53 protein-coding genes and 1 pseudogene (2 of these 54 only partly in view) are annotated in these 56,858 nt (G+C 63.4%); 25 read left to right on the plus strand and 29 right to left on the minus strand.

What is annotated here, in order from left to right:
- The 5 genes in view from WMC41_RS13275 to WMC41_RS13295 are tightly spaced (at most 20 nt apart) and all read left to right on the plus strand, a layout consistent with a single transcriptional unit that may run on beyond the window.
- Positions 1-117, plus strand: the 3' portion of a protein-coding gene (locus WMC41_RS13275; protein ID WP_432343835.1) for an ABC transporter permease. The gene continues 843 nt to the left of window position 1, outside the view; 117 of the gene's 960 nt are visible here — the last part of the coding sequence; its start codon lies off the left edge, out of view; its stop codon occupies positions 115-117.
- Between the two features lie 7 nt (positions 118-124).
- Complete coding sequence (locus WMC41_RS13280) at positions 125-994, plus strand: ABC transporter permease (protein WP_432348337.1); 870 nt, start codon at positions 125-127, stop codon at positions 992-994.
- A gap of 20 nt (positions 995-1,014) precedes the next feature.
- Positions 1,015-1,932: a dihydrodipicolinate synthase family protein gene (locus WMC41_RS13285; protein WP_272805949.1), complete on the plus strand. Its 918-nt coding sequence runs from the start codon at positions 1,015-1,017 to the stop codon at positions 1,930-1,932.
- An 8-nt stretch (positions 1,933-1,940) separates the two neighbouring features.
- Positions 1,941-2,957, plus strand: coding sequence for an ABC transporter ATP-binding protein (locus tag WMC41_RS13290; protein ID WP_432343837.1), 1,017 nt, complete (start codon positions 1,941-1,943; stop codon positions 2,955-2,957).
- The gene (locus WMC41_RS13295; RefSeq protein ID WP_432343839.1) at positions 2,954-3,922 is read left to right on the plus strand and encodes an ABC transporter ATP-binding protein; all 969 of its coding nucleotides are present in this window, start codon (positions 2,954-2,956) and stop codon (positions 3,920-3,922) included. Before WMC41_RS13290 ends, WMC41_RS13295 begins: the two co-directional genes overlap by 4 nt.
- Positions 3,923-4,024: 102 nt before the next feature.
- Here WMC41_RS13295 and WMC41_RS13300 read toward each other — a convergent pair whose 3' ends face one another.
- The 13 genes and pseudogenes from WMC41_RS13300 to WMC41_RS13360 form a co-directional block, all read right to left on the minus strand.
- The gene (locus tag WMC41_RS13300; protein WP_288081319.1) at positions 4,025-5,254 is read right to left on the minus strand and encodes a CaiB/BaiF CoA transferase family protein; all 1,230 of its coding nucleotides are present in this window, start codon (positions 5,252-5,254) and stop codon (positions 4,025-4,027) included.
- 4 nt (positions 5,255-5,258) lie between these two features.
- Positions 5,259-6,404 carry an extracellular solute-binding protein gene (locus WMC41_RS13305; protein ID WP_432343841.1) on the minus strand — a complete coding sequence of 382 codons (1,146 nt, stop codon included), beginning with the start codon at positions 6,402-6,404 and terminating at the stop codon, positions 5,259-5,261.
- On the minus strand, positions 6,401-7,261 hold the full coding sequence (locus WMC41_RS13310; protein WP_432343843.1) for an SMP-30/gluconolactonase/LRE family protein: 861 nt from the start codon (positions 7,259-7,261) through the stop codon (positions 6,401-6,403). The genes WMC41_RS13305 and WMC41_RS13310 overlap by 4 nt, the downstream gene beginning before the upstream one ends.
- Entirely contained in the window at positions 7,261-8,313 is a 1,053-nt protein-coding gene (locus tag WMC41_RS13315; protein ID WP_244766910.1) for an ABC transporter ATP-binding protein, read from the minus strand. Before WMC41_RS13315 ends, WMC41_RS13310 begins: the two co-directional genes overlap by 1 nt.
- A gap of 1 nt (position 8,314) precedes the next feature.
- On the minus strand, positions 8,315-9,397 hold the full coding sequence (locus WMC41_RS13320; protein ID WP_432343847.1) for a hypothetical protein: 1,083 nt from the start codon (positions 9,395-9,397) through the stop codon (positions 8,315-8,317).
- On the minus strand, positions 9,397-10,155 hold the full coding sequence (locus tag WMC41_RS13325) for an SDR family NAD(P)-dependent oxidoreductase (protein WP_244766912.1): 759 nt from the start codon (positions 10,153-10,155) through the stop codon (positions 9,397-9,399). Before WMC41_RS13325 ends, WMC41_RS13320 begins: the two co-directional genes overlap by 1 nt.
- Before the next feature lie 2 nt (positions 10,156-10,157).
- Positions 10,158-10,937: an enoyl-CoA hydratase/isomerase family protein gene (locus WMC41_RS13330; RefSeq protein WP_288081326.1), complete on the minus strand. Its 780-nt coding sequence runs from the start codon at positions 10,935-10,937 to the stop codon at positions 10,158-10,160.
- Positions 10,938-10,940: 3 nt separating this feature from the next.
- The gene (locus tag WMC41_RS13335) at positions 10,941-11,768 is read right to left on the minus strand and encodes a carbohydrate ABC transporter permease (RefSeq protein ID WP_288081327.1); all 828 of its coding nucleotides are present in this window, start codon (positions 11,766-11,768) and stop codon (positions 10,941-10,943) included.
- A complete protein-coding gene (locus tag WMC41_RS13340) occupies positions 11,765-12,649 on the minus strand; it encodes a carbohydrate ABC transporter permease (RefSeq protein WP_244766915.1) in 885 nt (294 codons plus the stop codon). Before WMC41_RS13340 ends, WMC41_RS13335 begins: the two co-directional genes overlap by 4 nt.
- A 54-nt stretch (positions 12,650-12,703) precedes the next feature.
- Complete coding sequence (locus tag WMC41_RS13345) at positions 12,704-13,921, minus strand: ABC transporter substrate-binding protein (protein ID WP_432343851.1); 1,218 nt, start codon at positions 13,919-13,921, stop codon at positions 12,704-12,706.
- A gap of 27 nt (positions 13,922-13,948) precedes the next feature.
- On the minus strand, positions 13,949-15,709 hold the full coding sequence (locus WMC41_RS13350) for a substrate-binding domain-containing protein (RefSeq protein WP_288081328.1): 1,761 nt from the start codon (positions 15,707-15,709) through the stop codon (positions 13,949-13,951).
- Positions 15,710-15,958: 249 nt separating this feature from the next.
- Positions 15,959-16,087: pseudogene (locus tag WMC41_RS13355) on the minus strand (sugar ABC transporter permease); the annotation flags it as partial.
- A gap of 23 nt (positions 16,088-16,110) precedes the next feature.
- The gene (locus WMC41_RS13360; RefSeq protein ID WP_432343854.1) at positions 16,111-16,788 is read right to left on the minus strand and encodes a TetR family transcriptional regulator C-terminal domain-containing protein; all 678 of its coding nucleotides are present in this window, start codon (positions 16,786-16,788) and stop codon (positions 16,111-16,113) included.
- A 224-nt stretch (positions 16,789-17,012) separates the two neighbouring features.
- On the opposite strand from WMC41_RS13360, the gene WMC41_RS13365 reads away from it, so the two are divergent.
- The 8 genes from WMC41_RS13365 to WMC41_RS13400 all read left to right on the plus strand — a co-directional run bounded on the left by WMC41_RS13365 (position 17,013) and on the right by WMC41_RS13400 (position 26,051).
- Complete coding sequence (locus WMC41_RS13365; protein ID WP_432343856.1) at positions 17,013-17,864, plus strand: uracil-DNA glycosylase; 852 nt, start codon at positions 17,013-17,015, stop codon at positions 17,862-17,864.
- A gap of 2 nt (positions 17,865-17,866) precedes the next feature.
- Entirely contained in the window at positions 17,867-19,498 is a 1,632-nt protein-coding gene (locus tag WMC41_RS13370; RefSeq protein WP_432343857.1) for a GMC family oxidoreductase, read from the plus strand.
- Entirely contained in the window at positions 19,495-19,815 is a 321-nt protein-coding gene (locus WMC41_RS13375; protein ID WP_288081334.1) for an NIPSNAP family protein, read from the plus strand. The genes WMC41_RS13370 and WMC41_RS13375 overlap by 4 nt, the downstream gene beginning before the upstream one ends.
- Before the next feature lie 154 nt (positions 19,816-19,969).
- The gene (locus WMC41_RS13380; RefSeq protein WP_432348339.1) at positions 19,970-20,995 is read left to right on the plus strand and encodes a BMP family ABC transporter substrate-binding protein; all 1,026 of its coding nucleotides are present in this window, start codon (positions 19,970-19,972) and stop codon (positions 20,993-20,995) included.
- A gap of 22 nt (positions 20,996-21,017) precedes the next feature.
- A complete protein-coding gene (locus WMC41_RS13385) occupies positions 21,018-22,580 on the plus strand; it encodes an ABC transporter ATP-binding protein (RefSeq protein ID WP_432343859.1) in 1,563 nt (520 codons plus the stop codon).
- Positions 22,577-23,623 carry an ABC transporter permease gene (locus WMC41_RS13390; RefSeq protein WP_432343861.1) on the plus strand — a complete coding sequence of 349 codons (1,047 nt, stop codon included), beginning with the start codon at positions 22,577-22,579 and terminating at the stop codon, positions 23,621-23,623. The genes WMC41_RS13385 and WMC41_RS13390 overlap by 4 nt, the downstream gene beginning before the upstream one ends.
- Complete coding sequence (locus WMC41_RS13395; protein ID WP_432343863.1) at positions 23,608-24,501, plus strand: ABC transporter permease; 894 nt, start codon at positions 23,608-23,610, stop codon at positions 24,499-24,501. The genes WMC41_RS13390 and WMC41_RS13395 overlap by 16 nt, the downstream gene beginning before the upstream one ends.
- 41 nt (positions 24,502-24,542) lie before the next feature.
- Entirely contained in the window at positions 24,543-26,051 is a 1,509-nt protein-coding gene (locus tag WMC41_RS13400; RefSeq protein ID WP_432343865.1) for an amidohydrolase family protein, read from the plus strand.
- Between the two features lie 57 nt (positions 26,052-26,108).
- On the opposite strand, the gene WMC41_RS13405 is transcribed toward WMC41_RS13400, so the two are convergent.
- The 6 genes from WMC41_RS13405 to WMC41_RS13430 form a co-directional block, all read right to left on the minus strand.
- Complete coding sequence (locus WMC41_RS13405) at positions 26,109-27,503, minus strand: FAD-binding oxidoreductase (RefSeq protein ID WP_432343867.1); 1,395 nt, start codon at positions 27,501-27,503, stop codon at positions 26,109-26,111.
- Between the two features lie 33 nt (positions 27,504-27,536).
- Positions 27,537-28,343: an ABC transporter permease gene (locus WMC41_RS13410; protein WP_432343869.1), complete on the minus strand. Its 807-nt coding sequence runs from the start codon at positions 28,341-28,343 to the stop codon at positions 27,537-27,539.
- Between the two features lies 1 nt (position 28,344).
- On the minus strand, positions 28,345-29,178 hold the full coding sequence (locus WMC41_RS13415) for an ABC transporter permease (RefSeq protein ID WP_244766929.1): 834 nt from the start codon (positions 29,176-29,178) through the stop codon (positions 28,345-28,347).
- Between the two features lie 8 nt (positions 29,179-29,186).
- On the minus strand, positions 29,187-30,302 hold the full coding sequence (locus tag WMC41_RS13420; protein ID WP_432343871.1) for an ABC transporter substrate-binding protein: 1,116 nt from the start codon (positions 30,300-30,302) through the stop codon (positions 29,187-29,189).
- 65 nt (positions 30,303-30,367) lie between these two features.
- Positions 30,368-31,459, minus strand: a complete 1,092-nt coding sequence (locus tag WMC41_RS13425; RefSeq protein WP_432343874.1) for an ABC transporter ATP-binding protein — start codon at positions 31,457-31,459, stop codon at positions 30,368-30,370.
- A 104-nt stretch (positions 31,460-31,563) separates the two neighbouring features.
- The gene (locus WMC41_RS13430) at positions 31,564-32,472 is read right to left on the minus strand and encodes a LysR substrate-binding domain-containing protein (RefSeq protein ID WP_244766932.1); all 909 of its coding nucleotides are present in this window, start codon (positions 32,470-32,472) and stop codon (positions 31,564-31,566) included.
- Positions 32,473-32,588: 116 nt separating this feature from the next.
- Between WMC41_RS13430 and WMC41_RS13435 the strand changes: the two genes are divergently transcribed.
- From WMC41_RS13435 to WMC41_RS13475, 9 genes are all read left to right on the plus strand, one after another.
- Complete coding sequence (locus WMC41_RS13435) at positions 32,589-34,172, plus strand: amidohydrolase (protein WP_432343877.1); 1,584 nt, start codon at positions 32,589-32,591, stop codon at positions 34,170-34,172.
- A gap of 29 nt (positions 34,173-34,201) precedes the next feature.
- A complete protein-coding gene (locus WMC41_RS13440; protein WP_432343880.1) occupies positions 34,202-35,929 on the plus strand; it encodes an amidohydrolase in 1,728 nt (575 codons plus the stop codon).
- Positions 35,923-36,888 carry a CobW family GTP-binding protein gene (locus WMC41_RS13445; RefSeq protein ID WP_432343882.1) on the plus strand — a complete coding sequence of 322 codons (966 nt, stop codon included), beginning with the start codon at positions 35,923-35,925 and terminating at the stop codon, positions 36,886-36,888. The genes WMC41_RS13440 and WMC41_RS13445 overlap by 7 nt, the downstream gene beginning before the upstream one ends.
- Position 36,889: 1 nt before the next feature.
- On the plus strand, positions 36,890-38,521 hold the full coding sequence (locus tag WMC41_RS13450) for a 5-guanidino-2-oxopentanoate decarboxylase (protein WP_432343884.1): 1,632 nt from the start codon (positions 36,890-36,892) through the stop codon (positions 38,519-38,521).
- A gap of 298 nt (positions 38,522-38,819) precedes the next feature.
- Entirely contained in the window at positions 38,820-39,290 is a 471-nt protein-coding gene (gene tnpA, locus WMC41_RS13455; protein WP_432343330.1) for an IS66-like element accessory protein TnpA, read from the plus strand.
- Positions 39,287-39,643 carry an IS66 family insertion sequence element accessory protein TnpB gene (gene tnpB / locus WMC41_RS13460; RefSeq protein ID WP_160788235.1) on the plus strand — a complete coding sequence of 119 codons (357 nt, stop codon included), beginning with the start codon at positions 39,287-39,289 and terminating at the stop codon, positions 39,641-39,643. Before tnpA (WMC41_RS13455) ends, tnpB (WMC41_RS13460) begins: the two co-directional genes overlap by 4 nt.
- Positions 39,644-39,691: 48 nt before the next feature.
- Positions 39,692-41,266, plus strand: coding sequence for an IS66 family transposase (gene tnpC / locus WMC41_RS13465; protein ID WP_432343327.1), 1,575 nt, complete (start codon positions 39,692-39,694; stop codon positions 41,264-41,266).
- Positions 41,263-41,826 carry a YecA family protein gene (locus WMC41_RS13470; protein ID WP_432343324.1) on the plus strand — a complete coding sequence of 188 codons (564 nt, stop codon included), beginning with the start codon at positions 41,263-41,265 and terminating at the stop codon, positions 41,824-41,826. The genes tnpC (WMC41_RS13465) and WMC41_RS13470 overlap by 4 nt, the downstream gene beginning before the upstream one ends.
- Before the next feature lie 206 nt (positions 41,827-42,032).
- Positions 42,033-44,078, plus strand: a complete 2,046-nt coding sequence (locus WMC41_RS13475; RefSeq protein ID WP_432343886.1) for a hypothetical protein — start codon at positions 42,033-42,035, stop codon at positions 44,076-44,078.
- Positions 44,079-44,369: 291 nt separating this feature from the next.
- Here WMC41_RS13475 and WMC41_RS13480 read toward each other — a convergent pair whose 3' ends face one another.
- The 6 genes from WMC41_RS13480 to tnpA (WMC41_RS13505) all read right to left on the minus strand — a co-directional run bounded on the left by WMC41_RS13480 (position 44,370) and on the right by tnpA (WMC41_RS13505) (position 49,538).
- Positions 44,370-44,975, minus strand: coding sequence for a hypothetical protein (locus WMC41_RS13480; protein WP_432343888.1), 606 nt, complete (start codon positions 44,973-44,975; stop codon positions 44,370-44,372).
- An 8-nt stretch (positions 44,976-44,983) separates the two neighbouring features.
- Positions 44,984-46,333 (minus strand): hypothetical protein, encoded by a 1,350-nt coding sequence (locus WMC41_RS13485; RefSeq protein ID WP_432343890.1) that lies wholly within the window; start codon positions 46,331-46,333, stop codon positions 44,984-44,986.
- A gap of 501 nt (positions 46,334-46,834) precedes the next feature.
- Positions 46,835-47,131: a hypothetical protein gene (locus WMC41_RS13490; protein WP_277920737.1), complete on the minus strand. Its 297-nt coding sequence runs from the start codon at positions 47,129-47,131 to the stop codon at positions 46,835-46,837.
- Positions 47,131-48,756, minus strand: coding sequence for an IS66 family transposase (tnpC, locus tag WMC41_RS13495; protein WP_432343892.1), 1,626 nt, complete (start codon positions 48,754-48,756; stop codon positions 47,131-47,133). Before tnpC (WMC41_RS13495) ends, WMC41_RS13490 begins: the two co-directional genes overlap by 1 nt.
- A 63-nt stretch (positions 48,757-48,819) precedes the next feature.
- Positions 48,820-49,113 (minus strand): IS66 family insertion sequence element accessory protein TnpB, encoded by a 294-nt coding sequence (gene tnpB / locus WMC41_RS13500; RefSeq protein WP_432343894.1) that lies wholly within the window; start codon positions 49,111-49,113, stop codon positions 48,820-48,822.
- Between the two features lie 50 nt (positions 49,114-49,163).
- A complete protein-coding gene (gene tnpA, locus WMC41_RS13505) occupies positions 49,164-49,538 on the minus strand; it encodes an IS66-like element accessory protein TnpA (protein WP_277920734.1) in 375 nt (124 codons plus the stop codon).
- 251 nt (positions 49,539-49,789) lie between these two features.
- On the opposite strand from tnpA (WMC41_RS13505), the gene WMC41_RS13510 reads away from it, so the two are divergent.
- The gene (locus WMC41_RS13510) at positions 49,790-51,199 is read left to right on the plus strand and encodes an antitoxin Xre/MbcA/ParS toxin-binding domain-containing protein (RefSeq protein ID WP_432343898.1); all 1,410 of its coding nucleotides are present in this window, start codon (positions 49,790-49,792) and stop codon (positions 51,197-51,199) included.
- 4 nt (positions 51,200-51,203) lie between these two features.
- On the opposite strand, the gene WMC41_RS13515 is transcribed toward WMC41_RS13510, so the two are convergent.
- The 3 genes from WMC41_RS13515 to WMC41_RS13525 form a co-directional block, all read right to left on the minus strand.
- Positions 51,204-51,590 (minus strand): hypothetical protein, encoded by a 387-nt coding sequence (locus WMC41_RS13515; protein WP_432343901.1) that lies wholly within the window; start codon positions 51,588-51,590, stop codon positions 51,204-51,206.
- A 75-nt stretch (positions 51,591-51,665) separates the two neighbouring features.
- A complete protein-coding gene (locus WMC41_RS13520; RefSeq protein ID WP_432343903.1) occupies positions 51,666-53,120 on the minus strand; it encodes an argonaute/piwi family protein in 1,455 nt (484 codons plus the stop codon).
- Complete coding sequence (locus WMC41_RS13525) at positions 53,117-54,436, minus strand: DUF4365 domain-containing protein (protein WP_432343905.1); 1,320 nt, start codon at positions 54,434-54,436, stop codon at positions 53,117-53,119. Before WMC41_RS13525 ends, WMC41_RS13520 begins: the two co-directional genes overlap by 4 nt.
- Before the next feature lie 35 nt (positions 54,437-54,471).
- Between WMC41_RS13525 and WMC41_RS13530 the strand changes: the two genes are divergently transcribed.
- On the plus strand, positions 54,472-54,642 hold the full coding sequence (locus WMC41_RS13530; RefSeq protein WP_432343906.1) for a hypothetical protein: 171 nt from the start codon (positions 54,472-54,474) through the stop codon (positions 54,640-54,642).
- A 60-nt stretch (positions 54,643-54,702) separates the two neighbouring features.
- On the opposite strand, the gene WMC41_RS13535 is transcribed toward WMC41_RS13530, so the two are convergent.
- Positions 54,703-55,536 (minus strand): hypothetical protein, encoded by an 834-nt coding sequence (locus WMC41_RS13535; protein ID WP_432343909.1) that lies wholly within the window; start codon positions 55,534-55,536, stop codon positions 54,703-54,705.
- Positions 55,537-55,776: 240 nt separating this feature from the next.
- On the opposite strand from WMC41_RS13535, the gene WMC41_RS13540 reads away from it, so the two are divergent.
- Positions 55,777-56,858 carry the 5' portion of an AAA family ATPase gene (locus WMC41_RS13540; protein ID WP_432343911.1) on the plus strand. 931 nt of this gene lie beyond the right edge of the window, so only the first 1,082 of its 2,013 coding nucleotides appear in the window; it begins with the start codon at positions 55,777-55,779; its stop codon lies beyond the right edge, outside the window.

Below are 56,858 nucleotides of genomic sequence, written 5' to 3' on the forward strand. Positions count from 1 at the left end.
CGCGACTATCCGGTCATCATGGGGGCCACCCTCGTCATCGGCGCTTGCGTCATCGTCGTCAACATCCTGACCGACCTCGCCTATGCGGTCATCGATCCGCGCATCAAGGTAGCCTGAGATGACAATGCCCACCTCCCCTTCCTCCTCCGGTCCGCTGGCGCGGGCAACCGGCCGCTTCCTCCTCAACCGGGCGGCCCTCGTCGGCGTGGCGCTGCTGCTTCCGCTGCTCGCCGCGGTGCTGACCTATCCCCTCTGGATGCCCTACAGGCCCAACGACATCGACCTCCTGGCGATGAATGCCGCCCCATCGGCGGCGCACTGGTTCGGCACCGACGGCGTCGGGCGCGACGTGCTTGCAAGAACGCTGGAAGGCGGGCGGATCTCGCTGCTGGTCGCCGTCTCCTCCGTCGTCCTGTCGACGGCCATCGGCTTCCTCGTCGGTGCGGTCTCGGCCTTCGGCGGGCGCTTCGCCGATGCGCTCGCCATGCGCTCCGTCGACCTTGCCATGACGCTGCCGCCGGTGATCTTCCTTCTGGTCCTCGCCTCCATCGTCGGCTCCGGCATCTGGTCGACCGTCGTCGTCATCGCGCTTTTGTCCTGGCCGGTCCTGTCGCGGATGATCCGCGCGCGCCTGCTGGAACTGCGGGAGCGGGAATTCGTCATGGCCTCGCGCGGCATGGGCGCGGGCATCGGGCACCTCCTCTTCCGCCACGGCCTGCCCAATTCGATCGACATCCTCGTCGTCTACGCCACGCTGCAGGTCGCCAACGCCATCCTGCTGGAGGCGGGCCTCTCGTTCCTCGGCCTCGGCGTGCCGCCGCCGGCAGCGAGCTGGGGCAACATGCTGAATGCCGCGCGCTCCACCGCCGTGCTCGAACAGTATCCCTGGCAATGGCTGTTTCCCGGCGGCGCACTGGTGCTTGCCGTGCTGGCCATCAACTTCATCGGCGACGGTCTGAGAGACGCCTTCGACCCCCGCGCAGACCTCAATTGAAACCCCGGAAAGAGAAGCAAATGTCCAAGTTCTTCGGTGTCGTTCCTCCCGTCGTCACCCCCCTCAACGACGATTTCTCCGTCGACTACGCCTCCTATACGCGCGTCCTCGAACACCTGATCGACAATGGCTGCCACGGCCTTTTCCCGCTCGGCTCGACCAGCGAGGTGGTGTTCTACGACGAGGCCGAGCGCCGCAGGATCCTCGAGCACACGGTGAAGGTCGCCAACGGCCGCGTGCCCGTGATCGCCGGCGCCATCGATCCGGCGACCGACCGCGTCATCCGCCATGCCCGCACCGCCAGGGAGGTGGGGGCCGATGCCGTCGTCGTCACCGCGCCCTTCTATACCATCACCAGCCAGGCCGAGACGCTGGATCATTTCCGCATGATCCGCGACGCCGTCGATATCCCGCTGATCGCCTATGACATCCCGGTCTGCGTCCACACCAAGCTCTCCCGCCAGACCGTCGTGACGCTGGCGCAGGAAGGCACGATCATCGGCCTGAAGGATTCCTCCGGCGACGACGGCAATTTCCGCTATGCCCTCAGCGATCTCGCGGGCAACAAGGACGTCTTCCTGATGACCGGGTCCGAGATCGTCGTCGACAGCGTGCTCGCCATGGGCGCGCACGGGGTCGTGCCGGGCCTCGCCAATGTCGATCCGGCAGGCTATGTCCGCCTCTGGGACGCCGCAAAGCGCGGCGACTGGGCCGCCGCCCGCACGGAACAGGAGCGGCTCTGCCGCCTGTTCGAGATCGTCTGGGTCGCCGCCGGCCGCGTCAGCGGGGGTGCGACCGGCGTCGGCGGCTTCAAGACCGCGATGCGCAGCCTCGGCATCATTTCCACCAATGTCATGGCGCGTCCGCGCGCCCCGCTCAACGAGGCCGAAACGCGCAGGATCGACGAGATCCTGCGCTCCGTCGGCCTCCTCGCCTGAGGTCGCCGATGACGTCCGAACCCATTCTTGAGATCAGCAACCTCAGGACCGTCTTCCGCTTGCGCGGCCGGGAGATCGCCGCCGTCAACGGCATCGATCTTGCCATCTGCCCCGGCGAGACGGTGGCGCTGGTCGGGGAATCGGGTTCGGGCAAATCGGTGACGAGCCTCTCCGTCATGCGGCTGCTTGCCCGCAGGATCGGCGTGATCGACGACGGTTCGATCCGCTTCCGCGGCAAGGACGGCAGGACGAAGGACCTCGTCACGCTCGGCGAGGAGGAGATGCGGCAGATCCGCGGCAACGACATCGGCATGGTCTTCCAGGAGCCGATGACGAGCCTCAACCCCGTCTACACCGTCGGCGACCAGATCTCCGAATCGCTGCGCGTCCACCGGCGCCTCGGCCGGCGCGAGGGCATCGAGGCGGCCGTCGGCCTGCTCGACAAGGTCGGCATTCCCGATGCGCGCCGCCGGGTGGACCAGTATCCGCACGAACTGTCCGGCGGCATGCGCCAGCGCGCCACCATCGCCATGGCGCTCGCCTGCGATCCGACGCTGCTGATCGCCGACGAGCCGACCACGGCGCTCGACGTGACCATCCAGGCGCAGATCCTCGATCTCATGCAGTCGCTGCAGCGCGAGCGCGGCATGGGCATGCTGTTCGTCACGCACAATCTCGGCGTGGTCGCCGAGATCGCCCACCGGGTCGCGGTGATGTATGCCGGCCGCATCGTGGAGACCGGCCCCGTCTCCGAGGTGTTCAGGACCCCGCGCCATCCCTATACGATGGGGCTCTTGAAATCGATGCCGCGCCTCGGCACGGCGAGCGAGATGAAACGGAGCGGCGCGAAGCTGCCGGCCATTCCCGGCATGGTGCCGAGCCTTGCCGACCTTCCGGCCGGCTGTGCCTTCGCGCCGCGATGTCCCTTCGCGACCGAGGCCTGCCGCCAGGCCATGCCCGCGCTTTTGCCTGTCAACGACCGTCACGACAGCCGCTGTATCCGCTGGCAGGAGATTTCCGCATGACCGAAGCGCCCCTCCTCTCCGTCCGCGGCCTTGCCAAGCACTACCAGACGCGCGGCGCCACCCTGAAGATCCTTCAGGACATCTCCTTCGACATCGCAAAGGGCGAAGTGGTGGGGCTGGTGGGCGAATCCGGCAGCGGCAAGACCACCATCGGCCGCTCGGTCCTGAGATTGATCGAGCCTTCGGCCGGCGCGGTCGTCTTCGACGGCGACGACCTGACGACGCTTTCGGGCGGCGAGATGCGCCGCCGGCGCCCGCGCATGCAATATATCTTCCAGGATCCCTACGCCTCCCTGTCGCCGCGCATGACCATTGGCGAGATCCTGACGGAAGGCCTGAAGATCCAGGGCATCGGTTCGCGGGCGGAGCGGCTGGAGCGGGCAAGGAAGGCGCTCGAACAGGTGGAGCTGCCGCCGGACGCCATCAACCGCTACGCCCACGAATTCTCCGGCGGCCAGCGCCAGCGCATCGGGATCGCACGGGCGCTGACGCTCGCGCCGGACTTCATCGTCGCCGACGAGCCGGTATCGGCGCTCGACGTGTCGATCCAGGCGCAGGTGGTGAACCTCATGCGCGACCTGCAGCAGCGCCTCGGCCTGACCATGCTGTTCATCTCGCACGACCTTGCCGTCGTCGAATATATCTGCGACCGCGTCATCGTGCTCTATCTCGGCCGCATCATGGAGATCGCCACGAGCGAGGACCTCTATGCCCGCCCGCAGCATCCCTATACGCAGGCGCTGATGTCCGCGATCCCCTCGCCGGATCCGGATCTGGCACGCAAGCGTGAAATCCTGAAAGGCGACATTCCCAGCCCCGCCAATCCACCGAGCGGCTGCGTCTTCCGCACCCGCTGTCCCAAGGCGCTCGACGCCTGCGCCGCGGCGGTGCCGCAATTGCGGGAAGTCGCGCCGGGCCACCTCAAAGCCTGCATCCGCGACGACATCGGGTATCCGGAGCCATAGAGAAAGCGGCACCGGATCCGACCAGACGGGCCGATCCGGTCACGGGAGCTGGGCGCATCGCCAGGACGCTCGGCAGCGCGCGTGGGCCGACGCTTGCCGTCCCTATCCGGAAACAGGGTCGGAATACGCGATCCCGGAGGCGAGCCAGGCATCGACCTGTTCATCCGCATAGCCGAATTCGCGCAGGATCTCGCGCGTGTGCTGGCCGACCAGGGGCGCGGGCCGGCGGATCGTCGCAGGCGTTTCCGAATGGCGCACTGCGGGCGCGACGACTTTGACCGTGCCGGCCCGTGGATGCTCGTAGCTCGTCACCAGTCCCATGTGGCGCACCTGCGGATCCTCCGCGGCCTGGAGATGGGACTTCACCTCGCCGCACCAGATGTCCGCCTTGAGCAAGGCCTCCAGCAGCGCCGCCGTCGTCCATTTCCCGGTCTCCGCCGCCAGCCGGCGCCAGATCTCGTCGCGTTGCGCAAAGAGCTTTTCGGGATCGTCGTAGACGAGAAGGTCGTCGTTGCCGAGCACGCCGACGAGCGTGCGGTAGGGGCTCATGGCGATCGTCACCCAGCCGTCCCGGGTCGGATAGGTGCCGAACGGCGCATCCATGCCCGGATGGCCGATGCCCGAACGCGGCCGCTGGAAATCCTCGTTGAAGTTCAGCGCCGTCACCATTTCCTGGTTCTGGTGCGCGAGCATGCCGGCAAGCAGGTTCACCTTGACCTCCTGCCCCTGCCCGGACTTCTCGCGCCAGTAAAGCGCCGAGAGGATGCCGTAGACCATGTTCATCGCGCCGATCTGGTCGGAAAAGCCGGCGCCGACGGGCGTCGGCGGCGCGTCGGCCTGCCCGGTCGCCGCCATGATGCCGGTCAGCCCCTGCACGAGCATGTCCTGGCCCGGCCGGTCGACATAGGGGCCTTCCTCGCCGTAACCGGAACCGGAGCAATAGATGATCCGCGGATTGACCGCCCGGAAGTCCTCGTAACCGTAGCCCATCGCCTTCATGACGCCGGGCCGGAAGTTCTGGACCACGATATCGGCGCTCTTCGCCATCTCCATGAGGACCCCGTGCACGTCCGGGGATTTGAGGTTCAGGGCGATCGAACGCTTGTTGCGGTTCCAGGCAAGAAAGTTCGGGCTCTCGCTGCCGCCCACCCATTTGTTGCGGAAGGTCAGCGAGCGGAAGAGATCGCCCTTGCCGGGACGCTCGACCTTGATGACGTCCGCCCCCATGTCGGCCAGAAGCTGCGTGGCGAAGGGGCCTTGCAGGAGGTGCGAGAAATCGAGGATGCGGATGCCTGCGAGGGCGGCAGGGGTGGACGTCTGGGTCTCGGTCATGATGTCAGCCTTTTCGATCGTCGAGATGGCCCCTCGCACCATGGCGCGCGCGGTGCCAGAGGGTGCGCAGGACGGCAAGGGTGGTTTCCGGTTCCTCCCACCGCTCCAGCGCCAGGCGAATGCGTTCCGCCGCGGCCGTCTGGAAGGCGATGTACCCGTCGAAGCGGGGGCGCAGCAGCGCCCTTTCCGCTGTTGCGAGCGTGTTGCGATAGAAATCGCCCCAGGCGCCGTTCGTCCCCGCATCCTGCCAGGCGGCCCGCGCCGAGGGCTGGCCGCCGAAGGCAGGAAAGACCTCGACCTGCGTCGGCGCGGCAAGCAGCGAGGCGATATGCGCCAGCAGCGCCGGCGTCGGCTTGCAGCGGCGGGAAAACGCGATGCCCGTGCCGCCGATGACGCCGCCCGCACCGCCCGCCCGGCGCAGCGTGTCGGAAAAACGGATCACGTTGGGCGCATGGCCCGGCGCGGCATAGGTGACGTAGCCGAAGACCAGCGGCACGAGCGCGATGTCCCGGCCGCGCGCCATGGCTTCCAGAAGGCCGATCGGATTGAGCCTTTCGCTTGCCGGGGGCCGGCGGGCATAGAGGTGGTGCATGACCTCCAGCGCGGCCGCGCCTTCCGCATCGGGCAGGAAGTCCCCGCCCCCCACGCGCCCGCCCGCGCCCGCCACCATCGACATCAGGGTCAGCACCGCATGGGGGCCGGCGAGCGACTGCGCCACCGGCAGGCGCGCCGCCAGTGCCGAAACCTCGTCCCAGTCACGGGGCGGTTCGGCAATGAGGTCCACGCGGCGGGCCATGACCTGGGTGGCGACGTCCAGCGGCAGCGCCCAGGTCCTGCCGTCCCAGCCGTAGCTCTCGGCGGAAGGGCCTATGCTGTCCCGCCGCCAGGTCGCAAGCTGTTCGGCGGAATAGAGCTCTTCGAGCGGTATGAAGCAGTCCTCCGCGACCGCCTCCCCGATATGCGGATGGTCCATGACCAGGAGGTCGTTGTATTCGGCAAGCGCGCGGATGGGCGCGCTTTCGAAGCCTTCGAGCGGCTGCCTGTTCCAGTGGATCAGCGGCTGCGCAAGGCCCGCATTCACCCGGCGCGCGGTTTCGGCCAGGGCGTCGTAGCCGCGGGGATGGTCCCATGTGAGGCCGACGAAGGTCATGCCGTGGCCCTCCACAACGGCGGCGCCCCGATATCGCAGTCGATTGCCGCGATATGCCAGCGGCCGAGATTGGCCGCGAAAAGCCGCGTGCCGTCGAAGGCGATGTTGGTGGGATGGCAGAGCACATGGGCTGTCGGATCCTCCGCCAGCGTGGCGACGGCGCCTTGCGCATCGACGCGCAGGATACGGGACGGCTCGTAGAGCGCGACCAGCAGATTGCCGGCCCCGTCGAAGGCGAGCCCGTCCGGATAGCCGGGCAGGTCCGTGGCGAACGGAGTGATCGCGCCCGCGCCGCCATCCGCCGCGATCGCGATGCGCGACACGCGCTGGGCGAAGGTCTCGCAGACATAGAGCGCCTCCTCCCCCGGCCGCATGGCCAGCCCGTTGGCGAAGGTGAAGCCGGCGTCGCACCAGAGGCTTCCGGCCCCGCCCGCAAGATCGAAGGACCAGATGCCCGGCCCCGGCCGGCCGGGATCATGGCTGTCCGAGACGAGAAGGCGGCCCCGCCGCCGATCGACCACCGGATAGTTGGGAATGCGCAGGCCCGGCGCGGCAAGCTGCCGGAGGGAGCCGGCGGCAAGGTCCAGCCGGAAGACGGCGGCGTGCTTGAGGTCGCAGGCATAGAGCGCCCTGTCGCCATCGAAGGCAAGGCCGAGGATGAAGCCGCCCGTCCCCGCGACCCGCTCGATGCGGCTGCCGTCCGGCGCGATGCGGCAGATCTCGCCGTCCTGGTTGCCGCACCAGACCCAGCCGTCCGGGCCGATGGCAACGCCTTCGGGATGGCTGAGCCGCGGCTCGCTCCAGATCCCGTCGAAGAACACCCGCAGGCGATCCTGCGCGAGGAGAGGCGCCGGCATCATACCTCCCCCCGGCGCAGGCCGGTCGCCGCGTCGAAGAGATGCATGCGCCCGGGCTCGAAGTTCAGGGTGACGGGCGCGCCGCGCTCCAGCCCCGCCTCCGGCGCAAGCTTTGCGGCGATCAGGGCATCGCCGGCCTTCACCGTCAGGATCGTGCAGTCGCCGAGCAGCTCTGACGAGAAGACCGTGCCGGAGAAATGGCCGTCGCCCTCCGGCGCGATGCGCACATGCTCGGGCCGCACGCCCAGCAGGACATCGCCGGCCGCATGCGCCAGCGGGAAACGCCCGCCCTCGCTGGAGAACCAGCCGTCCAGAAGCCGGCCCGGCAGGAGGTTCATCGGCGGCGAGCCGATGAAACCGGCGACGAAGGTATTGGCCGGGCGCGCATAGATCTCGGCCGGCGTGCCGATCTGCTGGATCGTCGCCTTGTTGAGCACGACGATCCGGTCGGCCAGTGTCATGGCCTCGACCTGGTCGTGGGTCACGTAGATGGTCGTGACGCCGAGGTCGCGCTGAAGGTTCTTCAGCTCGCCCCGCATCACCGTGCGCAGCTTCGCGTCGAGATTGGAGAGCGGCTCGTCCATCAGGAAGACCTGCGGACGGCGCACGATGGCGCGCGCCAGCGCCACGCGCTGGCGCTGGCCGCCGGAGAGTTCGGCGGGGCGCCGGGTCAGGAGATGGCCCATGTCCACCCGCTCGGCGGCGGCGCGCACCAGCGCCTCCCGCTCGGGCCGCGCGACCTTTCGGATCTTCAGCGGATAGGCGATGTTCTCGCCGACGGTCATGTGCGGGTAGAGCGCGTAGTTCTGGAAGACCATGGCAAGGTCGCGGTCGCGTGCCGGCATGTCGTTGACCCGCCGGCCGCCGATGCGGATCTCGCCCGAGGTCGGTTCCTCCAGCCCCGCGACGATACGCATCGTCGTCGACTTGCCGCAGCCCGAGGGGCCGAGCAGGACGAGGAACTCCCCGTCCCCGATGGAAAGATCCAGCCCCGCAAGGGCGGTATAGGCGCCGAAACTCTTGGTCAGCTTGCGCAATTCGATTGCGGCCATGTCACTCGTGTCCTTTCAGGAAGTCGCGGCGCCAGGGCAGCTCGATCCGCCGCCCGGCACTGTCCGAGATCGTGAGCCGATCCCCGTCGACGGAAATGTTCGCGATATCGGCCCACCCCTCCGGACGGGGCAACGCGCCCATCACATGGCGGACGACATGGCTGCGCCCCGCGGCAAGCGGCAGGCCCGTCGCCACGCCCTCGGCGGCGACCGGATTGGCGGCCGCGGCCGCCGCTTCGCCGGCAGGCCCCGGGCAGCAGCCGTCCTCGATGCCCGTCACGCCGACGACCCGGCCATTCCATGGCGCATGGTCGCGCCCGCCGTTCGAAAACCAGAGCATGGTGACCGGCAGGACGGACGGATCCTTGAGGAAGAAGACGATGTCGTCCTCATCCTCGCGGATCACCGCGGACCAGCCGAGCGCCGCATCCGGCGCCTCGACGAGGGTGACGAAATCCTCGTTGCGCCGGCCGATCGGCCAGCGCGAGAGATCGACGGTCTTGCCCGCGGCGCCGGCCATCCGGCGAAGGTCCGTGCCGCGCGTCGGATAGGCAAGGCACGAACGGCCCGGTTCGAAAACCTCGGCAAAGGTGAGCGCGGCGCGCTTGCGCGAGGTGAAGAAGCGGCCTCGGCCCGACAGGTGCAGCATCGGGTGATGGGCGACGGGCAGCACGCCCTCTCCCCCGTCGATCCCATGCTCCTGGTAGAGCAGCGGCGCGTCCTTCGCGATTTCGAGGCGCTTCGTGATCCGCGCGCCGGATACGTCGCGCGCGAGAACGGAGCGGATGGCATGGGGTTCGTGCACCTCCACACGCCACGGGCTGTTGGCGGTCCAGCCATGGGCGGGAACGTCCGGATCGGCGGCGGCCGCGAACGGGGCGCAGAAGAAGTCTCCGGCGAGCCGGCGTTCGGCGGGCGAAAGGCCGGGGAGCGCCCGCGTCGCCGGCTCCTCCCGCCAGGGCGCGGCATAGAGCGGCTCGAACGACCGGCCGGCCCAGTGGAAGGACAGCCGCGGAATGTTGCCGACCGCGGGGTCGAACTGCAGCGCACCGCACGCCGTGCCGATGGACACGAGATCCCGCATCATTCGCCCCGGATGGCGAGGCCGCCGTCGCAGCGCACGATCTCGCCGGTGATGAAGCTCGCCTTGTCCGACGCCAGGAAGGCGACGAGTTCGGCGACCTCCATGGGCTGGCCGAAGCGGCCGATCGGATGCGCCCGGTTCCAGCTGTCGATCAGGGCCTGCGCGTCCTCGGTCTCCTCGAAGATCTTCTCGTTCATCGGCGTCATGATGGTGCCGGGCGCGACCGCGTTGACGCGGATGCCCGCCTTGGCGAGGTCGATCGCGCATTGGCGGGTCAGCGCGATGATGGCCCCCTTGGCGGCGGCATAGGCCGGCCAGCCCTGAAAGCCGATCAGCCCCTGGACCGAGGAGAGGTTGACCACGGCCCCGCCGCCGCGCCTGCGGAGCAGGGGCACGCAGGCCTTCATCGTGCGCCAGAATCCGGTCAGGTTGGTGTCGATCACCGTCGTCCAGCGTTCCTCGTCGATCTCGTCGATCACGCCGTTGAGGGCGACGGCGGCATTGTTCACGATGATGTCGAGGCCGCCGAAGCGCGTTTCGGCAAGCCGCGCCATCGCCTCCATGTCCGCAAGACGGCGGACGTCGCCGCTGAGGAACGCAACGTCGTTCCCGAGCCTGTCCGCCAGCGCCGCGCCGCTCGCCTCGTCGATGTCGGAAAAGACGACCTGCCCGCCCCGCGCCGCGAAAATCTCCACGCAGGAGCGGCCGATGCCCTTGGCGCCGCCCGTCACGACAATGACCTTGCCCTTGAATTCCATGATTATTCCATCCTGAACTGGGGATCGCGCTTTTCCAGGAAGGCATCGATCCCCTCCTGACCGTCGGCCGTCGAATAGAGGCGGAACAGCACTTCCTGCTCGAGGCTCTTGGCCGTCTCGATGCCGGCATCCTGCCCTTCGCGTAGCAGCCGCTTCATCTCGGCCGCCGCCAGCGGGGCGACCTTGAGACAGGCGCGCGCCCGCCGCAGGATCGCCTCGTCCATGCCCGCAGCCGGCACCACGTCGGCGGCGATGCCGAGCTCCAAGGCGCGCTGCGCCGAAAGCCGCCAGCCTGCGAGGAGAAGGTCGGAGGCCGCATATTTGCCGACCGCCCGGAGCAGCCGCTGCGTGCCCCCGCCGCCCGGGCAGAGGCCGAGCCGGCCTTCCGGCAGGCCGAGCTGCGCCGTCTCGGAGAGGATGAGGATGTCGCAGCAGAGTGCGATCTCGAACCCGCCGCCGAGCGCAAAGCCGTCGACCGCGCAGATGACCGGCTTGCCGATGCGTTCGAGCCGGTCGAAGACGCGGCGGGAGTTGAACTGGTAGGCGGTGAATTCCGCCCGCTTGTTGCCTTGGTATTCGGCAATGTCGGCGCCCGCGACAAAGGCCTTGCCGCCCGCCCCGCGCAGCACGATGACGCGCACGCCGGGATCGGCGGCGGCGGCATCCAGTGCGGTCTCGAATTCCCGCATCAGCGGCGTCGAGAGCGCGTTCAGCTTTTCCGGCCGGTTGAAGAGAAGCTGGCGGATGCCGGGAGAAAGATCCGTCGGTTCGATCAGCGCCATGGCCTAACCTTTCACGGCACCGGCGGTGATGCCGGCGACGAAGTAGCGTTGCAGGAAGAAGAAGACGGCCATGACGGGCAGCGAGACCATGACCGAGGAGGCCATGAGCTCGCCGTAGCGGATACCGTACTGGCCGATGAAGTCGTTGAGGCCGACCGGCAGGGTGCGCATCTCCTTCGTCGAGGTGAAGGAAAGCGCGAAGAGGAATTCCTGCCAGGTCACGATCAGCACATAGACCGAGGTCGCGATGAGGCCCGGCCGGGAGAGCGGCACGACGATGTCCCAGAACACCCGCATCGGCGTCGCGCCGTCCACAGCCGCCGATTCCTCGAGCGCCGCCGGAAGCTTCAGCAGGAACCCCCGCAGCATCCAGATCGCCACCGGCAGCGTCACCGACACATAGGCAAGGATCAGCGACCAGTAGGTGTTGAGCAGATTGGCGCCGCGCATCATCTTGTAGATCGGGATGATGATCGCCGAGTGGGGAAACATCTGGGCCAGGACCACCAGCCCGATCAGCGCCGAGATGGCGGCAAGCTGCCCGCGGGTGAAGCTGTAGGCGGCGAAAAGGCCGAGACTGACCGTGATGGCGACCGTCGAAAGCGACACGACGAGCGAGTTGAGGAAGTAGGTCCGGAATTCGGGCCGGAACGCCGTGATGTAGTTGCCGATCGTCGGGTCGTCGGGCCAGAGCCGCGCCGGGATCGCGAAGGGTTCCGTCGGCGGCTTGAGACTGACGGAGATCATCCAGAAGAACGGCAGGAGGACGATGGTCGCCAGCAGGAGCTGGAGCAGCATCAGTCCGAGGCGCGTCGCGCGGGTCTGGTTCATGCTGCGGCCCTCCGCCGGCTGGCCCCGCCCTGGACGATGGCGTAGAGCGCCACGAGCACGGACAGCACGAGGATCGAGAACACGCCGTAGGTCGCCGCCTCGCCGAAGCGGAACTGGCCGAAGCCCGTTTCGAAGATCTTGGTCGGGAAGATGTGGGTCGCCGATTGCGGACCGCCCTTGGTCAGCACCCAGATGATGTCGAAATAGTTGAAGGTGAGGATCAGCGTCAGCACGATGTTGACCACGATGACGTCCCGGATCGCCGGCAGCGTGACGTCGAGCAGGCGGCGGACCGGTCCCGCCCCGTCGAGCATCGCCGCCTCGATCTGGCTCCTGTCGACGTTCTGAAGCGCCGCCAGATAGATCAGCATGGAGAAGGGAAACCCCTTCCAGACGGCCGCGACGATCACGGAGGCCATGGCCATGCGGCTGTCGGCGAGCCAGGCGACACTGTTCTCGATAAGCCCCGCCGAAAGAAGCAGCGAGTTCACGAGGCCGAGCTGCGGATCGTACATGAAGCGCCACAGGATCGCGGCAACGACGCCCGGCAGGATGAAGGGCAGGAGCACGATGGCGCGCAAGGCGCCCTGCATCGGCAGGTTCTGGTTCAGCAGCAGCGCGGCGAGGAAGCCGAAGACGTTCTGGAGCAGCACCACGCCGAGCGTCCAGACGATCGAGTTGACGAGCACTTCCGCAAAGGTGCCGTCCGCGAGCACGCGCCGGTAGAGCGCGAGGCCCGCGAACTTCGGATCCGGGTTCAGAAAGCTCGTCTCGTGAAAGCTCTCATAGACCGTACCGACCATCGGATAGTACAGCATGACCGCCATCAAAAGCAGGGCGGGTGCAAGAAGCAGCCAGTAAAGCCGGCGGTCTTGGCGCATCGGAAAGCCTTGTCCTGTGCCGCACCCCGTTTCCGGGATGCGGCGGAAGATGGATTAGTCGAGGGCGTTGATGGCGTCGCAGGCCTTCGCCGCCGCATCGGCCGGCTTGCCGCCCGCATAGATGTCCTGGAACATGGCGACCTGCGCATCGGCAAGCTCGAGATAGCGCGGCGAAAGCGGCCGGGCCTTGGCATTGTCGAGATGCGTCATGATCGTCTGTGGCTCCTGGCGGTTCTTCGCCAGGAAGGCTTCGGCAGCCTTCTTGTTGGCCGGGATGAGGTCGACGACGTCGCCGTTGACATCCTCGCGCACCATGAACTGGATGAATTTCCAGGCCGCGTCCTTGTGCGCGGAGGTTTCGAAGACGGCGAGGTTCCAGCCGCCGAAGGTGCCGACCGGGGTCCTGCCCTCGGGCGCCGTGCCGTTCACGAAGCCCCAGCTGAGGCTGCTCTTCTGCAGGGTCGGCTGCTCCAGCGCGGGCCAGAACTCGATGGCCAGCGAGCCGTTCAGGAACAATTCGCGCATGTCGCCCGACGAAGCGTTCAGGATGCCGCCGGGCGCGAACTTCGAAAGCTCCTGGAGATAGGCGAGCGCCTCGACGGCGGGCGCCTCGGTCAGGGCGCAGCTTCCGTCGTCGTTGAGGATCCGGCCGCCATTCGAGAAGATGAAGGAATCGCCGACGACGACCGTGTCCTCGCCCTTGTGGCCGAACAGGCCGACACCGAACTTGCCATCGGCCGTAAGCTTCTCGGCCGCCGCCTTCAGGCCCTCGAAGGTGCCGAGGCTGACCGGATCGACCTTGGCCGCATCGAGCAGCGCCTTGTTGTAGTAGCTGAACTGCCAGACATCGACATTGAACGGAATGCCGTAGAGCTTGCCGTCCAGCACGGCCGAATCCCAGGCCCCGCCGAAGAAGCCGTCACGGGAAAGACCGGCCGCGGCGGCCTCTTCCGTCAGATCGGAGACCGCACCCGCCTTGGCGAAGGCGCCGACCCAGATCTGGTCGAGCGTTGCGATATCGGGCGCATTGCCGCCCTGCACCGCCGTCAGCAGCCGCTGCTGATACTCCGGATAGGGAACGGTCGTGACCTCGATCCTGATATCGGGGTTTTCCGTCATGAACCGCTCGACCGCCGCCTTCTGCACATCGGAGAGGCCGCTTTCGGTCTGCTGGTTGTCCCAGAATTGAAGCGTCACCTGCTGGGCAAGCACCGGGCTTGCCGAAAGCAGGGCCGTTCCAAGAAATACGGTCGTCATCAGTGATCGCGTCATGGTTTCCTCCCTCGCGATTGGATTGTCTCAGGACTGAATTCTGTAGTTCCCGTCCGCCTCTGCCGTCGGCTCGGGATGGATTTCGCCCGCGATCAGCACGTCGATGCCGACCGAACGGAAGCGCTGGCGATCCTCGGGCAAGGCGCCGTCGTCGGTGAGCACGGAGCGGATCTGCGAGATGCCCGCGATGCGATGGTTGGCGTCCGAGCCGAGCGCGACGCTGTCGGCGAGCACGATGCCAACCTCCGCCGCATTGATGAACCGCAGCGCCGCCAGCGCCCGGCGCTCGTCGAGCGAGGAAAGGCCGAAGCCGGGCGTCACGCCGTCGACCGCAATGAAGGCAAGATGCGGGCGCACCCGCTCGAAGATCGCCCCGAGGCTGGGGCCGACGAGGCAGCGGTCCGCCTTCTGGTATTCCCCGGCGGTCAGGATCACCTTGATCGCCGAAACGTCCTCCAGCGCATGCAGCACGTCAAACGCGTTCGTCACGACCGTGACGCCCTGGAGCTGTTCCGGCTTGCGCACCGCCAGGCTGCGCAATTCCTCTGCAAGGAACGTGTTCGCCTGCCCCTCGTTCAGGGCGACGACCATTCCCGGGCGAACGAGCTGGGCCGCGCTTTGCGCGATTTCACGGCGCAGCCGGGCGATCTCCGCGGAAATGCCGTGATGCGGCGGCGATACGACGAGCGTGGCGCCATAGAGCGCGCAGCGCACCTGCATGGCCGCCGCCATGCTGCGGTACCAGTCGTGCGCCGGATAATGCGGCAGGAAGCCGATCCGGCGCGTGCGGAGAAGCTTCGCCTGGAAGCTGAGGCGAATGTCGCCCAGCCGTTCCAGAACGTCCTCCCTCAGGCGCCAGCCCTGGGCGCCCGTCTCGAAATAGTCGGGCAGGGTTTGCGGCGTGACGATGGCATGCGGCGTGACGGTATCCGGCGGGTTCTGTCCGAGAATGCCGAGAACGGCCATGTCGATGGCAAGGCGACCGACGACCTCCGGGAACAGGGCGCCGACGGCCCGAAGCGGACCGCGCTCGAGAAGCCGCGCCATGAACGCGGCGCTTTCGCCCCCCATCGAATAGACGGCGACCTTCCTGTCCAGGCGCTCCGCCGCCTCGATCCCCGCTATGGCGGCATGATCGTTCACCGCGAAGACCAGGTTGATCGTCTCGTCCGCCGCGAAGGCATCGTGGGCGACGCGCAGGCCGATCCGGTAGCTGCCCTGCCCGTTGACCCGATGAACGGCCGCCGGCTTGACGCCCGCCTCGGCCAGGCCCGCCTCGAAACCCGCCACGCGCTCGCGCGTGTTGGGCAGTTCGGCGACGCCGATCACGAGCATCGAGAGCGGCCTGTCGCCGACCTCGCGGGCCGCCAGCCGGCCGAGCTCCACCCCTGCTGCGAAATTGTCCGGGCCGAGATAGGCCCCGCCCGGCTGGGACGCGCTTTCCGCGATGAAGGGGATGCCACGGCGCACGATTTCCCGCCTGAGCACCTCGCTTCCCCGGCCGGTGATCGGCGGCAGGATGACGGCATTGAGCGAATCGAGATCGGAGGCGAGCGGGTTCGTCTCCGCGCCCGGCAGCGCCCCCTTGGCGCGCACGAGCACATCGTCCGGCATCACCGCCCCGCCGTGGCGTCGCCGGAGCGCACCGAGCTCGTCCAGATGGACAAGGTCGCGCCGGATCGTCACGGCGGCGACGCCGGGCATGAAGCGTTGCAACTCCTCCATGCTCACCACGCCCTGTTGGCGCAGCAGGGAAAGAATCCGCGCATGTCGCTGCTCTTTGATCATTTGATCTCCTCTCCGATTACAATCACGAAGGCATCGCTGGATATCAACGACAAGATGGGTGGGGCCGGCTACGGATGGAGATCATTCAGTAGATAGTGATCAAAAACGATCACGCAGGTTTTCCCGTGCGACGGCTCCCCAGGCGGGTGCGCAGCAGGGCGCGGTTGCCGAGGTCCGCCAACGCGTCGTGCCTCGCCATAGGGCGAGCCGCTCTTCATTCCCCTTACGTGCCTGGATATTCTCGGCGGCACCGCAGGCGCGCATGGAAATCCACATAAAGCCGGCGACGACTTCGGGAGCCGCGTTGGGCAGGAGGATGATGGACGAGAACGTCTTGTGAAAGTTGATCGGCCGCCGGAGCGCGATCGCCGAGATGAGGAGGGCGATTTGCTTCTTGCCCGTCATTCCGGGCGGACAAGGAGCCCGTTCAGGACAGTGTTCGTGATCGTTTTCGCTGCCAGGTCGTAATCGGCGGTTCGAAGCTGCCGGACGTCCAGCGCGTCGCAAGCGAGCGCCTCGAACTCGACGTAGAACTGGGTAGCCGACCACAGCAGGATGAAGAGGTGCCGTGCATCCACCCTGACGATCTTTCCCGCCTCCGCCCAGCCATCGAGTACACCGGCCTTTTCAGCGGTGACCCTGCGCATATGCTCGCGCGCTTCAAGCGAAAGGTGCTCCGCACCCTGCAGGATTTCGTTGGCGAACAAGCGCGTTTCGGCCGCGTTCCCGCGGGCATGCTCCAGCTTGGCCCGAACATAAGCCTCGATTGCCTCCGCGGGCTCGCGGTCTGCGGATATATGACGGAACGCTTCGTCCCAACTATGGATCAGGCGGTCGATCGTGGCGTTGTAGATCTCCTCCTTCGACGAGAAATAGTAGTAGACATTGCCCTTCGGCAGCCCCGATGCCTTTGCGATCTCGACGATCCGGGCGCCATCCAGTCCCTTCCTCGAAAAGACCTCGACGGCTGCGGTCAGGATCTTGAGCACGTTCCGCGCCCTGATCCGCTCATCCGAAACAGCGTGCGAAGGAACCCCTCGACCAGAGGTCACATTGTTGGTTTTCGGTTCCTCTGCCATCGTCTATCCCGTTAATTTATTTAGATTTTATGCGCGACCGCCGCTCATTCCAACGGTCAATTCTTCCTGGTGGAGCTTGCCGGGCGGGCGTTCTGGCTCTCCCGGATTCGAAGCACCAATAAAAAGGAAGTTGACAAGATGGTCAACTTTCTTCATGAAAAGCTGACAAAACGGTCAGGTTCTGGAGGAGCCGCCGCAATTCGACTGCCTTGAGGAGGGTGCGCATGGCCATGTCGCTACGGGCCGCCATGACCGAATTCATGGCCGACTGGTCGACCGACCTGGACGAGACCTGGCGCGCGCTCATCGGGCATGCGGGCCCTGATTTCTATGCGGTGGCGCCCGAGCTCGAGCTTGAGGTCTGGGAACCGATCTTTCCCGTCCGCCGCGGAAAGCACTTTCCGGGAATGCCCGCCGGCGCCCATTGCCTACGGGCCTTCGACGGGATCGCCCCTGAGGACGTTCGCTGCGTCATCCTCGGCCAGGACCCCTACCCCGAACCCGGCTTTGCGACCGGCCGGGCCTTCGAGGCAGGAAACCTCGCCGAATGGCGCGAGATGGACAAGATGTTCTCGAAGAGCATCCGTGCCTGGACCCAGCTGATCGTGGCGGCCCGGACCGGGGACCTCTCCTACGCCCGCAGTTTCACCGATTGGCCAGGGACGCTTGCCGCCATCGAGAACGGCACCGTCGCGCTGGAAGCCCCGTCCCGCATAGCGGATCGCTGGGTCGGCGAAGGCGTTCTGCTGCTCAACGCCTCGCTCACGCTCACCCGCTTCAAGGTCGAGATCGATGCGCACCAGTCCAGGGGCCATTTGCGGCTCTGGCGCCCGATCATCCTGGAGACCCTGCGCAGGCTCGTGGCGCAGGGAAAACCGCTCGTGTTCATGGGTTTCGGTGACGCGGCGGCGGAGGCGTTCGCCGAGGCCGGCATCGACGAACGGATCGGCGGCCCCTTCCGCTGCATCCTGCGCGACCACCCTGCCCGCGCCGACGCCGTCCTTTCAAGGCCCAACCCTTTCATTCTCTGCAACGACTACCTGGAGGAGATGGGCGCTCGTCCCATCGCGTGGTGACCATGGCGGCAACGAAGACATACGATTTCATCATCATCGGCGCCGGCTCGGCCGGCTGCGTGCTGGCCAACCGCCTGTCCGCCGATCCCGCCAACAAGGTGCTTTTGCTGGAAGCCGGCGGCAAGGACCTTAATCCGCTGTTCCGCCTGCCCATGCTGATGGGCAAGCTGTTCCATTCGGGCATCTACAACTGGCATTATCATACGGAGCCGGAGCCGCACCTGAACGGGCGCTCGCTCTACTGGCCGCGCGGCAAGGTGCTCGGCGGCACGTCCACCATCAACGGCATGATCTATGTGCGCGGCAACCGTCACGACTATGACCGATGGGCGCAGATGGGTGCTGCCGGCTGGTCCTATGACGAGGTCCTGCCGGCCTTCCTGCGGTCCGAGGCCCACGTCCAGCGCAACGGTGCCTTCCACAACACCGAGGGCGAACTTACCGTCTGCCGGGCGCGCGGGTGGAACGGGCTTCTCGATGTCTTCAACCAGGCAGGCGGAGAGGCCGGATATCCGCTCAATGACGACTTCAACGGCGAGGAGCAGGAAGGTTTCGGCCGCTACGACTTCACCATCACCAAGGGCAAGCGCTGCTCCACGGCCTATGCCTTCCTGCGGCCCGCAAGAGACCGCCCGAACCTGACGATCCTGACCCGTGCCCATACGAGGCGCGTGCTCATCGAGAACGGCCGCGCGGTCGGCGTCGAGTTCAGTCGAAGGGGCAACACGTCGAAAGTCTATGCGGACCGCGACGTGATCCTCTCGGCCGGCGTGGTCAACTCGCCGCAGATTCTCATGCTTTCGGGAATCGGCGCGGCCGACGAGCTTGCGGAACACGATATCCGTGTCGTCCGGGACCTTCCGGGCGTCGGCAAGAACCTTCAGGACCATGTCGACTGCGTCATGGCCTATGAGTGCCGCGAACCGGTCACGCTCTATTCGGACCTCAGGGCCGACAAGCTCACCTGGTCCGTTGTCCAGGGCATGCTGTTCGGGGAAGGCATCGCCACGACCTTCCCCTACGAGGCCGGGGCCTTCGTCAAGTCGCGCACCGACATTGCGGCGCCGGACATCCAGCTTCACTTCATGCCGGCGCTGGAGAAAACGGCGAACCTGCATTTCCCGAACCCGTTCAGGAAGGAACGGGTGGAAGCCAATCACGGCTTCTCGCTGCGTGTCGGCCCGGTCAATCCCGAAAGCCGGGGCGAGATCACGCTGCGCTCGGCCGACCCGATGGATCGCCCGCGCATCACCGCGAACTACCTGCAGACCGAGTTCGACATCCGCACGATGATCAACGCCATCCGCATCACGCGCGAGATCATCAGCCAGAAGGCTTTCGACAAGTATCGCGGCCAGGAACTCGCGCCGGGGCCGGCCGTCGAAAGCGATGCCGAAATGGTCACGTGGCTGCGCGCCAATGCCATGACGACGTTCCACCCCGTCGGCACCTGCAAGATGGGCAGCGATCCGATGGCCGTGGTCGATTCCCGCCTGAACGTTCACGGCATCAAGGGGCTGCGCGTCGCCGACGCCTCGATCATGCCGATCATTTCCAGCGGCAACACCAATGCCCCGGCGATCATGATCGGGGAAAGAGCCGCCGATTTCATTCTCAAGGAGACATCCAGATGATCGTCGAGCATCGCACCTACACATTCCGGCCGGGAACCGTCGACGGCTGGCTGAAGAAATACGAGGCCGAGGGCCTGCCGATCCAGAAACGGCACCTGAACACGTTTCTCGGGCTTTATGTCAGCGAGATCGGCGCCCTGCACACGACGGTGCTGATGTGGGGCTACGACAACCTCGCGGACCGCGAGGCGCGGCGGACCGCCATGTATGCCGATCCCGAATGGCAGGCGTTCATTTCCGGGGTCTGGTCCCTCGATGCCATCCAGCGCCAGGACGTGATGATCATGAACCCGGCGCCATTCTCGCCGGGCGCCTGAAGCGGGAAGCGGGCACCCCCGCATCCCGAAAGAAATCGGCCGGCGCGCTGCGCCTGCCCAACGACAAGAAGACGCAGACATCGAACCTCCAGAGCAAGGGAATGGGAAAATGACGAACAGAACCTCGAATGAAATCAACGTGCTGCGCCATGCGATCGGCCGCCGCTCCTTCCTCAGGACGTCGGCGGGATTGGCCGCCTTCACCATGGCGGGCGGTCTTTTGACGGCCGCGGCGCATGCGTCGGGCGGCCTCGTGGCGCTGGTGCACACGCAGGCGGCAGGCGATGCCGGCCCGGTGGACTCGATGATCGCCAAGCTCAAGCAGCTCTCCGGGGAACAGGGCTTCGAATATCGCGCGGTCTACGCTCAGGACCCGGCGACCTACGAGACCATCTTCCGCACGCTGGGCGATGCCGGCGCGGCGGTTATCGTATCGACTTTCAACGAGGTCGCGGAACCCTTCAAGGCGCTTGCGCCGTCGTACCCCGACACAAAGTGGATCCAGCTTTTCGCCGACCCCTTCGAGCCGGCGATCCCGAACGTCGTGACGGTCGCCTACGACTACTATCTCGGTTGCTACCTTTCCGGCATCTTCGCTGCGCGCGTCAGCAAGTCGGGCAAGCTGGGCTTCATCGGCGGCGTCTCCATTCCGCCGATCAATGCCGACTACAACGCGTTCAAGGCAGGCGCGGAATCGGTGCGTCCGGACGTGTCGGTAACGGTCGCCTTCGCCGGCTCCTTCCAGGACCCGGCCAAGGGACAGGAGATCGCGACCCAGATGTATTCGAGCGGCATCGACTACATCCAGACCGACGCGGCCGCGACCGACTTCGGCATCATCGCCGCGGCGAACGAGGTGGAAGGCCGGCTGGTCAGCGTGCTCGATCCGGCACAGTTCCCGCAGGGACCCAGGTCCGTCATTTCGATCGTCGGTCTGGACTTCGGCACCTCGCTCTACAACGAAGTCACGAAAGCGCTCGGCAGCGGTTTTGCCGGTGGCACCCATGAGCACACCGGCCTCGGAACGGGTGTCATCGACTTCATTCGCTCTCCCCTCTTCGCCGAGCAGGGGCCGGCGGACATCATCGCCAGGGCAAAGGAATTCGAGCCCGAAATAGCCGCGGCGCGGGCAGCGATCCTGGACGGGACGCTCAAGGTGCCGTTCAATACGAACCTCTGACCTTCCATCGGATCATGCTGCGATGAAAGAAGACAGATCCCCCATATTTGAATGCCGCGATGTGACGGTGCGCTACGGCCCCGTCGTCGCGCTCTGCGGTGTCGGAGCCGTCTTCGAACGTGGCATGATCCACGCCGTGGTCGGGCAGAACGGCGCGGGCAAGACGACCTTTGCCCGCGTCCTGGCCGGTCTCGTGCGCCCGGCATCCGGCGAACTTGCGATCGACGGGCGGTCCCTTCCGGGCGGCAATGTCAACGATGCCCGCATGGCGGGCGTCGAGCTCGTCCACCAGAGTTTCGCCCTGCCGCCCTCCTTCACCGTTGCCGAGGCGATGCAGTTCGGCGCCGCGGGCGGAGGGATGTTCAGCAAGAGCCGCCTGGAAAAACGGTGGCAACCCCATCTCGACGCGCTCGATGTCAAGGTTCAGGCCCGGCAGCGCATCCGCGACCTGCCGGTGGAAACGCAGCAGGGCGTGGAAATCGCCCGCGCGCTCGTCTCGGATGCCAAGCTGCTCATCCTCGACGAGCCGACGGCGGTACTCTCGCCGGAAGGCGCGGAAAAGCTCTTCGAGCGCGTCCGCCGATTGAAGGAGCGCGGCGTCACGGTCATCCTGATCCTGCACAAGATCCGGGAAGTCCTGGCCATTGCCGACACGGTGACGGTCCTGCGCGGCGGGCGGCTTGTCGATGGACCGCTGGCCTGTGCCGGCATAGACGCGGATCGCCTGGCGGAACTCATCATCGGCCCGGCTGGCGCGCGCGCCCTGAATTCCGAGGACAAGGCCGCGCTGACCGGCGCCGCGGCGGTGACACATGCCGGGCAGCACGACGCCCCCACCGGCGCCGCGCCCATCCTCAGGATGCGCGCCGTTTCCACGCGGCCCGATCCCGAAGGCCCGGCGCTCGACAAGGTCGACCTCGACATTCGCCCGGGAGAAATCATCGGGGTGGCGGGCGTCGAAGGCAATGGGCAACGGACGCTCGTGCGGGCGATCTCGGCGCTGGCGGACCTCGTCGAGGGCGAGATCGCCATCGGCGACGGCGACGTGACCCGCGCCCCGCTTGCGGCCCGGCGCGCGGCCGGGCTGCGCGTCATCCCCTTCGAGCGCAATATCGAAGGGCTGAGCCTGACAAGCTCGCTCTGGGAGAACTGGTCGGCCCGCAGCCTTCTCCAGATGCCGCTCCTTTCCGCCATCAGCCCCGCCGCCATACGCAGGGAGTGCGATACGGCGCTCAAGCAATGGGACGTGCGCTATTCCGAGGTCGGCCAGCGGGCCGGTTCGCTCTCCGGCGGAAACGCGCAGAAGGTCATCCTGTCGCGCGAAATGGACGAAAGCGCCCGCCTCATCCTTGCCGCACAGCCGACGCGCGGCCTCGACATCGGGGCGACGTCCTTCGTATGGGAATCGATGCGCAGCGCGCGCTCGCGCGGCTGCGGCCTGCTGTTCATCTCCTCCGATCTCGACGAGATCTTCGACATCTCCGATCGGGTGATCGTCATGCTGTCCGGACGCATCGTCGCGCAGTTCCGTCCCCCCTATGATATCACCGCCGTCGGCGCGGCCATGACAGGAGTGCTGAGATGATCGATCGTCTTGTCTCGGTTTTCCGTGCCCTGATCTTCATCCTGATCGGCCTTGCGCTTTGCGGCATGATCTTCCAGGCGGCCGGCTACTCGGCGCCGTTGATGTTCCACGCGATCGCCGATGGCGCCTTCCTGCGGACCGGCGCCCTGCAGCAGGCGCTTCGCTGGGGCCTGCCGCTGTTCATCACGGCGGTCGGCGTGGCCGTTTCCTTCCGGGCGGGCTATTTCAATATCGGCGCCCAGGGCCAGTTCTACATGGGCGCCATCGCTGCCGCCTTCATGGCGGAATGGCTGAACGGCGCACCGGTTCCCGTCGTGATACCGGCCTGCTTTCTTGCCGGCATGACGGGCGGCGCGCTTTGGGCGCTTTGGCCTGGCCTGCTCCGGCTGAAGTCGGGCGCCGACGAGGTGATCACCACGCTGATGGGCAACTTCATCGCCGGCCTGGTGCTTCTCTACGTGACGGCCGGGCCGCTCAAGGACCCGTCGGGCACGGGGCAGCAGGCCTCCAGCCGGCCGCTCGACGGCGCCTACCGCATCAGCGACTCGCTCGGCCTGTCCCCGACGATCATCGGCATTGCCGTGGTGGTCGGCGTGGTCCTGTGGCTTCTCGTCAACCGCACGGCTTTCGGGGTCTTGTCGGGCCTTGCCGGCCGAAACCCGACGATGGTCGAATGGCAGGGGGCAAGGACCTGGCGCATCGGGCTTGCGAGCTTCCTCCTCAGCGGCGCCCTTGCCGGTCTTGCCGGCACCATCGAGTTCATGGGACCCAACGGGCGGCTGACCGGCGGTTTCCTGCCGGGTCACGGCTTCACGGCCATCCTCATCGCGCTCGTCGCCAATTTCTCCGTCGTCGGGACGGCTTTCGTCTCGCTGTTCTTCGGCGGCCTCGCCTCGGCCGCCCTCTACCTGCCGATCATGGCCGGCCTGCCGTCCTCGGCGATCGACATCATCAATGCGGCCATCGCGCTCTTCATCACCGCAAAGTCCAGTCTCGTCGACCGGATCGCGAAACTCGGGGGACGGATATGGAAGACTTCGTAATCGCCATCCTGCGCTCCGGCACGCCGCTGATCTATGTGGCCCTTGCCGGCGTCATCGCCCAGCGCGCCGGCATCTGGCATCTCGGCCTGGAGGGGCTGATGATCACCGGCGCCTGCGCAACGGTTCTCGGCATCGTGCTCACGCAATCGATCTGGCTCGCCCTTCTCGGAGCGATCGTCGCCTGCGTCCTCGTCTCGATCCTGTTCTGGTTCGTGGTGGAGAAGCTCAAAGCCAACCAGATCATCGCCGGCCTCGGGCTTTCGGGCCTCGGGCTTGGCGGCACGGCGCTCGCCGTCCAGTCGATATTCGGGACACAGGCGGCGGTCAGCGCGCCCTTCGGCCTGCCGCGCATCGGCTCGGCATTCGGAGCCTTCGGCTCGCTCTCCATCCTGGTCTTCATCATGCCGGCGATCGTGTTCGCGATGTGGGTGCTGTTGCGGCGAACCCGTTTCGGCCTGCGCCTTGCGGCGTCAGGCGAGCATCCCTTCGCCGCGCGCGGCGTTGGCGTCAACCCGTCGGCGATGCGCCTTGTCGCGCTGATGATCGGCGGCGTGCTCTGCGCGCTTGCCGGCGCCGAGCTCGCCACCGGAAGCCTCCAGATCTTCGCCCAGAACATGACGGCCGGCCGGGGGTTCATGGGCTTTGCCGCCGTCATCTTCGGCGCCGGCCATCCCATCGGGGCAACCCTTGCCGCGGTGTTCTTTGCCGTCGTCGGCGCGCTCGGCATCAGGGCGCAGCTTACCTTCGGCGATCGCATCCCGCACGATCTGCTGCTGGCCCTGCCCTACATCGCGACCGTCCTCGGCATCTGGCTGAGCACGCAGTTGCGCGGCGGCACCAGGGCAAACAACGCCTTCGGCGAGCTGCGCGACCAATGATACCGACCCGCGACGCAGCGCGACAGGAGCAGGAGAAACCCATGCCCCAGACATTGATCAAGAACGCGACCCTTTTGACCATGGATGCCGCGAACGGAAGCAAGCCGTTCAACGGTGACATCCTGATCGAGGGAGGCCGCATCGCCGCTATCGGGACGAACCTCGCAGCGCGCCCGGATGCCGCAATTATCGATGGCCGGGACCGGCTGGTGATGCCGGGCCTCGTCAACGCCCACACCCATTCGAGCGAGACCTTCTTTCGGGGGCGGTATGAAGGCATGCCTCTCGAAATCTGGCTTCTCTACGCCTATCCGCTGCTGATGGGACCGGTCATCGACGAACGGCTTCTCTACCTGCGCAGCCTCCTGCTGGCGATGGAATCGCTGCGCAACGGCGTCACGACGATGTGCGACGATTTCTTCGATCCGCCCGCGCACGACCTCTCCCGGCTCTCCGCCGTGTTCAGCGCCTATGCGGACGCGGGCATCCGTGCCAATGTCTCCAGCGCCGTCATGAACGTCCATACGCTGGACGCCCTGCCCTACGCCAGGCAGGTGATGCCGCTCCACCTTCAGGAGAAGCTCGATTTCGGTCCGCCCATGTCCGCCGCGGCCTATATCGACTACTGCCGCTCGGCCTTCGCGGCGCTGCACGGCCGGGCCGGACGGCTCAGTTTCATGATCGCACCGTCGGCGCCGCAACGCTGCACGCCGGACATGCTCCAGGCCTGCCATGCCCTGGCCGTCGAGATGGGCGTGCCGCTGCACACGCATATTCTCGAAACCAAGACGCAGGCCGTGACCGGCCAGGCTTTCTTCGGCAAGAGCCTGATCGCCTATATGCGCGATCTCGGCGCGCTGTCGCGCAACACCACCATCGCCCACGCCGTCTGGGTGAGCGAGGACGATATCGCGATGATGGGCGAGGCCGGATGCTCGGTCGCCCACAACGCCGTCTCCAACCAGAAGCTCGGGGCCGGCATCGCGCCGATCCGGCAGCTGCTCGACGCCGGCGTGATGGTCGGCCTCGGCACGGACGGCGTCTCGTCGAACGACACCGCCCGCATCTTCGACGTCATGCGGGTCGCCGGCCTGGTCCACAGCGTTTCCGGCCCCGACCACGACAGATGGATCCGCGCCGACGAAATCCTCGCCATGGCGACGATCGGCGGCGCCCGCAGCGCCATGCTGGAAGACGTCACCGGTTCGCTGGAGGTCGGAAAGGCCGCCGATCTTCTGATCCTCGACCTCACCACCCTCAGCTTCACCCCGCTCAACGACATTGCCAAGCATCTCGTCTATGCCGAGAACGGTTCGTCGATCGAGACGGTGATGGTCGCGGGAGAGGTCGTCGTCCGGAACGGCCGCCTTCAGACGATCGACGAGGCCGCGATACTGGCGGAAATCCGTGAGCGTGTCCCCGCGCATCTGGCCGCGCATGCGGAACTGGAGAAGCTGAACGCGGCCTTCCACTCCACAATGGCCGAGATCCACCGGCGTTCCACGTCAAAGGCCATCGGCATGAACCGCTATGCTGGCAATGACGGCTAGGGAGGCCGCTCGATATCCGGGCTGTCCTTGGAAGCATGACGCAACCGTCCGCCGACCTTAAACCGGCGTGACGATCTTACCGGGGTTCAATACCCATTTCCGGTCCAGACATGCCTTGATCGCACGCGCGAGATCCTGCTTCACTGGATCGGCGTAACGTTCATACGCACTACGCTTGTCGAGGCCGACCCCGTGCTCAGCCGAGAACGATCCGCCGATCTCTCCAAGGCCCGTATAGAGCACGTCCTCGATCGCCCTATAACGTTCGGGCGACGGACTGTCGGTGTTGACGGAAATGTGCAGGTTGCCGTCAGCGAGATGGCCGAAGACATAAGGCGCATAACCCTTGTCGATCCCCAGGAGACCGTCCGTGATGCGCGCGACATAGCCATCGATTGCAGCTGCGGGAACAGACACGTCAAAGGATGGCGGATGGCTGTGCATGCGCTCGATCTGTTCCGTCTCCTCACGCAGCCGCCAAATGATCCTTGCCTGCTCCATGGAAGCCGCCACCAGCCCGTCGAGAATGCCGGCCTCCTCCCAGATGCTCGAAAGCCCTTCCTCCAGCGCGCTGGTCGCCTCCTCGACGGTTGCTGCGCCAAGCTCCAGGGCAAGTAGGCACGGCGAACCGAGCGGCAACCGTCCCGAATCCAATCCGAGCATCCCTGCCATTGCGACGGCAAAGTCCCGCCACATGATTTCCGCGGCCCGCAGGTTGGCGCCGGGCATGGCAAGCAAATGGCTGACGACCCGTTGGGCGCTGGCCGCATCATTGGTCCCGATGAGCGCCGTGGCCGATGCGCCACCGAGCGGCTCGAGCCGAAGCACGGCGCGGGTAACGATGCCCAGCGTGCCCTCGGCACCGACGAACAGGTGCTTGAGGTCATAGCCTGCGCTGGTCTTTAGAACGCGCGTCAGGTCGCTGAACACGCGGCCGTCCGGCAATACCGCCTCGAGGCCGAGAAGACGATGGCGCATCGTGCCGTTTCGAAACGCCATTATGCCGCCGGCATTCGTGGAGATCATGCCCCCGATGGTGCAGCTGCCTCGCGATGCAAGGTCGATGCCGGGATCAAGGCCATGGACGGCTGCGGCCTCCTGAAGCACGGCCAGAGGCGTTCCGGCTTGAACGATCGCGACCCGGCCCAAACGATCGATCTCTTCGACCCGGTTCATCGCGCCGAGATCGCAGATGATCTGCCCGGAAACCGTCGCCGCGCCACCGGCGAGCCCCGTTCGGCCGCCCTGCGGAACCAAGGGGATCCCTCTTTCGAGACAGAAGCGCACCAGCGCCGACACGCTATCGACATCCGCCGGGCGGACCAATGCGGCCGCTCCAAAATTGCGACCGTCGAATCCCGGATCGCGGACGGCGAGCTCGTCCCGCCCCCAAATCGTCGCATCCGGCAGGGCGCTACGCAACTCGGAGAGAAGATCGCTCCGCACGCTCATCGTTGTCCTCATGTTACGGGTTGCAGGACGGCTTCACGCGGCTCCCCTCGCCCGGCGATAGACCACGCGGGCGGTCATCACCGTCACGGTGATCAGGATCAGGATGACCGAGATCGCCGCGATCGAGGGGTCGATATTGTCGCGCAGGCCCATCCACATCAGCCGCGGGAGGGTGATGGCGTTGACGCTGGTGATGAACAGCGTGACGCCGATCTCTTCCCAGGACAGCACGAAGGACAAGAGCCACGCCGTCGCTATGCCGAACTTGATGTTGGGTATGATGACCTGTGTCGCCCGCTCCCAGGTGGACGCGCCGAGACCGCGCGCGGCCAGATCGATGCGCCGGTCCACCTGGCTCAACGACACGAGGATCAGCACCACGGCGAACGGTACCGTCACGACGACATGCGCGAGTGCCACGCCGAGCCACGTGTCGTAGCCGACGATGCTCCCGATGCCCGACATGGACGTGAGCAGGAAGTAGAGGGTGATCGCCGAAACCACCGGCGGGACGATCATCGGCAACAAGACGAAACCGACCAGAACCGCCGTGTAGCGCGGCCGGAACATCCATATGCCGAGGCCGAAGACGAGCGCCAGGAGCGTCGCGAGCGTGCTGGAGACGATGCCGATGCGCAAGCTGAGCAGGATACTGTCCAGCCAGCGCGGGTCGTCGACAAGCGCGCGATAGTGCCTGATCGACAGCTCTCCCGTCGGCATCGAAAGCATGCGCGACGGAGTAAAGGACACCGGCACGACCGCAAGCAGCGGCATCAGCAGGAAGATCGCCACCAGAAAGGCGAGGAACAGGGCGATGGGACCGGGACGGTAGCCGCTCATGTCAACCTGCCATTTGGGAGGGCCGCAGGAAGCGGAACAGGGCTGTGGTCAACAGGCCGACAATCAGGACAAGCGTGATGCTGATCGCAGCGCCGAGACCCCAGTCGGGACTCTGGAAGATGCGAAGGTAGACCAGCTCCGCCACCATGACGCTGCGGCCGCCGCCGAGGATTGCCGGCGTTATGAAGAAGCCGAGCGCGAAGACGAAGACGATCAGCGCGGCCCCGATGATGCCCGACATCGTCATCGGCACGAATATCGACCAGAAGATGCGGGTGCGGCTTGCCCCCAGGCCGCGCGCGGCAAGCAGGACGCGCTCGTCCAGCGCGCGCATGGCCGAGGCGATGGGAAACACCGCGAAGGGAATGAGGAAATGCGTCATGCCGACGACGACGCCAAACTCGTTGCGAACGAGCGCGAGAGGTTCATCGAGGATGCCCGTCGCACGCAGCCAGGTATTGATGAGCCCCTGATTGGACAAAAGCGCCACCCAGCCGAAGGCACGGGTCAAGACCGAGATCCAGAACGGCACGAGGATGCAATATTCCGCCGCAAGCCGCTGGCCCGGCGTGCCGCGCACCCAGACATAGGCGATCGCATAGGCGGCAGCGACTGCCGTCACCGTCACCAGCGCACAGATGCGCGCTGTACGCACGAACACCGATTGCACCAGCGGGTCGGTGAGCAGCGCATGATACTGCCCGAGCCCCGGCTCGGGCAGCGTAACGCTCCATTTCATCACACCAAGAAACGGGATGCCGTAGGCCAGCGCGAGGAGCAGGAGCAGCGGCGCCAGGAGGAGCGCCGCGCCGAGATTGTGGGAGCGCGCGAACATAAGGCGGCTCAGGCGGAGATGATCTTGGTATATTCGTCGAGCGCCGGCCCGTAGTTCTCGGCGTACCATTCCATATCGAGCGGTATCTGCTTGCTCATATTTGCAGGATCGACCGGATTGAGGCGCTTCTTCTCCTCGGGGATCAGCGCATCGGCAGCGGGGTTCGCCGGACCCTGCCCGAGCATGTCGAACATGACGAGCTGCTTCTGCGGGTCCTGTGCGCTGGCAATGAACTTCATCGCCGTGTCACGGCCGCCGGGATTGCCCTTGATGACGGCCATGGCGCCCGGGGACAGCAGGCCCTGATCCCAGATGAACTTGATGCGGCCGCCCGAATCCTGCTCGATCAACGAGGCGCGCGTCGACCAGATCAGGGCCATCGAGGCTTCACCGTCGAGAAGCAGCGACTGGCTTTCCGAGCCGCCGCCCCAATAGGCTATGACGTTCTCCTTGAAGGCGGCGATCTTGTCGTGCGCGCGCTTCAGGTCCAGCGGATAGAGTTGTTCCGGCGCCACGCCGTCACCGAGGAGGGCGGCCTCCCACATGGCGCTGCCCCATTTGTAAAGCGAACGCTTGCCCGGGAACGTCGTCACGTCGAAGAAGTCGGCCATGCTCTTGGGCGGATTGTCGCCGTATTTTTCCGAGTCATAGGCGATGACATAGGAGAAGAAGTAGCTCGAAGCCGCATAGTCCCAGCCGAAACCGGGGCGCATCTTGCCCTTGTCGACGACGGCGTAGTCGATTTTCTCCATCATGTCCTGCTTGCCGAGCGTGATCGCCGAGAACGGGTCGGCGTCGACGATGTCCCAGCTCGGCGCGCCGCTTTTGAACTGGGCGGTGATGGCCCCTTCGGTCGGGCCCGAACCGTCCTGCTTGACGGTGACACCGGCCTCCTGCTGGAACGGCTGGCCATAGGCCTTGTCATAGGCGGTGACGGCATCGCCGCCCCAGTTCACGAACACTAGCTGCTTTTCCTGCGCCAGCGCACCGCCCGCCCTGAACGCCAGCGGCGCGCCGGCAAGAAGCATGGCGGCCAGCTGCGTAAAGCGCCGGCGGCTCATTTCGCCGCGCTTGACCTTGTCTGCGAGGATTTCGAGGCAGTCTTTCTGAAAGGCTTCATTCATTGTCGTTCCCCTGTTTTCTTGGATCTTCGGACTTCAATGGATCAGTCTTCTGCTTGTAAAATCTCTCAAACCGTCTCCGGCAGGATAAGTCCCCTCTCGGCGGGCCATGTCAGCCAGACGGTGTTGCCTTCCTCGAGCGCGAAGCGCGCGTCTTCCATCGGGACAGAGACGCTGGCCCTGCTCCCGCTGCGCGTAATCAGGTCGAGGCGCACCGCGGAGCCGAGATAGGTCGAGGATACCGCCGTGACGGGGATGCTGTTTTCGGCGATCGCCGGCTCCCGTGCGATCGACATATGCTCCGGGCGCACCGCGAGGATGGCGTCGCCGCGCGCTTCGCCGGGAGCAAAGCGCAGGGCGACCTCGCGATCCTCGCACAGGCCCCTCGCGCCGCCCTCGTCCGGCCGGATGTCGCGCAGCGGCAGCATGTTGATCTCGCCCAGGAACTCCGCGACGAAACGGTTGCCGGGGCGCTCGTAGACCTCCTGCGGCGTGCCGACCTGGAGAAGCTCGCCATGATTGAAGATGGCGACGCGCGAGGAGAGCGCCAGCGCCTCGCTCTGGTCATGGGTGACGAAGACGAAGGTCGTTCCCGTCTCCTCGTGCAGGCGCTTCATTTCCGCCTGCATCTGGCCGCGCAGGCTCTTGTCGAGAGCCGAAAACGGCTCGTCGAGAAGAAGAACCCCGGGCTCAAAGGCGAGCGCGCGCGCCAGTGCGACGCGCTGCTGCTGGCCACCGGAAAGTTTCGCCGGCAATTTGTGCTCGTGGCCCTGCAAGCCGACACGCTCGACCATTTCACCGACGCGGCGCTTGATCTCCGCCTCGGATTTGCGGCGCACGCGCAGCGGAAAGGCGATGTTGGCGGCGACGCTCATATGCGGAAAGAGGGCATAACCCTGGAAAACCATGCCGGAAGAGCGGCGTTCGGCCGGCTGGTCGGTGATGTCGATGCCGTCGCTGAACAGCTGCCCGCGGCTCGCACGTTCGAACCCGGCAAGAATCATGAGGAAGGTCGTCTTGCCGGAACCGGACGGGCCGAGCAACGTGAGAAATTCGCCGCGGCCGACATCGAGTGAAAGATTCTTCAGCGCGTGGAACGCGCCGTAGCTCTTTCCAATGCCGACCGCCTTGAGTTCCGCTGCACGTCTCGACTGCTGCATAGGCTCTCCCTCACCTGTCGAGGAAAGCGTATGCGCGCAATCGGCTCACGGCAACCGAATTATTTTCGCATTATTGGCAAATTCCATTCACCTATCCGGATCGACTATACCCGCACGCTTTGCGCGTCGGCCGCCGCATTGGCCAGGCTGGATCGCAGCCAGTCCCGGAAGGCCGGAAGGACCGGATGATCCGACTTGGCGGGATCGACGACCAGATAGTAGGAACGCGAGGCGCGAACCGCGATGTCGAAGGGGCGCACCAGCCTGCCTTCGCTCAACGCCTTCTGTCCGGTGAGCTCATCGCCCATGGCAATGCCCTGCCCCGCTATGGCGGCCGAGAAAACCAGGTTCATGTCGGAAAAGAAGATGCCGCTCGCCGGATCGGCATTTTCGACCTTGCTGAGCGAAAGCCACCGCGACCAGTCCTCGAAGTCGTTAAGATGGAGCAGGTTCGTGCGCAGCACGTCGGCAGGCTTTGCGAACCCGCCAAGCCGGTTGAGCAGGCTCGGGCTGCAAAGCGGGGTGAAGCGCACATCGCACAGAAGCTCCACGCTGCGGTTCGGCCAGTTGCCGTCACCGAAGGCGATGAACGCGTCCACATCGGGATTGCTCACATCGTCGAGGCGCCGCGGCGTGAGAATGGAAAGGGAGACATCCCGGTACATCTCCTGGAATTCCGCGATATGGGTACATAGCCACAGCGAGGCGAAGCCCGGCGTGCAACTGATACGGAACGAACCGCCGATGCCGCCGTCCCGGTATTGCGCCCCGGCATCACCGAGCATCGTCAACGCCTTGTGCACGTCATGGGCATAGCGCCGGCCGCGCGCGGTGAGCGCGACACCCTTGCCGACGCGCTCCAGCAGGTCGAAGCCGAGATCGCGCTCCAGCAGCCGCAACTGGTGGCTGACGGCGCTGCGGGTCAGGTGCAGTTCGTCCGCCGCCCGCCATACGCTGCCGTGGCGCGCGAAACTTTCGAGCGCCCGCAGCGCCTGTGTCGATGGAATCCGCATAACGCCCCGTCAAGTGAACAGAATTTGCACGAAACGATAAAACATATCACTTTTTGCGCAAGCCTTTCACTGCTTTCCTCTGATGGCAGGTGCAACACGCGAGGGCTTGACACGACATGACCGCAAACATTGCCGAGGAGACCGCAACGAACTGGGTCGATGCGCACGCCGGCGCCCTGTCGGAATGGACGAGCACTATCTGGCACAAGGGAGAGACGGCCTGGCGCGAGTACGAATCCGCCGCCTGGTATGTGGAGCGCCTGCGCAGCGAGGGATTCACGGTCGAGGAGGGCTCGGGCGGCATGCCGACGGCCTTCGCCGCCTCCTGGACAAACGGCAAGGGTGGCCCGGTCATCGCCAGCTATGCCGAATATGACGCCGTGCCCGGCAACTGCCAGGCCGCAAGCACGCGGAAAGGCCCCCGCCCCGGTCTCAACGAGCATGCCGGCGGCCATACCGATCCGCATTCGGCGCTTGGCATGAGCTCCTTCGGCGGCCTTCTCGCCACCAAGGCGGCGATGCAGGCACATGGTCTTCCCGGCACGCTGAAGTTCTTCGGAGAGCCCGCCGAAAAGGTACGCGGCTCCAAGCCGATCCACGCCGCCAAGGGCTATTATGACGGCCTCGACGCGATGATCAGTTTCCACCCCTGCTACATGCTGCCGCTGTGCAACACGGTGAACTGGGACACCCATTGCGGCGCGGCCTATGCGATGGTGTACCGCTTCGTCTGCGACGAGCCGGAAACATGGCTGAAACGGGCCAACGGCGTGCCGATCCCGCAGGCGCACAGCGCCGTGCGTGCGCCCGGCGCCAACGATGCGCTTTTCACCATGTACAACGCCTCCAAGGCGCTGCGCGATTCCATGCTGCCGCATATGGGCGGCTGGTCGATCAGCGAGGCGATCCTGACGGCGGGACAGGCGACCGCCGACAACCTGCCGGCGCGGCTTTCCGAAATCCAGTACATCATCCGCGTGCCGACCGTGGAGCTGGCCGAACAGGCGACCCTGATCCTCGACCGCAACGCCGAGGCTGCCGCCCGGCTGACCCATTGCCGCGTCGAAAAGATCTGGGTCTCGAAATCGCGCCCCGGCCTTGCCAACCATGTGATGGCCGATCTGGTCTATGGCAAACTCGCCGCCGTCGGCGCGCCAAAATGGGGCGCCCGCGCGAAGGAGATCGCCCGCGAGATCCAGTCCAGTGTCGGCCTGGAGCCGATGTCGAACCCCTTCCTGCCCGATTGCGAGAGGCTGATCAGCCCGCAGGAGGCCGAGCGCATCCTGCGGCAGGACCTGCCGCCCTCGCAGGTCAACTACACCTCGGACGACTATACCGACATGTGCTGGCACGCGCCGACGGCGCGCCTATACATCGCCCGTCCCATGCTGAGCGGGCCCGCCGGTTTCTCCTATCCCGACTGGGTGATGAACGCACTGGGCGGCATTCCGGAAACCATCGACCCGATGGTGATCTGCGCATCGAAGACCATCGCTCATTCGATGCTGGAGCTGCTGCAGAACGCCGGGGTGCGGGCCGCTGCCCGCAGGGAGTTCGAGGAGCGCACCGGCGGCGGTGTCGGCGGCACCGGATGGATTCCGCCGCTTGCCGACTACGAGGCGCCGATCGGCCTGCGCTGGCCCGAATATGTCACAACGGTGCGCGGCCGCGAATGGTGGATCCCGACCGCCGGCTATTGATGCCGCCCCCTCTCCATAGGTAGACGATCATGCGCTCTCTCTACGACCATCGCCCCAGCCACGCAGCCCGCGACGCTCACGCCGACCTCGTCCTGACCAATGGCCGTATCTATACCGGCGATCCCGGATTGCCGTGGTGCGAGTCCCTGGCCGTTTCGGGCGGGCGCATCGTTGCGCGTGGCGAGCGCGCGGACGTGGAGCACCTCATCGGGCCGCAGACCAGGATAAAGGACCTCGGCGGCCGGTTTGCCATGCCGGGTCTCTACGACATGCACACCCATCCCGACCTGGCGCTCGCACCGCGCTATGCCGAGGATCTGGACATCGGCATCGTCGATCCGACGCCCGATCAGGTGCGCGACGCCGTGCTGGCCTATGCGGCCAGGCACCCGGATCGCGAATGGATCTACGGGCAATATTTCGTCCGCTACACCTTCCGGCAGGCCGGTCTCGTGCCCGGCCGGGACTGGCTGGACAACGTGCTGCCCGATCGCCCCGTCGCCCTGCTCGACCGCATGTGGGGCACCATGATGGTCAACAGCGAGGCGCTTCGCCGTGCCGGCATCGGCGCTGAGACGCCCGACCCTCCCAACGGCTATCTCGAACGCGATCCGATCAGCCACGAACCGACGGGCCTGCTCATCGACGGTGCCTACGCCCTGATTCATGCCGCGATGCCGCCGACGCCCGTCCCGGTGCTGCGCGCCGCCTATCGCGACGGCGTACGCTACCAGTCCGCGCGCGGCGTGGTCGCCACCAAATACGTGCATGTCTGCGAGAACCGGCTGGAGGCGCTGCAAACCCTCGACCAGGCCGGCGAACTGACGCTCAGGGTCGAGGCCGCGATCAGCTGGCAGGACGATATCTTCCCCGTGCGCCGCCGCTGGGAGCTGCTCGCCGGCGAACGCCACTACTACCGCTCGGCCCGGCTCAACGCCAATGCCGTGAAATTCCACTTCGACGGCACCGTCGAACCGCGCTCGTCCTATCTCATGACGCCCTGGGACGGCGCGAACAGCGCCTGGCGCGGCAAGCTCAACCTGACGCCCGAACATCTCGCCGACATGGTCTGGGACATGGACCGGCAAGGCATCCGCGTGATCGCCCATTGCACGGGCGATGCGGCCTCCGACACGTTTCTGGACGCCGTCGAGGCGGCACGCCGGCGCCCGGGCGGCCTGGGCGTGCGCCATCAATGCGCGCACTCCACCATCCTGCACGGCGGCAACCTCAAGCGTTTTCGCGAGTTGAACGTCACCGCCGAATTCTCGCCGGTTTCATGGTATCCCTCGAAATTCGTCTCCGGCGCCCGCTCCGGCTACGGCCCCGAGCGGCTGTCGCGCGCCTACAACATCAAGGGCGTGCTGGAGGCCGGCGGCGTCGCCGTCGTCGGCACCGACTGGCCCGTCAGTCCGCTCGATCCCTGGATCGCGCTGGAAACCATGGTGACCCGGGCCAATCCCTGGGGGGAAACCGAGGGCCGGTTCGGCGAGCCGATCTCCCTCACCCAGGCCATCGACGTGATGACCAGAAACGGCGCCTGGTCGATGGGCATCGAGCACGAGGCCGGCACGCTGGAGATCGGCAAGTCCGCCGACATCATCGTGCTCGACCGCAACCTCTTCGAGATCGAGCCGCAGGGCAACATCCACTCCACCAGGGTGGACCTCACCTTCATGCAGGGGCAGCTCGTGCACGACCGGTTGGACGCGGCTTCCGAAGCCATCTGGCACGGCGAGGCCCCGAAACTATGGTGACCAGGCAGGCCGGACCAATACCGGTCACCGTGATCGGCGGTTTTCTCGGCGCGGGCAAGACAACGCTCGTCAACCATATTCTTGGCGGCGACCACGAACTGAAGATCGCCGTGATGGTCAACGATTTCGGCGCGATCAACATCGACGCCGCGCTCATCACCTCGACGGAAGGCGGCCTCTACAGCCTCTCCAATGGCTGTGTTTGCTGCGGGATGAACCAGGGCCTCGTCGAGCAGCTCGAAGAGCTGCTGAGCGCCCGCATGGACATCGACCATATCGTCATCGAGGCAAGCGGCGTCGCCGATCCCGCGCGGATCATGGACACGGTACGCTATGCCCGCTTTGCCGGGCGGCTGAGGGGCGATGCAATCGTCGTGCTGGTCGATGCCGCCGGCTTCGACGGCGCCATCGCCGCGGCGCCCGGTCTTGCGGAAGCGCAGGTCGGATCGGCCGATCTCCTGATCCTTAACAAGACCGATCTCGTATCGCGCGACATCCTTGACGCCTGGCATGCGCGCTGGGCCTTTCCCGACACGCGGACCATCGAGACGACGAACGCGCGCGTGCCGTTCGACCTCCTTTTCGCCGGCGGTTTTCCCTCCCGCGGCGCTAGCTCGCCCTTCGCGGCTATGCCGGTTCACGAGCAGGCCGAAAGCGTTACGTGGCGGCATGACGGCCCCATCGACGCCAAGCGCCTGCATGGGGTGCTCGCTGCGCTGCCTGCCCGCATCTACCGGGCCAAGGGTTTCGTGCAGGCAAGCGATGGCCGACTGTTCGCCGTTCACGTGGTCGGCACGCGGGTCTCCTTCGAACCGGCGGCGCATCTGCCCGAGGGCTTCGACGGACAAAGCCTGCTCGTGCTCGTCGGCTTCGGCCGGGATCTGCCGTTTGAAGGGGTGCTCGCGCAATTGAACGGTTGCGGTGCGCTTGCCCGCTCCGGGAAGAAGGGACCTGCCTGAGATGAAGACCGTCGGAACCTATCTGGTCGAACTGCTTGCCGCATATGGGGTGGATACCGTTTTCGGCATCCCCGGCGTCCATACGGTTGAAATGTATCGCGGGCTGCCGGGCAGCGGCATCCGCCACGTGACCCCGCGCCACGAACAGGGGGCCGGGTTCATGGCCGACGGCTATGCCCGCGCCACCGGCAGGCCTGGCGTGTGCTTCGTAATTTCCGGCCCCGGCCTCACCAACATCGCCACCGCCATGGCGCAGGCCTACGGAGATTCCGTGCCGATGCTGGTCATCACCAGCGTCAACCCGCCTGGCCGCATGGGGTCGGGCGAAGGACACCTGCACGAACTGCCCGACCAGCGCCAGCTCGCTCGCCAGTTCACCGCCTTCAGCCACACCGTGCTGCGGGCGGAGGAGCTGCCTCAGGTCATCGCCCGCGCCTTTGCCGTCTTCGCTTCGGCCCGTCCGCGCCCGGTGCATATCGAGTTGCCTGTGGATCTACTGATGCTGGATGCCTCCGTACTGCCCTCTCCGCAGAAGCGGCCACCCCCTAGCCGCCCCGCGCCGGAAGCGCAGGCAATCACGGCCGCCGCCGCCCTGTGCTCGCAGGCCGTGCGCCCGGTCATCCTGGCTGGCGGCGGTGCCGCCGATGCCGCGTCCCCCTTGCTCCGGCTGGCCGAAACGCTCGACGCCCCGGTGATCATGACCGTCAACGGCCGCGGCGTTCTGCCACCGGGCCATCCCCTTGGCGTTTCGTGCAGCCCCGCCATGGCGGCGACGGCCAACCTCATCGAGGCGGCCGATCTGGTGATTGCGGCGGGCACCGAGTTTGGGCCGACCGACTACGATTTCTATGAGACGGGCGGCGCGCGCATCACCGGGAAACTGATCCGCATCGACATCGATCCCGAGCAGGCCATGCGCGGCCGGCCGGCCGATATCGCGCTGGTAGCCGACTGCGCCCTTGCGCTCGACGCGCTGACCGCGAGGATCCCGCCGCGCATGGCGAACGACGGGGCTGCACGCGCAAGGGCCGCCAGAGAGGCTGTTCGAGAAATGCTCAATCCGGTTCTGCGCGCCGGCGTCGATCTCATGGAGATCGTGCGCGAAGCCCTGCCCGACGTCATTATTGTCGGCGACTCCGCGCAGCCCGTCTATGCAGGCTGCATCGACTTTGCCGCGAACAGGCCGCGGTCGTGGTTCTGCTCGGCAACCGGCTACGGCACGCTCGGCTATGCACTGCCCGCCGCCGCGGGAGCGCTGATCGGCACCGGCCGACCAACCGTCTGCCTTGCCGGCGACGGCGGCATCCAGTTCACCCTGCCCGAACTCGCCGCCGCCCGCGAGGCCGGCCTGCCGCTCGTCGTGCTGCTGTGGAACAACAACGGCTACGGCGAGATCAAGGCCTACATGGAAGCACGCGGCATCGCGCCGATCGGCGTCGATATCTATACGCCGGATTTCCTGGCCATCGCCCGCGGCTTCGGCTGTAAGGCCGAGCGCCTGAGAAGTCCTGGCGAGCTGCCGGCGCTTTTGAGATCGGCCATCCGGCGTACGTGCCCCACGGTCATTGAAATCGATGAAGAGGCCTATGTAACCGCCACGGCAGATGTAGGCCGCCACAAACGTCTGATCTGAGGCCCACCGAAAACCAATAACTTAGCGCCGAGGCCGCCGCAACCGATTGATCTCGCCGCCGCATACCTCTGATCCGAACTGTGTCTGCCGCCACATACCTCTGATCATTGAGACATATAATTGATTTTCTTAGGCAAGTCGGAGGCGACTTAACGTCGTAGAAATTGCGCGAAGCTGGCGAACGCAATGGAACTAGGGGAAGTTGGCTGGATCAAAAGTGAGCGCGACGAACACCCCACCTTTCCTTTTGTGATTGATGCCGCGAGAACAACTCCTTCATCGACAGGAGCGGAACGGGATGGTTGGAGATCGCGCTGATGCCATGCTTGAAGCCATGGATGAAGGCATGCATGAAGCCAGGCATGAGGGAAAGTATCGTCGGATCGAGGTGATCACGGGTCGACGCCAGCGGCGGAATTGGACCGACGAGGAGAAGGCGCGGATCCTTGCCGAAAGTGCAGAACCTGACGTGAACATCTCGGCGATCGCCCGGCGCTGGGGCGTCAATCGCGGTCTGCTGAACGTCTGGCGGCGCGAAGCCGGACTGACCTCTCGACGATCCGCGCAAGCCGGCGCACAGCAGGCCATGTTCGTGCCGGTGACGGTGGTTGGCGATAGAACGTCTTGCGAGAACTCGCCGTCGGATATCGCCCACGACGCCGCGGGGCGTATTGAGATCGAGATTGCTGGCGCGCGCATGACCGTGATCGGTTCGGTGGCGCCCGAATTAGCGCAGGCGATCGTGGCAGCGTTGCGAGCACGCCGGTGATTGGACTTTCGCCTGGTGGAGTGAAGATCATGGTGGCGACGCAGCCGGTCGACTTCCGGCGCGGCATGAATGGGCTTGTTGCGCTGGTGGCGTCAGCGCTTGCGGCTGATCCCTACTGTGGTGACGTGTTCGTGTTCCGCGCCAAGCGTCTCGATCGCCTGCGCTGCATTTATTGGGACGGATCAGGCATGATCCTGGCGACGAAATGGCTGGAGGCTGGCACGTTCGTTTGGCCACCGATCCGCGATGGCGCGATGCAGATGAGTAGCCAGGAGTTCTCCCTTTTGCTGGCCGGTATCGACTGGACGCGGGTCAGGCGAAACACCGTAAAGCGGCCAACGAAAGCAGGCTGATCCTATTGGATTTGCTTGAAGATTCAGGGTCATGTGCTAGGGTCTGCCATGCCGCTTCGACCCGACCCTTTACCTCAGGATGCCGCGCAATTGAGCCGGATCATTCTCTCGCTCGATGCAGAGAATGCCGACCTCAAGGCGCGTGTTGCCTTCCTGGAGCGGCAGCTCTTTGGGCCGAAATCGGAGAAGATGACGGCGATCGACCCGAAGCAGGCGACGCTTGAGCTTGGCGATCTCAGCGACATTCCCGTGGCGGCCAATGACGATGTTGCACCCGTGGCTGACAGCCGAAAGCAGGAGCGGCGATCGCCGGCGCGCAACATCGGCCGGTTACCCAGGCATCTCCCACGGTATGAAGAGCTCATCGAGCCGGAGAGCAAGATTTGCCCGTGCTGCTCGTTCGAGCTGCATTGCATCGGCACGGACGCCAGTGAGGCGCTCGACATCGTGCCGGCGGTTGTCCGGGTGAAGCGGACGATCCGGCCGCGTTATGCATGCCGGGCCTGCGAAAGCGTCATTGTGCAAGCGCCCGCACCGGCGCGCGTGATGGACGGCGGCATGGTGACCACGGCGTTTGCCGCCCATGTGGCCGTTTCGAAGTTCGCCTGGCATTTGCCGCTTCATCGCCAGGCGCAGATGCTTGCCTCCTGCGGCGTCATCATCGATCGCGGCACGCTTGGGGCCTGGGTGACGCGGGTCGCCTGGTGGCTCGAGCTTCTCTACAATGCGCTGCTAGCCTTCATCCGCTCCCAGCCAAGGGTGTTCTGTGACGAGACGCCGCTTCCGCGGCTCGATCCGGGGCGCAAACGAACCAAGGTCTGCCAGTTGTGGGCGCAAGCGATCGACGATCGCCCATGGAATGGTCCGGCGCCGCCGGCGGTGGCCTATACTTTTGCCGAAAGCCGCAGCGCCCGCGAGGTCGAGGGGCAATTGTCGTCGTTTGCCGGCGTGCTCCAGGTCGATGGGTACCAAGCCTATAAAACCTTGGCCAAGCGCCGGGGGAAGAGCAATGTCGCCCCCATGCGGCTGGCCTTCTGCCTTGCCCATGCCCGGCGCAAGTTCGTCGAAATCGTCAAGATGACCGGGTCTGCTGAGGCCCTGTCGATCCTGGCCAGGATTGCCGAAATCTACCGTATCGAAGCGAAACTGCGCGGCGAAAATGCCGATACCCGGCTCACGGTGCGGCGTCGCGAGGCAGCGCCCGTCATGGGCGAACTGAAGGCCCAGCTCACCGAACTTAGCGACGAGGTGTCGTCGAAATCGGCGCTTGGCAAGGCCGTCACCTACACGCTCAACCACTGGAACGGACTGGCAGCCTTCCTGGAGGATGGCCGGATCGAAGTGGACTCCAATGTGGTCGAGCGTTCGATGAAATCGGTGGCTCTGACGAGGAAGAACTCGTTGTTCGTGGGCAGCGAACGCGGTGGCAAGACCTTCGCCGTCCTCGCATCGCTCGTCAACACGGCAAAGCTCAATAGTGTAGACCCCGAAGCTTGGCTTGCCGACGTGCTCGAGCGCATCATCTCCGGCAAGGTGACCGCGAACCAGATGGATACGCTCTTCCCATGGACCTGGAAGGCCGACCGCGAGAGCATTGCAGATCAGGAGCGACGGGCGGCATGACACAGAACAGCCAAGGGGTTACGGCACGGCCGAAGCTCGATGACGAGGCGTTCGAGGCCTTCATCAGGGCACGCCGTCCAGTCTCGCCGATCTGGTCGATGAGCGGCCTCGACGGTTATCTCACGGCTCTCATCATCGGCCCGAGGTTTATCGACCCGCGTCAGTGGATCCCGGAGCTGACTGGCCCGGATGCCCTGAACCTGCCGATGGAAACAACCGAGCATCGAGCCGTCCAGACCATCGTTGCGGAATACAACCGGATATCGGCAAGCCTCGCCGAAACGCCGAAAGACCATCGGCCCAGGTTCACCAAGATCGATGATCAGACCTTTGATCCCTTCGATTGGGACCTCTGCTTTCTATTGGGAACAAGGTACGCACCCAAGCTTTGGCAGCCCGTCCTTCGAGGTCATGCCGTCACCGGGGATATCGTCGCGCCCATCCGCAAGCTCGGTGAGGCAAAACGGAACGCGACCCGTCAGGATGCTACAAAGGTCGCGGAAGCGCTCATCAATATTCGAGCCTATTTTATGCCGAAGCGAGCGAAGCAGACGTTCTGACCGACAGCCGGAAACCTATTCAGTCAATCACGGAAGCCGTGGGCCCTTCGTTGCGCTCACGATCAAAATAAATGCAGTCAACTGTAGATGATGCTCAAGGTCTCGTGCTGGTGATGGCCCGATGTATCTGGCCGGTTGTTGCGAACTTCTAAGCTTGCATGCAAAACTTGGCTCATCGCTCCCGATTTGACCGAAACCGAGTTTCCATGTCGATAACTGAAACGCACTTCCGCAAGTCCGTCTCAAACCTCAAGCCCCCCTCTTCAGGTCAGTATATCCAGGCAGACTGGGATTTGGCTTACGGGAAGATTTCCCCAACAGATGACGATACTCGGCTCTATGAAGCCGCCAAATGGATAGCTTCGGAATATGCCGAGTTGTCAAAAAAATATCCGTCGCCTGCCTTTGGCTCCCTAGATTCAGAATGGGCCACAATCCTGGCGGTAGCTATATTGAACCGGGATCACCGCATCGCCGAGAAGTTGCGCGACGAGGTCGCCAAAGAACGTCGAGATGATCCAATATATTCAATGGATGCCTTTTCTGGTCTCCGGATCGAGGGCAACAACGGACAACATTTCACGACAACGGATTTCGCCGAGAGCAGCACAGACCTTACCGAAAACTGGCTTTTCGATGCTCTTAAAGTATCTGGATCGAGCGCTCCGCCCGAAGACCTCACTACATTCGGCGTGGCGGCTGGCAAGTTCTATAGCTTCCGAAAACTTTTGAGCACGCTTTGGAACCAGGCATGGTTCGATGCCTGGTATTTTGACCTCGACAAAGATGGTGCAACGATATGGATGCCTAGCGACCCAGATGCCATGATCCTAGATCAGAGTTGGCTACAGCGCCAACAAACGAATTTGATGAACTACCCGTATATCGATATCTCTATTTGGCCGTCACTTTCGCCGAGTCAGCGAAGGAAGCGCTCCAGATTGAGGGCCGTGACGTCAGTTAGGAGGACCGAAAATTCGGTGCTGGCCCGAGTGTCTTCTGCGCAGTATCTCTCTTCAAGACCACCTGTATATACGATCGAGAGAAGCGGGCTGGAAGGCTCCTTTATCGCAGATTTTCTTGACGTTGATATGCCGAATGCAAAAGGCGTGACGGTGGCGCACCTTTTATCGGCATGGCATCTGATCCTTGACATCGCACACGGGCTGAGCCGGGTTACGAAGCTTCCCCAAACAATATCGCCCAAAGACGCACAAGAAATAGCACTGACTGTACCAGAAGGTACGCTGGTTCAAGCTATCGCTGAGGGGATACCTGTCGACGCAGTGACGGCAAAAAAAATCGTCGAGTTTTTGACGTTCGAAATCAAAACGTCGAAAAATCAGAAGGGAAATCGAGGTCTTTGGTCCGCTCCCTTGGTTAAGATTCCCAACTGTAATGATTATCTTTTGCCACTTCCCGCCCTGGAAACGAGTAACCCTTTGCGCAAGGCAGAGGCTTGGATGGAAAAGGGAGGTATTGATGACTCTAACCCGATTGCTGCTCGGGGTGAAAAATACGAAGAAATATACCGTGCCAGAATACGGCAGGCAGTTATCGACAATCGATATTTCAAAACCGCTTCAGTTGCGGAACATGGAGTTAAAAAGACAAAAGACTTCGGTGAGCAGATCGATCTTCTCGTGGCTTTCGGTGGTATCTGCCTAGTTGGAGAAGTTAAGCTGCTGTTGATGCCGGCCGATCCTTTCGAGAAAGCTCGGTACGACGGGAAATTGAAATCTGCCGCTACCCAAGCGAAACGAAAAACGCAGCTTTTGCAGACTCGACCTGACGTTGCCGCAAAGGCGCTAGGAATAGCCGTGGAGTCTGCCAAGAGCCTCCGATATATCCCGATTGTAATTCCAGCACAGGACTACGGCTTTTCGACAAAGGTGGATGATGTCCTGATCGTTGAGGCATCTTTTTTGAAGCTTTATCTCAGTGGCGGCGACCTTGTGGTTGGTCGAGCGATTCAGAAAGGGAGCTCCAGGGCAATCGACAGGACGATCCAATACTATCAAACGGAAGCCCAGGCAGGACAGAAATTCGAATCAGAAGCCTCAGCACCATACGTTCTGAAGCGTATCAAAGAACGATTTGAATGGTCATCGACCCCAATTCCGACGATCGCACATTCCGAGGCATACATGGCGGTTCCAATTTTCGGTGACGTGACCGGGATCGAGAGACAGAAAGCGCGATCGCTCATTTCTAGGCTCAGTAACGGCCAATCAGAGTTTCGGCGGCGATAAAATCGACATCGTACTATATTGCCATAGCCTTCCAACGGGCACATTTAGGGCATCGACGGTTTGCGAGGCTCATTATGGACGACGATCGGTTTTCGACCGAAGACGAGACAGGCGCGATGACAAAATCTCTTGGCTCCGCCCTAGACGATATCACGTTCAAACCTCTCGGACGCCGTATCAAGGTCAGAGCAGGTCGTGATATCGGTCGTGTTCGGCAACGCGAAATCGTCCAGGCATCCCCTACGTCGAAAGGCGCTACGCCTACCTGATTTCGGCGCACCCCTGTAAACGCTACTCGTGAAGACCCCAGTTTCTGTCGGCATCGTTTCTACGATTGGACGCCTCTGGCGGCTTTCCAGTTCCGGAAAATCGCTTCTCACCATCCGAGCCGGTCCAATAGAATGTCACCTCGTTACCCCGACTTTTCCCGCTGTTGCTGGGATAGCTCTGGACCGTCTTGGTAACCGCGATACCCGCGAGAACAAGCGTCGCCTCGCCGCCTTTGGGAAATTGCTTCCAGAATATGGTATCGAGAAATCTGTTGTCCTGGAAATCCCGCTCCTCCACGAATGAGATATCCTTGAGTGCAGCTTCCTTCCGTCTGCGATCGGCGATCTGCTCCCGGAGAGCATCGGCATTTTCAAGATATCGTTCAGCACTCGGGGTATCGCTGATACTCGTCCCACGATCCATTGGAAGCCTAGAAGTTCGATAAGCAGCCAAGATAGCTGCGGCAGCATCAGGGCCGATACAATCGACGAAAAAATCGCCTCGCCGCTCAGTGAAGATGTCGCGGCGCTCATCGCTCGTCAGGATATCGCCGTCCAAGATCAGCTTTCTCGCCTTTATCGGCCGGACACCCGGAAGCGACTTTACGAAGTCGGTCAGCGAAATCATGCAATCCCCTAGATAACTGTCGTCGGCCAGCCGAAACCGAACCTGCCGATGTAATATCGATCATGTAGGTACTCGAGGTCCTGCTCCCAATGCCTGATGGCCTCGTCGTACTTGTCGTTGTCCTGATACTTGAAGTTTTTAGCGAACGAGGCGAGGCAGTGCGCCATCTTGTGCAGCCTGATGGAAGACCCGTTTGGTCCCCACTCGGCCATGTAAAGACGGTCGAAGACTGGCGGCAGAGCATTCTCAAAAATCCGGGACAGTAGAGCGTGTCTGTACGAAGAATGCTCCCCGTCCTTACCGACCTTGTATTCGAGGTATTTCAGCATGCCTTCGTGACGGAGGTCGCGATAGTGTCCGTTCCGTCGCCCGCCAGGCGCTTCAGTAGAGGGCCACCTGAAGTAGGCGTCGTCGGCCAGCGTCTTCGCGCGTCGTTCCCACTCCTTGGATATCGCCATCGCCATGATAGCGGCATCGCCGTGGAGATGTTTCTGCGACCTGTCGTCTGATATTCGAACGGCGTTCTTCCACATGCTCAGAAGCCTATACGGGTCTTGTCCCGGAAGCGATCTGACTAGACGTTCGACATCCATTGTTCCTGACATCCGCGCCGTCTTGGGCTGCGCCGTGCGTGCTTTCACCTTTTTCGACGGTTCGAAAGCCGGAATAGGCTGATCATCGGTATACGGTAGAGCGATAAGCTTTTTACCCTCCGCCCTGACGACCCCCACCTTCTGCAGATGCGCGATGACCAGACCAAACGCCTCGGAAAAACAGGTCGTCTTGAAGCTCCCCGGCTCGTAGACGCTGAGTTTGATCTTGTCAGCGGGGAAATTCAGCAACCCGGCGACTTTTTGTCGGACAACCGCCTTTTGCGCTGGGGCATCACGGATCGTGGCTACCGCCGCCTCCATGATTTTGCCCGCTGACGGGAGTTGTAGAGACGAAGGCTCTTGCGGGCGCACCTTCGGCGGCGCGACTGCTTTCGCGACCTTGGTGGACGTCGGGCGCGCCGTCTTGGTGCCTGTGAGGATCGCTACTGTTCTAGGCGTTATGGCGATTTCGACATGCGTGCCAGCTGAAGATGCTGCGCTGGCGAACCCCTTTTCCACCATGGATGCCGCATATCTCTCCAGGTCAGCTTGGGAAACGACACCACTTGTCCCGTCGTGTTGGAAATCGAGTTTTCCTGGTTGGATTGACACCGATCCCCCAAAGCCTCGTCGGGATACCTGGGCCGTCACTTCGGCTTCAATGCAGGCCTTGACGACATGCCAACGGGTAACGACCACCGTACGCCGAGCGGCACTTCTACGGGCTGGCTTCGTCCGCTTCGGTTTGGTCCTCTTTGCTTTCATCCCCGCTCTCCCCATAACGACAATAGGCAACGGCGCGGAACCCCGTCAACGTCGCCTCATATAAGCTTCCGGAACGGGGAAAACCGGGCTAGCCTCGCGACCTCAACACGATTCATGGCGCTGATGGCAACGAAGATAACCCTTGCTGACCTGACTGCCTGCGACGATGGCACTGTCCTCGTCGCCAAAGACGCCGTCGACGGATCACGGAGGCACATCTCACAGGTGGCAAACGGACTGCGTTGCGGATGCGTCTGCTATGGATGCGGGCGTGCTCTGGTCGCCAAAAACGGGGGAGACCAAAACCGTCATCATTTCGCGCACCAGCCAGACCAACTGACAGCCAATTGCGCCACGGCGGGTGAGACCGCGCTTCACATCCTCGGCAAGGAGATCATCGCCCGCCACGGCCGGGTCACAATACCCGAGACTTGGCTGACCGATCTTGACGGAAAGCGCATCGTCGTCACCCCTCGCCGATCAATCGTAACGGCCCGATTGCTACCGCGGGGAATATGTCTTGACGCGTGCGGCGATCTCTTCGTCGAGGACGAAGCAATCGAGGAACTCTTGCCATGTTTCCGCAGACCTACGCGCGTCGCTGAGCATCTGCCTGAGTTCGTCAACGCCATCGTCTGTCAAAGCTGACGTACTCTCGTCGTCACCGGTCACGACGCTGATGATATTGCCATAGGTCAGGTTGTCATCATTGCTGATGATCTCCCGGAGGAGGTCGACGTCCTCTTCGAGGATTTCGGCGACATAGTCGATGGTGAAGACGAATCTGACCGTTGCCATCAGGCGGCCTCGGCGCAGATGATCGCCGCTGTCGGCTTCCAGTTCCAGGGGAGCAGTTCGGCGAGGCGATTGATCTTGTGATCCTGAATGCGGTCGAGCACGTCAGCCAGATAGGCCTGCGGATCGAGGCCATTCATCTTGGCAGTTTCGATAATCGTCATGGCCCGCGCCAGGGTCTCTGCTCCAGTGTCGGCACCCGCGAAGAGCCAGTTTCGTCTTCCAACGCCGACAGGACGCAACGCCCGCTCGGCGGCGTTGTTATCGATTGCGACACGGCCATCTTCCAGGAACAGGCAGAATGAGGACCACCTGCTCAAGCCGTAGCGGAAAGCGCCGGCCAGATCGCTCTTGCCGGGGATGCGGGTCAGTTGCGCTTCAGCCCAGACGCGCAATGCTTCGACCTTTGCCTTACTGTGCTTCTGGCGCGCGGCAAGACGGATATCGGCAGACTTGCCTGCAACCTCGCGCTCGATGTCGTAAAGCGCACCGATACGGTCGAGCGCCTCGCGGGCAATCTCGGATTTGTTCGAGGCCCAGATATCGTGGAAGTCGCGCCGCCAATGCGCCCAGCATGAAGCCTCCCGGAAGCGGCGTGTCCCGTCCGGTCCGGCCCCATATAACTTCGCGTAGCCCTTGTAGCCATCGGCCTGAAGGATGCCGCTCGCTTGGCTGAGGTGACGGTGAACGTGCTCTTCCTTCCAGTCGGGAGCAAAATAATAGACCGCACCGGGCGGAGCTGCGCCCGCCCATGGGCGTTGGTCCCGGACATAAGTCCAGAGCCTGCCCTTCTTCACCCCTTTCCCCAGCCCCTTGTCGCGCAGAGAGCGATCCAGAACCCGGATCGGCGTGTCGTCGGCGTGGAGAAGATCACTGCTCATGATCGCCGCCTCGATCAACTCGATCAGTGGCAGGAGCACCCGCATGGCGCGGCCACACCAATCGACCAACGTGCTGTCAGGGATATCAACGCCCATGCGGGCAAAGATTTCGTTCAGGCGATAGAGCGGCAGGTGGTCGTCGAACTTCGAGACCAGGATGTAGGCGAGCAGTCCAGCGCCCGCCATGCTGCCCGGGATGGGGCGGCTGGGCGCGGGCAACTGCACCATCTTCTCGCAGCAGCGGCAGGACTTCTTCAGCCGGGCAATCTCGATGACCTTCATCTGCGCGGCGATCATGTCAAGGATTTCGCTGACGTCTTCACCGACAAGCCGCAATTCGCCACCGCAAGCGGGGCAGTGCGCGCCGGGATCGAGTTCCCTGCGCTCGCGAACGGCCTTGTCCGACACGCGCGGACGGCGGCGCATGGTCTTTTCCGGCATGATTGCCTCAGACGCGGCAGGCGCCGCTTCCTCGATCTCGGTGAGAGGCTCGCTGCTGCTTTCCGAGGCGGCAATCATCAGGTCCTCCAGCGCCAGTTCCAACTGCTGGATTTCCCGTTCGATCTTTTCCGACGATTTGCCGAAGCCATGCTTCTTCAGCCTGGCGATGCGCAGCCGCAGGGACTGGATCAACTGATCATGCGCCTGCAAGGTCGCCGACATCTTCGCGTTTTGCGCCTCAAGCGCGGCGATCATCGCCTTCAGGAAGGCCGGATCATCGGGAAGATTTTGGCTCGCATTCGACATGAACCTGACTACCACAGGTCAGGTTCAATATCCATAAAAACATGTAAATTCAGTGAGATAAAATCAACAAACACGGGCCGGAGGGGCGCCCCAGTCCGGCCGCCGCCAGTCAATGCCCTCCCACAACATCGCCATTTGCGCCGATGTCAGCCGCGCCGTCCCATCAGCGGCGGATGGCCACGGAAACCGCCCCTTCTGCAAGACCTTGTAATAGAGGCAGAAGCCTTGGCCATCAAAATAAAGAAGTTTCAAACGGTCACCACGACGCCCCCGGAACGCAAAGACAGCACCTCCCGTCGGCTTCTGGCGCAGCACATCCTGCGTCAAGGCAGCAAGGCCCTCAATGCCCTTTCGCATGTCCGTGACACCGCAGGCGAGATAAACACGAACACCTGTCCCAGGCCCGATCATGCCGCTTCAACCGCCCGGATGAGGTGGGTCAGGACCGTCCCATCCACGCCGCTGTCGAAGCGAAGGCTGCGCCCATGGTTCAACCGCAATTCGATCATTGCGGATGCACGCTCCGCCTCCTCGCGCGCGAGCGCCGCACCAGGCATGACGGATATGTCGACGGGAAGAAACACTGTATCGGCAGTCGGCGGCAACAGGCCTTTCTTCTTCAGCTCATGCCGCCAGGCGTAAATTTGCTGCCGCATCACGTCGTGCCGACAGGCAACCTCACTCACCGTCGCCCCGTCGAGACCAACTGACATCACAACTTCCAGCTTCGTCTCGTCACTCCAGCGCCGCCGCCGCTCCTTGCCGAGAATTTCCACACGCATTCCTTACCTCGCCCAAGACACGTCATTAACGACGTCGCTAATGACGTGTCTTAGCCAATCAGGCCGCTATCGGGCAGGCGGTGACAATCGGGCGGTTACGATCAATCGACCTCCGAGACATTCGACTTGAAACAGCCGAAGGTGAGGTCGTTCCCGACATCCGCGCCACAACGCCTGATGGCCGACAGCTTTTCATCGAGATCAAGAATACCCACGGCTGTCCTCCGGAGAAACTGGAGAAGCTTGCCAACATGGACGTGGATGTCCTCGAAATCGATGTTTCGGGCTACAGGGCATACCCCCTCGACGGTCTTGATGAGGTCATCATCGATATTGCGCCGCGCGAGGTCCTGCAAAGCGCCGCCATTGCGGCAAGGCTCGCAAAGCTCGCCGACGAGAAGGTCCGGCGAGAGGAAGCCCGGCTTGTAGAAGGCCGGCGCAAGGCCGCAGTCTACAAAGACAAGGATATGGGAGCATCACAGCGTGCGGCCGAACTTGCAGACTGGATGATCGAGATCGGGCTTTCCGAGTTCATGGACCTGGATGACATTCAGCCTTCAGCCTTCCTCGTCCCGCGCCGACAATGGCAGGCCGCGATCCTCTACAGACTGATGGACACGAAATACCCTGCCATGGTCGGCGCGGTGCAGATGCTGGACCGTCTGCGCGAACGGAATTGGCCGAAGCCCGCAATCAACGCGATGACCAACGAGGACACCACCTGGATCATCGCGAACGTCGACCCAGAGTTCAAGTCAGCCTACGAGGAGGTTCTGGCGTACCTGCGGCGACTGCACGCCGCCGACCTGGCGCATGAAGCCCGTGGAAATCGGTTCTACATGACGCAGGCGACGCTGAAGCGCATCGCGGATGTCATCATACATATCGAGCGCCCAGAGAAGCGTCAGGAGCAAGCAGAGGCTGTTTTACAGGCCATCCGTGATCTGATGATCCCCGACGACGGGGACTGGATAGAGTTCGACAGCTGGATCGAGAATCGGGCATCCCATTACGGGACCTCGACCGTTGCCCTCCTTCAGGACGAGGACAGCCAGTTCGACGAACTCATGGATACCCTTGGGACGATCCGCACCGCGATCACTCGGATGCAGGCGTTCAGGCAGGACGAGCCACCCGAAGACTTCGCAGGGCTTCCATTGGCTGGCCTATTCCTCCGCCTACAGGCTGAGCGGACGGAGGCCCGGGATCGCGCCGAGCGAGAACGCAATGATCGGCTCAAGCGGGAAGCCGACGCGCGGGTGTCCGAGATCACGGTTGCGGCTGGTCGAGAATTCGGAACCCCCACGGCATGGCTAGCGACGCCACTGCCCGACCAAGGCGGCAGGACACCGTCGGAGCTGGCCGCCGATAGCGCGGAAGGCCTCAGAAAGGCTCAGGTCGCGATCTCCCAGGTAAGGGAAGATCGGGAGGCAAAGGAGCGAGCCGAGGAGCGCAGGAAGGCGAACGTCCGACGGCTGGAGGACGAGGCCTATCGGCGCATCTCTCGGCAGGACGTCGCAAAGCTCTGGCTGAATAGTTCGAACAAGGACCTCGGCGGTTTGAAGCCTGTGGAGTGCTGCAAGGACGACAAGTCATTGCAGCGGGTTATGGACGTCTTGAACGCCTTTGTGGATGGCGAACAGAAGCGGCGGCGTCGCTGAAAACCTACATCGACATGCCGCGATCTCTCTGACGCTGCTTCTCTTCTTCCTGTTCCGACGGCCCCACGGGCCTCAATCCGCTGAGAGTGAATTCCCTGCCGATTTCCCGCATCTGTTCGGCCTGCTTCGTCCGGCTTGGTGACGTCTCAGTCCATTCTCCGCTCCTACGTGCGGCATCTTCGCGGCGTTTCAGTTCCGCGTGTCGAAACCTTTTCTCTTCAGCTTCCCGCTCGTCGCGTCGTTCCATCCAGTGCGCCTGCACCGCGACGCCGACTTCGGGCATAGGGATTGTCATCTCCAATACGGGACCGTCGTCTTCGGGTCTCGGCTTTTTAATGGCCCGACTTGCCGCTCTTGCACGCTCGGCCATCTGTTTGAAAATATTGTCCATCGGTTCTCCTCAACAAGAAAAGTTAGGAGTTGCGACGATCGTCTTCAAATCGGCCGGCTCGAAAGGCGGAGGCGGCTACATGTAGCGGGTGTAGTCCGAGCTGACCTTGCCGTCTGTCACATATTTCAAGACCTCTCCAACCTTGCGTGCGGCCCGGATCGGGATTGGCAGCTTCTGATTCATCTGGGTCGAGTTCCAATTGATCTTCGTCATCGAGAGCACCTCGGCTGCGATCTGGGCCACCGTGCTGTCGCTGGTCCTGTGCGGACACAATAGAAGAGGACGTGGATCATACATGCCCGGATAGGTCCCGTAATATGGAATGCTGCCGTTGGTATACAGCAAGCCCTTCCCGTCCAACTCGACAAATGTCCCGCGCATGACGGGGTAGTTGCCATCACGCATGACTTTGATCGATGAGGATTCCTGCACCCACACAAGGTCCTTCATCTCTGTGCCGACCTCGTCGAGCGCCTCCATGATGCCCTCGGCCTCTTCGTCGCGGAAGCGTGACGTCTTGAGTACAATGACGCGCGCCGGGAAGTTTTTGTGGTGGGTCTTATACGCAGCAAGGACTTCAGCGATCAGCGCCTTGGCGTCCTCGGCGATCATATAGGGGTGACGGCCACGGGTTTCTGTCAGCGCACGTCGCCCCTTGAGAATGAACCCACGGCCTCGCTCATCGAACATCTGGGCGGCACTGGTGAAGAGTTGCTGCCCTCCTGCCTCGCGATAGAAGCTGACCCCGATGTAGCATGCGGAGAACTCGCCATCCTCTGGCATACGCCGCCATGGAATGCGGCCGGACCCCTTGTAGTAAAGAGAAGTCATGATGTTCCAGCTGCGGCCTGCCTCGTCCTGGATTTTGCGGGCGCTGCTCTCCTTGACTTTCCTCGGAATGACGGCCCGCTCGTCTAGGACATCCTCCCAGACGATCTGGATCGGGAACCGGAGGTGCATGGCCTTCGCCTTTAGCATGCCGCGGAAGTTCGGCGCGTCCGAGCCGCCGCTGTCTTCCTTTTCGACCGTCTCGTCGGAGTCCACCTTCGCGTTCCAAACACGCTCGATAAGGGCGACCGGCAGTGCCACGACGGCCACGTCTGGACGGCTGCTTCCCTCTTCGATGGCGGTCAATAGCTGCATGATCTCGTCGACGGCCATTTCGACGGCCTTCGCGTGATTAGGCTCCTTCGTGATCTTGTCGATCTTCGCTTGGGTGATTGCCGACGTGGCGTCCTTCGCGATCTCGAACTTGCACCGATACGGGTTCTGGTTGCCCAAGCCCGGAAAGTCCGGGTGCATATTCGGATGCTTCTCGGATTTCCCGATAAAACCGGCGGACGCGGCGGCAAGGAATTTGTCCGTGTCTTCGACGGTTTTCGAGCTTCCGACCACAGCGATCTTGATGACGTCGCCATTAATGGTTTGCAACGGCCCGGCCACGACCAATCCACGACGAGGGTCAGGGTCTTGGAACTGGCCGCCGAATTCCAGCATCGGCTCTTCGAAAATGGTGGATGTGAACTTCATGGCCAACTCAACAGGTCCAGTTCTTTTTCGGTATCGTCCTTTTTGGGCGTCCCCCAGACGTCCTCAGGAACCTTGGTCGGCAATTCGATCACAGGCGGCGGGCCGAAGGTCAGCCACGGCTCGCTAGAGGCCTCTGCAAACAGGTCGTCGGATTTCGGCTCGAGGCTCGCAAGAAGCCTGTGCCACATGATGACCTGGCCCCGAAGAGCGGCGCTATTGTCCATGCGCTTCTTCCCTGAAAGCAAGGCGTCGGGATAGGTATGGGCAGTGAAGCCATCGAAAGTAAAATGATAGGTCGGCTCCAATACGAGGAACCACTCGTCATAAAAGCTTTCAAAGCGGGGGACGAAGGCGTGGTGCCTGACGAACGCGACCCGGTCTTTCTCGGTTTTGTTCTTCGCGACGTTCACCACGTCGGCTTCCGTTGCTTTCTTGGCCGATTGATATTTGAAAGTCCGCGGCGTATTTCGTGCCTTGGCTTTGAAGTAATACAGCTTCTTTTCCTTGTCCCAAGACAGCTCCTGACGCACCTGATGACCTAGCGCCTGCTTCAGGAGGTAGGAGAAGTTGTTGCGCTCGTCGACGTCCTCATGGAAAGCAAGCGCCTCGACTTCGATAGCTTCAACCTGATCGAGATCAACGATATTGCGACAGACCGAAGTTCTCGGGTCATGGAAGGACCAGAAGGCGTCGCCCTTTATCACCCAGTCGAAGCGGGCAGGTTCGTCGGCCTCCAACAGAATAGCCGCCGCCTGTTTCCTTGTGTGTGAAGTGGTAGACACAAAGACCTCGGTCGGTAGTCTGACGGGCAGCATGTTGACGAGGGCGTCCTCACCGCCGCCGAGAGGCGGGACATAGTAACCGAATCCCGATTTCGGCACGGTAAGCGCCCCAAGTCGATCGACGGCATTTTTGTCGAGTAGGTCCTCCCGCTTGCTGAAGTTGAGGCGGCGGTCCTGAAATTCCTCGCCGCGCGGGATTTCCTTCCAGAAGAACGTCTCGTCGGACTGCCGGTGCAGTACGATAATGATCGGGAGGTTGCTCCCGCGCCAATAGACGAGGTCCTCCTTTTTCAGAAGATAGTGGAATCCGTTGGCGTCTTCGCCCGGGTATTTCCCTTCAGCCGTCGTCTTGACTTGGACCGCAATCATCTTTGCGAGCGGCCTTCCGTGGTCCATAACCTCGACGATCGCGTCTATGCCGGCTTCGAGCCGCGACCGCGGATCGAACTGGAACCCGATCTTCAGGAACTGGAGCTTCGCCGCTGTTTCGCCGATCTCGCCGACAAGCTGATTCTGCGTAACATTCTTTGCCATAAGGCAATGATAGGCAGAGGTTTCCGCGAGTGCCAATGACCAAAAGACTGTGTTCCGCTATTTTTTTACTTCGGGTTTTGAACGGTATGCACGCCGATATTTTAAGGCTGCAGTGGAGCGAGACTTTTGCCACCCCTCCCGCCAGCCTCGTCGAGGCCCACCGCAGGATGAAGCAGGCGGAGCTCGATTGCGGCAAGAAAATCTGATTAGCTAGGCCAAGTACGAAGACTTGGCCTAGAGGCGCGCCGGCTCCGCAGAACGCGGCCTCACTCGATAACGGCGAGCTTACCTTCGGAGCTGACTTCAAGCGGCAAACCTGTCCAGTTCGCTGTATCGAGGAGCGACGGATCGCAATGTTCCGCAGCAGCCAGCTCTGTCGAGAAGAGGAAAACGCTCGCCGAGATCGGCTTCCCGAGATTGGCTACCGGGAGCTCTGCTTTCAGTCCAAGTTGTTTAGTTTCCTGCCTGAACGTCGCGCGGAGCGTTACCGCCTCGGTCTTCATGGTGAGCGGCGTTCCATGCAGCGTCGCGATGACGTAGAGGGCGAGAAAGGTCCTTGCTTCGCGAAATCTGATCGCATCGGCGTCATCAAGATAATCATGGAATTTGAGGACATGGACGAGGTCTTCCATAAGCGAAACGTCCGTGTAAGCGACATTCCAGATAAATGTCCGCCCCAGATAATTCAGTACCCGACGCTCCTTGTCCTTGAGAACGCCGCCGTCTTCAGCTTTGCTAAGTGCCGTCTTCAGCGCCGCTTTCGCCTGCCCCTTGTCGAGACCGACCGCGTCCTTGATTTGCTTCTCCGTGGCGACCCTCAATGTCGCCTGCACGGCCTCTTTGATGTCTTCAAGGCTCGGCGTTATCCCGTTCTCCGTCAAAAGCCAGTGTCGGCAGCTCAAGAGCATATCCCTCGCCCGATCTGTGACTTCACCTCTGCCGCGTTCCTCTCTGTGCGCGATGAAATCGCCGACATCGCGGACGCTGAGCCGCCCGCAATGGTGGGTGCGGAAAAACAGGAAGATATTGACGAAGTCTTCGTGCCGACCTGTCCCCCGCGCGATCCGATCTACACGCCGCTTGATATCCGTATTTCGCATTTCGCTGTCCCTCGCTATTGCGGCCACACACACATCAGGCCGACTAATCACTATGAAACCGGGAAGCCGGCGAGCCATGCAACTCCAAAAGACGCCCAATATTAACCGAGTGCCGGACGATGCCCACAGCGCGTTGCAATTCGGGTGAACCCGAGTTCAAGGTCTATATTTTTCGTGATCCTAAGTTGCAGTACCGCTCGTTTTCACCATAGACTTAGAATGTTGTTGGAGGATCGCCAGTTGAAGCTTTCGAAGGCCCGTGTCACGGATTATCGCAGTGTAAAAGATTCCGGCTGGATCGATTTCGAACAGTCGAAGACAATCATGGTCGGCCCAAATGAAGCAGGAAAGTCGGCGATTCTCCGCGCGCTGCAACAAATTAACGCACCGGTAGGCACAGCCACGTTCGACGTTTTGCGAGACTATCCACGTAAAGATTACAACGATATCACGACGAAAAAGGTGGACCCAGCAACAACGGTGGTGGTCGTTGCCCACTTCACCCTTGACGCTGACGACAAAGCGTCAATCGACGAAGACTTTCGACAAGCGACTTACGTATTCACTAGGTACTTGGACAATACGTGGACCCACACCTTCGAAGGCGGTCCGGAACGCCCAACCACAGAGGGCATCGCCAAGGACTTGCAGCGACTGGCAGCGCATATAGACACGCGGCAGAAGGACGACGAAGAAAAATCCAGCACACTGTTGGAGACGGCACTGGCCAAATGGTCTGGCGGAAACTATTGGCTTCAGGGGGATGTCGCCACGGCCGTATCGACTTGGTTGACGAAACACCTGCCGCTCATAGACGAGGCTAACGAAACTGAGGAAGCGCGATACGACAAGCTCCTGAAATTAACGAAGCTCGCGGCTCGACGGGATGCCGCTCTTCAGACCCTTATGAAGGCGATCCCAGTTTTTGTGCTGTTTTCAAACTACTATCGCGTACGGCCACTTATTCATCTTGATCATCTGGCGACGCGTATCGAACAGAAGCTGTTGGATGACGATCAGTATGACTATGGAAACGAGTGCCTACTGAAATTGCTTGGTTTTACGGCGCGCGAGCTTTCCAAGCTTGGACGAGCGCCTGAACCAGGTGCCGCGGATCAAGACGCACTGAAGAAATATAGGGACCAACTCGATCAACGATCCTATCAACTGAACGCCGCAAGCGTCAGGCTGACTTCGGAAATCGTGAACGTATGGAATCCAAATCCAGATAGAGCCGAGGCCAACCGACTTAGGATCACCGCGGACGGCCAGTATCTGAAGGTTGTCGTCGAAGACGAGTTGGGCGTCGAGATCGAGCTGGA

This window comes from Shinella yambaruensis (assembly GCF_050859155.1).
Taxonomy (GTDB): Bacteria; Pseudomonadota; Alphaproteobacteria; order Rhizobiales; family Rhizobiaceae; genus Shinella; species Shinella yambaruensis.

Excerpts from the sequence above, each read along its gene's own strand:
- WMC41_RS13470 (WP_432343324.1), top strand. The coding sequence starts at position 41,263 with ATGACACAGAACAGCCAAGGGGTTACGGCACGGCCGAAGCTCGATGAC.
- tnpC (WP_432343892.1), bottom strand. The coding sequence starts at position 48,756 with ATGTCGAATGCGAGCCAAAATCTTCCCGATGATCCGGCCTTCCTGAAG.
- WMC41_RS13390 (WP_432343861.1), top strand. The coding sequence starts at position 22,577 with ATGATCGATCGTCTTGTCTCGGTTTTCCGTGCCCTGATCTTCATCCTG.
- WMC41_RS13535 (WP_432343909.1), bottom strand. The coding sequence starts at position 55,536 with ATGCGAAATACGGATATCAAGCGGCGTGTAGATCGGATCGCGCGGGGG.
- tnpC (WP_432343327.1), top strand. The coding sequence starts at position 39,692 with ATGCCGCTTCGACCCGACCCTTTACCTCAGGATGCCGCGCAATTGAGC.
- WMC41_RS13445 (WP_432343882.1), top strand. The coding sequence starts at position 35,923 with ATGGTGACCAGGCAGGCCGGACCAATACCGGTCACCGTGATCGGCGGT.
- WMC41_RS13360 (WP_432343854.1), bottom strand. The coding sequence starts at position 16,788 with ATGGCAGAGGAACCGAAAACCAACAATGTGACCTCTGGTCGAGGGGTT.
- WMC41_RS13510 (WP_432343898.1), top strand. The coding sequence starts at position 49,790 with ATGGACGTGGATGTCCTCGAAATCGATGTTTCGGGCTACAGGGCATAC.
- WMC41_RS13490 (WP_277920737.1), bottom strand. The coding sequence starts at position 47,131 with ATGGCAACGGTCAGATTCGTCTTCACCATCGACTATGTCGCCGAAATC.
- WMC41_RS13395 (WP_432343863.1), top strand. The coding sequence starts at position 23,608 with ATGGAAGACTTCGTAATCGCCATCCTGCGCTCCGGCACGCCGCTGATC.
- WMC41_RS13410 (WP_432343869.1), bottom strand. The coding sequence starts at position 28,343 with ATGAGCGGCTACCGTCCCGGTCCCATCGCCCTGTTCCTCGCCTTTCTG.
- WMC41_RS13425 (WP_432343874.1), bottom strand. The coding sequence starts at position 31,459 with ATGCAGCAGTCGAGACGTGCAGCGGAACTCAAGGCGGTCGGCATTGGA.
- WMC41_RS13345 (WP_432343851.1), bottom strand. The coding sequence starts at position 13,921 with ATGACGCGATCACTGATGACGACCGTATTTCTTGGAACGGCCCTGCTT.
- WMC41_RS13365 (WP_432343856.1), top strand. The coding sequence starts at position 17,013 with ATGGCCATGTCGCTACGGGCCGCCATGACCGAATTCATGGCCGACTGG.
- WMC41_RS13415 (WP_244766929.1), bottom strand. The coding sequence starts at position 29,178 with ATGTTCGCGCGCTCCCACAATCTCGGCGCGGCGCTCCTCCTGGCGCCG.
- WMC41_RS13405 (WP_432343867.1), bottom strand. The coding sequence starts at position 27,503 with ATGAGCGTGCGGAGCGATCTTCTCTCCGAGTTGCGTAGCGCCCTGCCG.
- WMC41_RS13430 (WP_244766932.1), bottom strand. The coding sequence starts at position 32,472 with ATGCGGATTCCATCGACACAGGCGCTGCGGGCGCTCGAAAGTTTCGCG.
- WMC41_RS13530 (WP_432343906.1), top strand. The coding sequence starts at position 54,472 with ATGACCAAAAGACTGTGTTCCGCTATTTTTTTACTTCGGGTTTTGAAC.
- WMC41_RS13325 (WP_244766912.1), bottom strand. The coding sequence starts at position 10,155 with ATGGAATTCAAGGGCAAGGTCATTGTCGTGACGGGCGGCGCCAAGGGC.
- WMC41_RS13340 (WP_244766915.1), bottom strand. The coding sequence starts at position 12,649 with ATGCGCCAAGACCGCCGGCTTTACTGGCTGCTTCTTGCACCCGCCCTG.
- WMC41_RS13290 (WP_432343837.1), top strand. The coding sequence starts at position 1,941 with ATGACGTCCGAACCCATTCTTGAGATCAGCAACCTCAGGACCGTCTTC.
- WMC41_RS13435 (WP_432343877.1), top strand. The coding sequence starts at position 32,589 with ATGACCGCAAACATTGCCGAGGAGACCGCAACGAACTGGGTCGATGCG.
- WMC41_RS13280 (WP_432348337.1), top strand. The coding sequence starts at position 125 with ATGCCCACCTCCCCTTCCTCCTCCGGTCCGCTGGCGCGGGCAACCGGC.
- WMC41_RS13520 (WP_432343903.1), bottom strand. The coding sequence starts at position 53,120 with ATGAAGTTCACATCCACCATTTTCGAAGAGCCGATGCTGGAATTCGGC.
- tnpA (WP_277920734.1), bottom strand. The coding sequence starts at position 49,538 with ATGCGTGTGGAAATTCTCGGCAAGGAGCGGCGGCGGCGCTGGAGTGAC.
- WMC41_RS13525 (WP_432343905.1), bottom strand. The coding sequence starts at position 54,436 with ATGGCAAAGAATGTTACGCAGAATCAGCTTGTCGGCGAGATCGGCGAA.
- WMC41_RS13310 (WP_432343843.1), bottom strand. The coding sequence starts at position 7,261 with ATGCCGGCGCCTCTCCTCGCGCAGGATCGCCTGCGGGTGTTCTTCGAC.
- WMC41_RS13440 (WP_432343880.1), top strand. The coding sequence starts at position 34,202 with ATGCGCTCTCTCTACGACCATCGCCCCAGCCACGCAGCCCGCGACGCT.
- WMC41_RS13515 (WP_432343901.1), bottom strand. The coding sequence starts at position 51,590 with ATGGACAATATTTTCAAACAGATGGCCGAGCGTGCAAGAGCGGCAAGT.
- WMC41_RS13295 (WP_432343839.1), top strand. The coding sequence starts at position 2,954 with ATGACCGAAGCGCCCCTCCTCTCCGTCCGCGGCCTTGCCAAGCACTAC.
- WMC41_RS13300 (WP_288081319.1), bottom strand. The coding sequence starts at position 5,254 with ATGACCGAGACCCAGACGTCCACCCCTGCCGCCCTCGCAGGCATCCGC.
- WMC41_RS13420 (WP_432343871.1), bottom strand. The coding sequence starts at position 30,302 with ATGAATGAAGCCTTTCAGAAAGACTGCCTCGAAATCCTCGCAGACAAG.
- WMC41_RS13305 (WP_432343841.1), bottom strand. The coding sequence starts at position 6,404 with ATGACCTTCGTCGGCCTCACATGGGACCATCCCCGCGGCTACGACGCC.
- tnpA (WP_432343330.1), top strand. The coding sequence starts at position 38,820 with ATGGTTGGAGATCGCGCTGATGCCATGCTTGAAGCCATGGATGAAGGC.
- WMC41_RS13480 (WP_432343888.1), bottom strand. The coding sequence starts at position 44,975 with ATGATTTCGCTGACCGACTTCGTAAAGTCGCTTCCGGGTGTCCGGCCG.
- WMC41_RS13330 (WP_288081326.1), bottom strand. The coding sequence starts at position 10,937 with ATGGCGCTGATCGAACCGACGGATCTTTCTCCCGGCATCCGCCAGCTT.
- WMC41_RS13370 (WP_432343857.1), top strand. The coding sequence starts at position 17,867 with ATGGCGGCAACGAAGACATACGATTTCATCATCATCGGCGCCGGCTCG.
- WMC41_RS13450 (WP_432343884.1), top strand. The coding sequence starts at position 36,890 with ATGAAGACCGTCGGAACCTATCTGGTCGAACTGCTTGCCGCATATGGG.
- WMC41_RS13385 (WP_432343859.1), top strand. The coding sequence starts at position 21,018 with ATGAAAGAAGACAGATCCCCCATATTTGAATGCCGCGATGTGACGGTG.
- WMC41_RS13375 (WP_288081334.1), top strand. The coding sequence starts at position 19,495 with ATGATCGTCGAGCATCGCACCTACACATTCCGGCCGGGAACCGTCGAC.
- WMC41_RS13400 (WP_432343865.1), top strand. The coding sequence starts at position 24,543 with ATGCCCCAGACATTGATCAAGAACGCGACCCTTTTGACCATGGATGCC.
- WMC41_RS13485 (WP_432343890.1), bottom strand. The coding sequence starts at position 46,333 with ATGAAAGCAAAGAGGACCAAACCGAAGCGGACGAAGCCAGCCCGTAGA.
- WMC41_RS13475 (WP_432343886.1), top strand. The coding sequence starts at position 42,033 with ATGTCGATAACTGAAACGCACTTCCGCAAGTCCGTCTCAAACCTCAAG.
- tnpB (WP_432343894.1), bottom strand. The coding sequence starts at position 49,113 with ATGCGAAAGGGCATTGAGGGCCTTGCTGCCTTGACGCAGGATGTGCTG.
- WMC41_RS13320 (WP_432343847.1), bottom strand. The coding sequence starts at position 9,397 with ATGCGGGATCTCGTGTCCATCGGCACGGCGTGCGGTGCGCTGCAGTTC.
- WMC41_RS13285 (WP_272805949.1), top strand. The coding sequence starts at position 1,015 with ATGTCCAAGTTCTTCGGTGTCGTTCCTCCCGTCGTCACCCCCCTCAAC.
- WMC41_RS13335 (WP_288081327.1), bottom strand. The coding sequence starts at position 11,768 with ATGAACCAGACCCGCGCGACGCGCCTCGGACTGATGCTGCTCCAGCTC.
- WMC41_RS13350 (WP_288081328.1), bottom strand. The coding sequence starts at position 15,709 with ATGATCAAAGAGCAGCGACATGCGCGGATTCTTTCCCTGCTGCGCCAA.
- WMC41_RS13315 (WP_244766910.1), bottom strand. The coding sequence starts at position 8,313 with ATGGCCGCAATCGAATTGCGCAAGCTGACCAAGAGTTTCGGCGCCTAT.